The sequence below is a fragment of the Pseudoalteromonas sp. APC 3355 genome (assembly GCF_030407615.1).
GTDB classification, from domain to species: Bacteria; Pseudomonadota; Gammaproteobacteria; order Enterobacterales; family Alteromonadaceae; genus Pseudoalteromonas; species Pseudoalteromonas distincta.
The window spans coordinates 1-54,282 of sequence record NZ_JASDDB010000021.1; the positions used below are offsets into that span (position 1 = coordinate 1).

General features: G+C 38.1%; 30 protein-coding genes. 8 read left to right on the plus strand and 22 right to left on the minus strand.

The window, feature by feature from the left end:
• Positions 1-343: 343 nt before the first annotated feature.
• The 10 genes from QMA08_RS19310 to QMA08_RS19355 form a co-directional block, all read right to left on the minus strand.
• Entirely contained in the window at positions 344-3,451 is a 3,108-nt protein-coding gene (locus tag QMA08_RS19310; protein ID WP_290175255.1) for a TonB-dependent receptor, read from the minus strand.
• A 357-nt stretch (positions 3,452-3,808) separates the two neighbouring features.
• Complete coding sequence (locus QMA08_RS19315; protein WP_290175256.1) at positions 3,809-4,381, minus strand: gluconate 2-dehydrogenase subunit 3 family protein; 573 nt, start codon at positions 4,379-4,381, stop codon at positions 3,809-3,811.
• Between the two features lie 10 nt (positions 4,382-4,391).
• Positions 4,392-6,098, minus strand: a complete 1,707-nt coding sequence (locus QMA08_RS19320) for a GMC family oxidoreductase (RefSeq protein WP_290175257.1) — start codon at positions 6,096-6,098, stop codon at positions 4,392-4,394.
• A 15-nt stretch (positions 6,099-6,113) separates the two neighbouring features.
• Positions 6,114-6,812 carry a DUF1080 domain-containing protein gene (locus QMA08_RS19325; protein ID WP_290175258.1) on the minus strand — a complete coding sequence of 233 codons (699 nt, stop codon included), beginning with the start codon at positions 6,810-6,812 and terminating at the stop codon, positions 6,114-6,116.
• 135 nt (positions 6,813-6,947) lie between these two features.
• The gene (locus QMA08_RS19330; protein ID WP_290175259.1) at positions 6,948-10,115 is read right to left on the minus strand and encodes a BNR-4 repeat-containing protein; all 3,168 of its coding nucleotides are present in this window, start codon (positions 10,113-10,115) and stop codon (positions 6,948-6,950) included.
• A gap of 386 nt (positions 10,116-10,501) precedes the next feature.
• Positions 10,502-12,613 carry a multiheme c-type cytochrome gene (locus QMA08_RS19335; protein ID WP_290175260.1) on the minus strand — a complete coding sequence of 704 codons (2,112 nt, stop codon included), beginning with the start codon at positions 12,611-12,613 and terminating at the stop codon, positions 10,502-10,504.
• An 18-nt stretch (positions 12,614-12,631) separates the two neighbouring features.
• On the minus strand, positions 12,632-14,392 hold the full coding sequence (locus QMA08_RS19340) for a sulfatase (protein WP_290175261.1): 1,761 nt from the start codon (positions 14,390-14,392) through the stop codon (positions 12,632-12,634).
• 94 nt (positions 14,393-14,486) lie between these two features.
• A complete protein-coding gene (locus QMA08_RS19345) occupies positions 14,487-15,665 on the minus strand; it encodes a hypothetical protein (RefSeq protein ID WP_290175262.1) in 1,179 nt (392 codons plus the stop codon).
• Between the two features lie 18 nt (positions 15,666-15,683).
• The gene (locus tag QMA08_RS19350) at positions 15,684-16,616 is read right to left on the minus strand and encodes a hypothetical protein (RefSeq protein WP_290175263.1); all 933 of its coding nucleotides are present in this window, start codon (positions 16,614-16,616) and stop codon (positions 15,684-15,686) included.
• A 430-nt stretch (positions 16,617-17,046) separates the two neighbouring features.
• Entirely contained in the window at positions 17,047-17,685 is a 639-nt protein-coding gene (locus QMA08_RS19355) for an RpiB/LacA/LacB family sugar-phosphate isomerase (RefSeq protein ID WP_290175264.1), read from the minus strand.
• A 617-nt stretch (positions 17,686-18,302) separates the two neighbouring features.
• Here QMA08_RS19355 and QMA08_RS19360 point away from each other — a divergent pair.
• Positions 18,303-18,578, plus strand: a complete 276-nt coding sequence (locus QMA08_RS19360; RefSeq protein ID WP_290175265.1) for a helix-turn-helix transcriptional regulator — start codon at positions 18,303-18,305, stop codon at positions 18,576-18,578.
• Positions 18,571-19,812: a type II toxin-antitoxin system HipA family toxin gene (locus tag QMA08_RS19365; protein ID WP_290175266.1), complete on the plus strand. Its 1,242-nt coding sequence runs from the start codon at positions 18,571-18,573 to the stop codon at positions 19,810-19,812. Before QMA08_RS19360 ends, QMA08_RS19365 begins: the two co-directional genes overlap by 8 nt.
• 178 nt (positions 19,813-19,990) lie before the next feature.
• Here the strand turns inward: QMA08_RS19365 and QMA08_RS19370 are convergent, their stop codons facing one another.
• From QMA08_RS19370 to QMA08_RS19415, 10 genes are all read right to left on the minus strand, one after another.
• On the minus strand, positions 19,991-20,407 hold the full coding sequence (locus tag QMA08_RS19370; protein WP_290175267.1) for a VOC family protein: 417 nt from the start codon (positions 20,405-20,407) through the stop codon (positions 19,991-19,993).
• Between the two features lie 249 nt (positions 20,408-20,656).
• Positions 20,657-22,147 (minus strand): sulfatase, encoded by a 1,491-nt coding sequence (locus tag QMA08_RS19375; RefSeq protein ID WP_290175268.1) that lies wholly within the window; start codon positions 22,145-22,147, stop codon positions 20,657-20,659.
• Positions 22,148-22,247: 100 nt separating this feature from the next.
• Positions 22,248-23,711, minus strand: a complete 1,464-nt coding sequence (locus QMA08_RS19380; RefSeq protein ID WP_290175269.1) for a sulfatase — start codon at positions 23,709-23,711, stop codon at positions 22,248-22,250.
• 104 nt (positions 23,712-23,815) lie between these two features.
• Complete coding sequence (locus QMA08_RS19385; RefSeq protein WP_290175270.1) at positions 23,816-25,510, minus strand: hypothetical protein; 1,695 nt, start codon at positions 25,508-25,510, stop codon at positions 23,816-23,818.
• A 132-nt stretch (positions 25,511-25,642) separates the two neighbouring features.
• A complete protein-coding gene (locus tag QMA08_RS19390) occupies positions 25,643-28,207 on the minus strand; it encodes a heparinase II/III family protein (RefSeq protein ID WP_290175271.1) in 2,565 nt (854 codons plus the stop codon).
• 53 nt (positions 28,208-28,260) lie between these two features.
• Positions 28,261-29,478: a glycoside hydrolase family 88 protein gene (locus QMA08_RS19395; RefSeq protein WP_290175272.1), complete on the minus strand. Its 1,218-nt coding sequence runs from the start codon at positions 29,476-29,478 to the stop codon at positions 28,261-28,263.
• Positions 29,479-29,753: 275 nt separating this feature from the next.
• Entirely contained in the window at positions 29,754-32,585 is a 2,832-nt protein-coding gene (locus tag QMA08_RS19400) for an alpha-L-rhamnosidase (RefSeq protein WP_290175273.1), read from the minus strand.
• Between the two features lie 175 nt (positions 32,586-32,760).
• Positions 32,761-35,583 carry an alpha-L-rhamnosidase gene (locus QMA08_RS19405; protein ID WP_290175274.1) on the minus strand — a complete coding sequence of 941 codons (2,823 nt, stop codon included), beginning with the start codon at positions 35,581-35,583 and terminating at the stop codon, positions 32,761-32,763.
• 137 nt (positions 35,584-35,720) lie between these two features.
• Complete coding sequence (locus QMA08_RS19410; protein ID WP_290175275.1) at positions 35,721-36,953, minus strand: glycoside hydrolase family 88 protein; 1,233 nt, start codon at positions 36,951-36,953, stop codon at positions 35,721-35,723.
• 327 nt (positions 36,954-37,280) lie between these two features.
• A complete protein-coding gene (locus tag QMA08_RS19415; protein WP_290175276.1) occupies positions 37,281-38,687 on the minus strand; it encodes a sulfatase-like hydrolase/transferase in 1,407 nt (468 codons plus the stop codon).
• A 580-nt stretch (positions 38,688-39,267) separates the two neighbouring features.
• On the opposite strand from QMA08_RS19415, the gene QMA08_RS19420 reads away from it, so the two are divergent.
• The 4 genes from QMA08_RS19420 (at position 39,268) to QMA08_RS19435 (ending at position 45,867) form a co-directional block, all read left to right on the plus strand.
• Positions 39,268-41,058, plus strand: a complete 1,791-nt coding sequence (locus tag QMA08_RS19420; RefSeq protein WP_290175277.1) for a glycoside hydrolase 43 family protein — start codon at positions 39,268-39,270, stop codon at positions 41,056-41,058.
• Positions 41,059-41,300: 242 nt separating this feature from the next.
• Positions 41,301-41,927: an RNA polymerase sigma factor gene (locus QMA08_RS19425; RefSeq protein WP_290175278.1), complete on the plus strand. Its 627-nt coding sequence runs from the start codon at positions 41,301-41,303 to the stop codon at positions 41,925-41,927.
• A gap of 64 nt (positions 41,928-41,991) precedes the next feature.
• Positions 41,992-42,972: a FecR family protein gene (locus QMA08_RS19430; protein ID WP_290175279.1), complete on the plus strand. Its 981-nt coding sequence runs from the start codon at positions 41,992-41,994 to the stop codon at positions 42,970-42,972.
• Positions 42,973-45,867 (plus strand): TonB-dependent receptor, encoded by a 2,895-nt coding sequence (locus QMA08_RS19435; RefSeq protein ID WP_290175280.1) that lies wholly within the window; start codon positions 42,973-42,975, stop codon positions 45,865-45,867.
• On the opposite strand, the gene QMA08_RS19440 is transcribed toward QMA08_RS19435, so the two are convergent.
• Positions 45,864-47,654 carry a metallophosphoesterase gene (locus QMA08_RS19440; RefSeq protein WP_290175281.1) on the minus strand — a complete coding sequence of 597 codons (1,791 nt, stop codon included), beginning with the start codon at positions 47,652-47,654 and terminating at the stop codon, positions 45,864-45,866. The two genes, QMA08_RS19435 and QMA08_RS19440, sit on opposite strands and share 4 nt — an antisense overlap.
• 175 nt (positions 47,655-47,829) lie before the next feature.
• Here QMA08_RS19440 and QMA08_RS19445 point away from each other — a divergent pair, with 175 nt between their 5' ends.
• Together QMA08_RS19445 and QMA08_RS19450 are read left to right on the plus strand one after the other, a co-directional pair.
• On the plus strand, positions 47,830-48,891 hold the full coding sequence (locus QMA08_RS19445; protein ID WP_290175282.1) for a Ca2+-dependent phosphoinositide-specific phospholipase C: 1,062 nt from the start codon (positions 47,830-47,832) through the stop codon (positions 48,889-48,891).
• A gap of 21 nt (positions 48,892-48,912) precedes the next feature.
• A complete protein-coding gene (locus QMA08_RS19450) occupies positions 48,913-51,636 on the plus strand; it encodes a TonB-dependent receptor (RefSeq protein ID WP_290175283.1) in 2,724 nt (907 codons plus the stop codon).
• A gap of 223 nt (positions 51,637-51,859) precedes the next feature.
• Here QMA08_RS19450 and QMA08_RS19455 read toward each other — a convergent pair whose 3' ends face one another.
• Positions 51,860-53,002 carry a replication protein A gene (locus tag QMA08_RS19455; protein WP_290175284.1) on the minus strand — a complete coding sequence of 381 codons (1,143 nt, stop codon included), beginning with the start codon at positions 53,000-53,002 and terminating at the stop codon, positions 51,860-51,862.
• Positions 53,003-54,282 lie beyond the last annotated feature (1,280 nt).

A 54,282-nucleotide genomic window follows, 5' to 3' on the forward strand; every position in this document is an offset into this window, starting at 1 on the left:
TATCTCCTAATTGAAATTAAGAAATAGCTTAATCGGTTTGATGAGCTATTGGCAGGTGCACTTTGCTAGACGCTTACACTAGTCTTTATTAAGCTTGGTTTTATACACACAGTTACAAAGTACTGTAGTCTAAAAGATAGTACCCCTTAGGCTAAGCAAATTAAAATAGCCATCGAATATATATGCACTTTACAGTTTGAGCATACCTAAACACTCTGCCTCTAATCTAGGTTATTAAGCAAACAATCTCTTAGTATTGCTAGATTAGTTCATTTATGACCTTATAGAATGAAAAAAGCCTAACAATAAATTGTTAGGCTTTAAAAAGTAACTTAATTTTTACTTAGAAGCTGTAGCTAAAGCTCACTTCATAAATACGGCCAGTGTAATCAACACGCGAAACCGCCTTTTCGTTATTACCCCAGTACTCATAACGTTGCTCATCGGTAAGGTTATAACCTCTTAAATAAGCTCTGAAATTTTTATTAAATTTATATGAAGTGACTAAATCTAAACGACCTGTTGCTTTTTGTGTACGAGGCTGTACACCCAAGAAAGAGTTTTGACCTTTCAATGTTGAATCATCTTTCCAGTTGTATGCAACCCTTACGCTAAACCCGTCATTTTCATAGTAACCAATAGCATTAAACGACTCAGGAGCAACAGAGTATAATGTACTTTCTTCTGTACCATCTTGGTCAATGTACGTGTAGTTAAATACGCCACCAAAACCATTCCAAGGGTACGGTAAAAAGTCTAGTTTTTGCTGAATAGCTAACTCAATACCCGTTAATTCGATGGTTTCATTATCGTTAAACTTCTCATTGATTCTGACAGAGCGGAAGTTTTCTGTGCCATCATCGCCAGTAAATGGTTCAACCTGTGTACAAACAAAGCCACCTGTAGCTGGGTTATCTTCACGAACCACATCGCTACCTAATGCTTCAATAATAAGTGCATCACCCTCTGGACAGCTCTCTCTGTCTTCAAAAAAGCCTGTGAGTTCTTTGTAAAATACGCCCACAGAGATAGCACTACCATCACGGTTGTACCATTCTAACGACATATCGTAGTTGTCTGCGTCGTACGGTTTCACAAAGCTAGCTGGCTTGTCAATTGTAACACTTGTATTGCTGCCTCTGACCTCTGTCGTTGGCGTCATTACACGAAGGTTAGGACGAACAAAACCTTTGCTATATGCTGTGCGTAATACAAGATCTTCTCGTAAATCAAAAGCAAAGTTAACTGATGGTAACCAGTGATCGTAATCGTCACTTATTTTAGTGTCGACTAAAACATCGCCGGCACTACGGTCACGTCTAATACCATTAAAGTCGTTATCAGTACGAACATAGCGCATACCAACATTACCGGTCCACATTACATCGCCAAGCTCACCACTTAAATCGGTCATAACGTAAGCTGCCGCTATTGTCTGCTCAACGTCAAAATTAGTTGCGTATCGCTGTGGATGAGGGCCATCAAAACGTTCATAAAGGCCTGTATCACCCGCTTTAATACCGCCTTCAAGGTCGGCTATTCCATCAGTCAAATCAGCAATGTGAGATAGATTATCAAACGTTCTCCAACCGCTATTGGCACCAAATGTGCCAGGGAAGTTACCGTTAAAAAAGTCGCTTTGTCCATCAGAAAGAAGTGAGTCACTAATCGCAGAGCTTCCTACAGCACTTGCATTAACACCTGCTGCACCTATTTGTTGGTCAAAGTTTTCTAGTACCTCGCGGCTATATCTTGCACCAAACTTAATAGAACCAAAATTTAGAACATCCGCAAAGCCAAAGTCCACATAACGCTTAGCATCAAATTCACCGCTTGTCATTTTGCGGATAGGGTTATCTATTCTACCGGTAATGTAGTGGCTTAGTCGTCTGTTATCATTTAAAGCATCCGCTGTTGTTAAAGATAATGCATTTAAAGCTGTTGGGCTTTGCCAATCTACGTCGTAATTGTAATCATCCCAGCCTGTTGCATCGATAAATGCACGATCTAAATTACCTTCACCAGAATCTAATTGGATGTCGATTCCTGTAGGGACAGTAGCTACATTTACACCATTAACTTTTGTTGTCGCCTTGTGATGGCCAGTATGCCTAAAGTCCAAGCCGATATTTTGAAAATTATTCTCTGACTCAGAATGGGTTAGCATGGCATTAAAGGTCCAATCATCTACAACGTAGTCACCATATAAAAATAGGCCTTTTGCCTCTTCAAAGAAAGTCGTTTCACGGTTTGTAAACAGATACTCGCCATCCGTAATCGCTGTTTTGCTTACAGCATAAACTGGAGTGCCATCTTCAAGAGTGTCGTAGATAAATGGAGCCGTGTTCATGTCTGGCTCTATCATATAAAACCGATCGCTATTTTGCGGCTTATTTTGATTATAGCCTGCGCTAAATTCTGCATCTTGTTTTGTACCACTATCAAGATCACGCTTAGTATAAAGTAAATGCGCACCAACGGTCATATCACTAGTAGGTCGCCATTCTATATTACCCGTAAAAGAAATACGGTCGCCTTCACTATATTCTGATACATTTCTTAGTGAAGAAGGACTGCGAAGTGCGGCGTTCTCAGGAATACCGTATTTTGCACGGTATACGTCAACAGTTTGTGAGTTTACTCGTAAGTTTTTATCAAGCCCAGCGTCGGCAGCACCTATAAGTGGTGCATAATTTGTGAAGTTTGCAGTGTCACGGCGGAATGTCTGTCCTGAACCTGCAGCTTTAAAAGCGATTGCAAGCTCATTTTCAATAAGGTGTTTGCTCATAGAGAACTTAATAGACTCATCCCACTTTTGGGTTAACTCTTCATAACGCCCACCTACACTTACATTATATTTACCATCAGGCTTTGCTAGCGCTCGCTGCAATTGCTTATCGACAGTACCAGCTATTCCGCCAGCTTGCATATCAGCGGTAGGGGCTTTAATAACTGTCACGCCATCGAAAACACTCGCCTCGAATGCAGCGAATGGATTACTTGACCCCACATCATTAAAACTTCTACTTGGTGTCGCAAAGCTCTGTCCAGCTGAAGTAGTTTTGACAAAACCGCCACCCAAACCACGTAAACTAATTTCAGACTGCCTTCCTTCACCAGATCGTTCAATTTGCACACCAGGTACAGCTTGCAGTGCTTCACCTAAATCAAGCGCAGGTAATGCATCAATATCTGAGGCAGAAATAGCATCAACAATAGATGGGGCATCTCGCTTGGTATTTAACGCATTCTCTAGAGAACCACGAATGCCTTGTACTTGTATAACTTCAAAATCGGCTTCAGTTTTTTTAGCTTGAGCCTCTTGATTATTGTCTATAGCTTGTTTAACTTCTTGGGCCAAAATTGAAGGTGCAAATAAAGTTAAAGCTATACCTAACGAACTACCTATTATTTTAGTCGAGGCGAGTTTTTTATTTTCTTTATTAAACATTGTAATCCCCATATACGTTGTGTGTGTCTGCTATTTTTACAAATAAGCCTGTTGCGTGTTTATCAAATTAACAACCTAAACTGCTAATTAACAATACGGTAACACAATAAATAACACTTTCAAATCAAAAATAATCAAAATCAATCTTTTTAGGGCTTAATCAAATAAAAACAATGAGTTAAAGCATTGTATTTTATTAATAGTTTGAGCTTATATTCATATAAGCTATATTTACGGCGATTATAAAACCAATTGATTTAGATAAAAGGGGATAAATGATCATTGATGATTGATTTTGACTTGTTTTAATTACCGGAAATAAAAGTATAAAGCCACTTTTACAGTGGCCTTAATAAGTTAAGAAACTCTTTTTTTGACGTTATACAATTCCATTTTATTCTTGGTAATATCTCCTTTATAGGTGCCAGGAACTAACATAAAGTTAGGATTGGCCTCTTCTGAAGTGTAGAAAATATGGAATATCATCTCTTTAAGTTTACGGTAGCTTTTTGATAACTCAGTTGAGCGTTCAGCAAAACAACGCTGATCAAGCTTATTGAGCAAAAGCTCTCTATCTGCTTTCGATGCACTTTGGTAATTAACTTTAAAACTTGATTGAGCAATTAAATCTATCTGTTTAATAATAAAATTATACTGTTGCTTAGTTTTACTACCAGCCCAACTGTTCATGAGCGCATCGAGAACATCTATAACCTTTGCATCAGTAGCTCCTGGTGTATCTGTTCTGGGTATCATTATTTCAGCCGCATCGCTCAAAATAGTCATTTCTTTTGCAGTAAAGAAACGCCCATTTTGAGAAAAAACAGATAATGAATTTACAGTATTGAAAATAGATGCCCATACAGGGGTAGCTACAAAATATACTGATGCTCCGATAAACAAACGACGACTTATATTAACTTTAGACATAATCCCCCCTTTACACTCGGTCTTTAAAAAATAGTTTAGCTGCATAATCAACAGCTCGAGCAGTAATAGCCATATAAGTCAATGAAGGGTTTTGAGTGGCGCAAGACGACATGCAGGCACCATCAGTTACAAACAAGTTCTTAACATCGTGGCTCTGTGCCCATTTATTTAAAACGGATGTTTTAGGGTCTTCGCCCATACAGGCACCTCCCATTTCATGCACTCGATCGCCAACAGCAATTGGCTTTGTTTCAGGAAATTCATTCACTTTAATATCCACGCAGCCACCTGCAGTCAGTATTTCTTTAATATCTACAGCCGCTTGCTTAATCATCTTGCGCTCGTTTTCTCTTATTCGCGCATCAATATGCAATATAGGAATACCCCATTGATCTTTTTCCGTAGGATGCAACCGCGCATGATTTTCAAACCTTGGCAGCATCTCACCGTACATTATTGCTCTAAAGCGCCAAGGACCTGGTTGGTTACTATTCATTTTAACCTCAGCGCCAATACCTACCTTTTTTGCAGTTGTACCGGTATTGCTGCGGTGCTGGGCTGTACCTTGAAAACCAAATCCTCGAATAAAATCGGTACCTTTTTCTTGTTCGTGTCGATAGTTTGGAATATAGGTAGCAATAGGTCTGCGTCCGACTGAATATTTGTCATCAAAACCAGGTACTTTAGCATCTGCTATAACACCAGAAAAATGATCCATAATATAATGCCCAACAGCACCACTCGAATTTGCAATACCATTTGGGAACGTTTTAGACTTAGAATTTAGAAGGATTTGCACAGAGCCTAATGCTGAAGCGCATAAGAAAATAACCTTTGAGCGATATTGACGTTTTTCTTTAGTATGGGCATCAATCACCGTAACACCCGTCGCTTTACCTGACTTATCATCGTAATCAACTGTTTCTACTATTGCATCTGTTAAAACTGTTAAGTTTCCAGTTTTTTTGGCTGCAGGTAAAGTGGCTGAAAGTGAGCTGAAATATCCACCAAATGTACAGCCTCTATTACAGTATGAGCGAGCCTGACACTGTCCGCGCCCTAGTTCGGTTTGCTCTTTAGTAGGCTCTGTAATATTAGCCGAACGCCCTATAATTAAATGTCTGTCTGAATAAGCTTTCTTTAAGTTCTCAGCTATAAACTTTTCAGCACAACTCATCTCCCACGGCTTTTGAAATACGCCATCGGGTAGCGTATCTAAACCATCTTTATTTGCAGATACACCAATAAATGACTCTACGTAATCATACCAGGGTGCCAAATCATCGTAGCCTATAGGCCAGGGGATACCATTTCCATCTTTTGCATTAGCTTGAAAATCTTTCACTCCCCATCGAAGGGATTGCCTTCCCCACGTTAACGATCTGCCACCTAATTGATAACCTCTTATCCATTTAAATGGGCTTTCTTTTGGATAAGAAATAGGGTGCTCTTTGTCATCAATAAAAAACTGTTTAGTGGCATTTTTGAAATAACCTTTGCGCTCAATCATAGAGTACCGTCCCTCCTCACTGAGAATTTCAGGGACTTTGTTTCTGTTCTCAATTTGCCAAGGCATTTGCATATCAGTATATTCTGGGCCTTGATGCTGAATATTACGTCCACGCTCTATTACAAGGGTTTTGAACCCTTTTTCGCAGAATTCTTTTGCCGCCCAACCACCTGTAATACCTGAGCCAACTACAATCACATCATACATAGAGGGTACTCCATTTTATTGTTTTAGTTCTTCAATGAATATATTTTTAAATCTAACTACATTATCTCTGAGGCCTAAGCTTTTATATGATTTGCTGCCGTGATGCTGAAAACCTATTACACCTTCATCGTCTTTAATGTCTTCTACATGGGTGGTAAGTACATCATTGAGAAAGATTTTTATTGACGAGCCGTCACAAACAATTCGCAACGAATTCCATTCGCCCGGTTTATAAACTTCAGCTTGCTGCTCTGACCAAACGGGTAAGTGACTTTTTATAAAGTCATCATCTTTATGAGACCTTTGAGGATGTTCTGGGTACAGCCACTTTCGTCGACCTTGATCAAATAGCCCTCCGCTCCATCGGCGTGGGCTCGGGTCTATTTCAGCTTGATAGCCAACAACGCGTTTACCGTCTTTATCTTGCTCAATTTGGCCTCTAAAAATAATACCCGAATTACTATACTCATCAACATTCGGCATTTTTATATCGGCAGTCAAAATAAAGTTGCTGTAACGCTGCTTTGTAGTTAAAAACCAATTGTTAGATGAAATTAAATGCAACTCACCATCTATGAAGCGTGCTTGCCCAAACGAGTAAACATTATCAAAACGGCTAAGCTGAGGGTCTAGCAAATCAACTCTTTGCGTTGTTGTACATGCTGTAACCGAAAAAACAAAAAATATAGCTAAATATGATTTAATACCAGTCAACGTATTCTCCTTACTAACACTTTGTCGCGATATACTTAAAAGCAGATATAAATAACCTGCATTAAAAGTACTTTTTGGAAAATCGCTTTTCACTAAAGTCCTATCGTTTAGTGAAAAGCGATGCTTAACCTGATGTTAGTTTTCAAACAATACATTAAATTCAGTAATATCAGGCCAGTTACCAATTGCTTTTAATTTAACAAACCGCCCTTCTCTATAAAAAGTAGTTGTACTTGGCTGATTGTTAACGCCTCTGCCCTTATGCTTTGCTACTTTTTTATATCGACCATCAATCGTTTCAGATACATAAATTTGATACTTAATTGCTTTATCGTTCGCAGTCCAAAGCTGGGTCCCTGTAATAGATTTTAACTCTCCTAAATCAATAACTATTGATTGAGTTCCATTTTTGTCCGCACGCCAACTTGAACTATCAGAAAGGTCACCGTCTAATACATTAGATGCAGGGTGTTGTTCCATCTCAGAGGATACAAAAACGAGGGCAGGGTTTACTAGCAAGCGCTTTTCTGCGCTTGAAGACTTTCCTTTACTATCCGTTGTTACCGCTTTAAGTATGTACTCACCCGCAGCTAAACCAATTAGCTCCGAGGAATACTCTTCATTACCCCAGGTAAAAGGAGGCTGCCAAATATCACGGACTAACGTACCGTTTAGATAAAGCTCTACCCGCTCTATATCAATACTACTTAAAGCCGACTCACTATGAACCGATACACTTAGAGACTCATATCCTACTGGCACTTCTATCTCGGGTTCTAAAAAATACACATTTGGAGCCGGTGTTTCTTCTACGATAAGTGTAATACTCGCTTGCCCTTCTAAACCTTGGGTATCTCGTGCAATTGCAGTGATAGTATGGCTTCCCACCCCTAAAGGTGACGGATTTGGCTCGTGCCTTTCTAACCAACCCATTGCACCTAGTTCATAAGGTGCATATGAATGGCCAAAATTCCAGACAGGTTTTGTGTCGGTACGCACAAACTCACCATTAACATATAAAGTTACAGATTGAATATCGCGATCGTCAGGTGATACAGCATCTATTGTCACACCTAACTTTTCGTATCCTTCAAAAACAGTAATGGTTTCATTAGGGAAAGAAACCACTGGCGGTTTAGGCTCACCTTCAACGTTAAGAGTCATTGTCGCAGTGCTATAAGCACCTTCACTATCCAAGGCAACTGCTTTGAAGGTGTATATACCTGCACCGAGTGGTGACGGGTTTTCCGTATGGGATTCTAACCACCCCATAGCACCTGTTTCGTGCGGTTTAAACTTGTGACCAAAGTTAAAAGGGGCTTTGTCATCTGTACGTATTAAATTATCGTTAATATATAAAGTGACAGATTCAATTGTTCTATCAGCAACAGGACTTGATGTTTGTAATGTAAATGTAAGCTGCTCAAAGCCCTCTTTTACAGTTAGCTCGTTATCAGGAAAACTAATGGCAGGAGAGTTAGATTGAACTACTAATTGCATTGTTGATGAGCCAGTATCACCCTCGCTATCAGTCGCAACTGCTTTAAAGGTATGATTTCCAGCCGTTAGCCCTAATAACTCTAGTGGCTTGTTTTTGTGTCCCCATACAAAAGGGTCTGCGCTATCTGAGCGAATAAGCGTATCGTTAACGTATAAATCAACTTTGTTGATTGTGCGTTCAGCTATTGGGCTTACTGCAGTCACCTTAAATGATAATTCACTATAACCTTCCTCTACAGTAATGCTTGTCTTCGGAAACGTTACGCTAGGAGAACTAGCTTCACCTCCTATGTCTAAATCTATTACCTGTAAATACAGTGGTAATGCACTCCCCGACCCACGTTCCATTAAGTAGTAGTAAACTTTACCGTCTTTAATATAAATGGTGCCATGATCAAATACCGGCCCATCAATGGCCTCGTAAACTCGCGTAAAGTTATTGGTCCCACCTTGAGCCTTTTCAACGTAAGGTCGTCCATTATTTAAACCAATAATATAGACGTTATCACCGGCTGTATAAATTTCACTTGCGCCAACAAATTCTGTCGAGGTAATAAACTCTGTTGCGCCAGCTGGCTTGTATGAGTGTAAATATACCTCTTGATAATCAGCGCGATTTCTATCAGTTGAGCGAACTTTACTAATAAAATGCACGTCTCCTTTTTTGGTTACTGTCCAATCAAAGCTACCTACAATATAAACTGAATTAGCTTCTTGATGATCTATATAATCACCCGGTTCTAATACTTTGATTTCATCAGAATTTACCAGAGGCCAAGTCATTGGCTCACCTTGATGGTTTTTCCATTCACCTATACCATCGGGGTGGTCTGAATAGGCGTAAAAAACACCATTTTGATACTTATATCTATCATTATTGTCGTTACTACGCTGCTGATAACCCACTCGAAGTTTGCCATTAACATACTTCATGTTGCCATAGAGGCCCCAGTTATAAGCATTTCCATAACTTTTCTGGTTATTGTGATTAAATTTTGTAAAGCTTGACCATTTTTTAGCTTGTGCATCGTAACGGTTGAACACATAAGCACCGTTGTTATTTCCACCTAAGCGCATGTATAGAAGTAATGTACCATCTGTGTTTGTAAAAAATTTAGGGTAAGTTAAACGCGCAAAATTTGCTTTATCGGCTAGGTTGCCTGTCATGGTTAAGTGTTTGTAGTCATTAGCCCCTTGGTTGACACTGCTGGTGTCTTTAACAAACTTATCGAGAGTAAACTGCTCATCAGGTAAGTCAGCAACTCCTGTTTCGCTAAAAGAATAGCGAAAAAAATCATCCTTAAACTTACCGCCATGATTATTATCGTCGTAGGCGTGCATATCGTAAACCATATGAATAGTGCCATCGATAGGGCTCACTGCTAAGCCAATTGTGTTATGTGACTCCCCAACTAAAGGGTCCCCCCTAAAACCTGTATGACGATGTGGAAATTCAATGGTAGCCAAAGTTCCAGTTAATGTGTTGTAACGGCTCAACATAACGTTACGCTCTTCCTTGCCACCTTTATACCAAGTCATAAATACAAAATGTTTATATGCTTTAACAGCATCACCATGTGCCGAGATGTTTCGACCAAAAAAGAAGTCGTATTCGGCACCAGTGCTTGGGCTAGCCACATTGCTAAAATCTAGGTCTTGTCCATCAAAGTGCAAACCAGTGTCTGAAATTTTAACTTGTTGCTCTAATTCAACTCTTGCGTGCCCTGAGGCAGCATAAAATGCAGAAGTTAACAAAAGCAGAGATGAAAGCGTGTGTTTCGCTTTTATTGTGTGTTTTTTCATATTGCTCTCTGTTTATCGATGTTGTCTAAATGAATTGTGTGGATTCAATTGTGTAAACTGTTTTGAAATATTTAGATTTAACTTATAGAGACGCCTTTACTATTTTACTTTCGTTAATAAAACTATAACAAAAAAGCAAAAGCGATCAATATAAATCAACATCAATCAAAAAAGGACATCAGTCTAATATAAAAATCTATTAAAAGAAGGGAAGCTAACGAGGACTGATAATGTACGTAAACAGCACTGCTTTATGTGTATAAGAGTAATTTAGGTATTATTTAAAAAGGTAGGTAGGCAATACCTACCCATACCACTGTAACTATTCGATGTTACCCGCATTTAGTAAAATTTTACGTAAATAGATTTTGCATTTCTAAAGATATCTAAGGGCCTATTTCTCTTAGCTTACCTTCAAAACTATTTGCAAGCTCCATAAGTTGGCGGGCGTTACTATATTTTTTTAGATTTTGTTTTAACTCATTAAGCGCTTTGGCAGTTAAACCAGCATTATCTAAGGCTAAGTAATATAAATATGCGTATTGCACATTGTTAGGTTCAAGCTCCATCGATTTTTTAAAATACTCTATTGCTTCAACTTTTTTATTACTTCTTATTTTTGCCATTCCATTTGCATAATTTAATGCAGCAGAATTAGGTATTGCAGCCAACCCTTGATCAAGCAAAGCCTGCATTTTTTCTTGATTCCCTTGACGAAAATAAATATCAGACAAATTTACATAGTTAGGATCAAAATATGGGTCTACATCAATACCTTTTTTTAAATACCTAATTGCCGATGTAACATCTCGCTTATTTAATGCGAGCATACTTTGATTAATATGACCTTCTCCACGCCAAGAGTTAACTTTATTGGACTGTGCCAGCTCAACAATAGCCTCACTGAGCTCGCTCGATGGATTATTTTGATAACTCAGATTTTGTGCGGCGGCAACCCTAACCGCCTTAAATTTATCTGTTAACAACTTGCTGTAACTTTTAAAACGCTCACTTTCAGGCAGCATATAGCCTATTTTAGCAATCGCTAATCGTATAAGTGGCAGTGGCGAGTTTACCCACCTAGATATAATTGCATCATCTATTACTGAACCAGTGCTTGCCAAATAAGTAATTGCACTTGCTCTATCAATTTCACTCAATGAAGTATCATTAATCAATCCAAGGTGAATATTTAACGGCACACTATTGGCCGATCGAAGTGCTAACATTGCATGCTCTTTGTTAGACAACGGAGCGGCCTTGCCATGCCAGCTTTCTAGCGCAGTGTTAGCCCATTCATTTGTTTTATCATCGTGACACTGAGTACACGCATTGGGCGTATCATAAATGATAGAAATATCAGGGCGCGGGATTTTAAAACTATGATCTCTTCTATCATCTACCCCCATATACCTATTAGTAGGCATATGACAATTTACACATTGGCTACCTTGCGACGCTTGCTTATGCCGATGGTGCTTGGGCACATCATATTCACTACTTTTATGGCATTGAAGGCAAAGGCCATTCGTTTGTGATTTAATTTTCATCGTGTGTTTGTCATGACAATCCAGGCAATTTACACCGGCTTCATACATTTTACTTTGCTTAAAAGAGCCAAATACATATACCTCTTCTTTAATTTGGCCATCAGCATGATACAAATTTGGCTCTAAGAAAGAGGGGCTGAATTGATCTAAAAAATGCTTATCACTACTAAAACCATCAGTTAACGGGCTTCGCAATGAATGACAGGCATAACAGGTTTCCATAAAGCTGTTATCACGCTCTTCACCGTGCCAAGTAGCAATGTTGTTATTCCCTGTTATTTTCCAACCAGACATATTGGTCGGTTTCACCTTATTTATTTTTGGTAACGGGTTAGTTTTGTGATCTTTTGATAGGTCAGCATGGCAAGAAGCACATCCCACATTTATATTTGAAAAGTGCGTATCAAACACATCTTTTTCTACATCATAATTACGCTCTAAATTATCAGAATGGCAATCTGCACACATCCCGTTCCAATTTTGTAAGGGCTGTAACCAATGTAAGCGATCATTAGGCTTTACATCTTCACTTTCATAATTTGCGTACCAGCGCTGCCCACCTTCTTTAGCATCGCGGCTATCCCAAGCAAAAGGGAAAACTTGGTATTTCCCCTGCTCTACTTCAATAAGATATTGCTGAAGTGGGGTAAAACCAAATACATAGCTTACTTTATAAGTCTGCTTTGTATTATTCTCAGTTAAATCGATTAAAAACTCATTACCTTTAGTGTAAAACAATGCTTTTTGAGAAAAGTGTTCAACTGTTACGTTGTTAAAATCACCTAGTACTTTGTCTGTTGTTGCTTTGGCCATTGCATTGGCATGATGAGACTGCTGCCAATCAGACACCTCCTTGCTATGACATGAAGAACACTCCTCATTAGCAATAGAAAAAAAGCTGCCCATCAAAAGCGTTACAACTACTATAATCTTGAGTATTTTTATCATTTTTTTCTACTTAAAACACTAATGATGTGAGTTAATAATTGGGTCATAATCGTATATAGCACTCTCGCTTTCGCTAAAACCTATTCTATGAGCAACGGCTTTCACAGATTTTGCTCGCTCCAATTTAAAAGGTCCTTTGTATAATTGCCAAAGCTCAGGTGTATTGGTGTTGCTTAATTGATAAGAAATCACCGCACCAGGCGTTGGACTACTTAAATGCATTATGCCATTACTAAATTTAAATTGTGGCTTTGCGGTTTCTGGCTGTAACTCACTTCCTGCCCAGAGTTTTTGAATAAGTTGAGCTTCAGGAAGGCTTGGATCATCGTTTATTTCATTTAACCAACGGTCCATTTCATCACTAAGCTCAGAAACCACTTCTTTATAGCTAGGGTCGGTAATAATATTATTTAGCTCATGGGGGTCATTGTTTAAATCAAATAATTCTTCAGGGTCTTTTTTATCTCTAAACCATAAAGCTTGTGCCGGTGTAAGTTGATCTGCATCTCGTAAACGCAATAGCTCTTGCATGGTAGGTATTTTTTCACGATAAGCCACTGGCAAATAATAGCTTTGCTCTGGTCGGTAGTTTCGAATGTATTTGAAACGTTCATTTCTTACGGCACGAATAACATCTGTAAAGCCATCAAATCTATCCGCCGCAGCATGAATATACTCTCGTTTGGCAGTTTGTTGTTTGCCTAAAAAGTTTCTACCTTGCATGTGTGTAGGTTTATCTATACTAGCTAAGTTCAAAAGTGTTGGCGCAAAATCAACAAAACTGACAAGTTGATCATCTTTTTCTCCTGCGTTTTTAGCATTGGGATAACGAATTATAAAAGGCACCTTGAGGCCACTGTCGTACACTAATCGTTTTTGTCGTGGTAAGGGGCCACCATGATCTGAATAGAACATAATAATTGTATTATCGTATAAACCATCATCTTTCAATTGCTGTAATACCGCAGCAATCTGTTTATCAGTTTCAGCTAAATTATTATACATTTTCCAAAAGTCACGCCTTACGAGAGGCGTATCTGGTAAATAAGGCGGAATAGGGAAATCAATATCTTTAGCTACGTGAACAGGTGTCTCAGCTTCTGATGACTTAACAGCATGATGCTGCGGCAGTTTTGCTATCTTCTTTCTATCGTCAGAAAAGTAATGCCTGGACTCTATTTTTCTAAAACCATATGGTTCGAACAATCCTGACTCGTGTGTTGTAGTAAAATTAACAACCGCATAGAAGGGCTGCCCGGGTTTTCGATTACGCCAATGCGCATAAGGCCCGCTTTCGTCCCATGCAGCTTTGGGCGCTTTAAATTGGTAATCTGTTTTTAAATTATTTGTTGTGTAATATCCTGCTTCGCGAAGATACTGACTGAGCATTTTTGCATTTACAGGCGGAATTGCTTCATATTTTGGTAAGCCGGTTTCCTCTGTATTTGACGTTGTACGCATATTATTTGCGCCAAATGATGAAGGGTACATCCCCATAGCAATAGCAGCACGGCTTGGTGCACATACACCAGAAGTTGAATACACATTTGTATATGTAACACCTTCATTTGCTAGTTGCGTGATCGTTGGCGTCTTTATTGTTTTATCACCGTACGGTTCAATGATTGGGCTCATGTCTTCCAGCACTAACCATAAAATGTTGGGCTTTTCAGACACATCATTTTTTACAGTACGACCTTCTACTGCATGCAACCCACTGACGAAAAATAATAAAACCCACACAAAAAGCTGCCTGTAACTTAATTTTTTACAATTCACTTGCTACCTCTTTACATTATTTTTTATACGGTTAGCTATTAATGATTACGAGCAAACTATTTACCCCTGACTCACTGCTGCCCGAGACAATTCATCAATCATTTTTGCTAAGTACTAGTGCACGCCACCTGCCTCTGGCAAATGCGGTGCCTCCGTTTTCAGGAACCTTTCCATTTGTAACTGCTTTAGATGAAACTCGTATAATGTCGCCTTTAGTTAATTCAACGTCCTGCATATTGAAGTATATTTCTTGGTAATCAGTGGTTGTTTCTGGATTGGTAAATCGACCAATTTCTTTATTGTTTATTGAAACAATATATGTCGACTCTCCGTCAATTTCAGTAAGTGTAACCAGCTTCAGGGTATAATTGCCCACCTCTTTGGCCTGTACGTTATATTCTGCGTGCGCAAATTTATTTCTGTAGGCAGTTTTCACTGCATTTATAGCAAGAGCATTCTCTGCTTTATGCTGGTAATAGGGAATTTCACCCGTATTTTCGATCGTGAAGTCATCTATGGCGTGTAAAATCCGCGAGTAATCCGATATCTTAAACAGTTGTGTTTTTTCTTGTAGTGGCTTGGGATTATTGAATGTTTCTGATTTATCTTTGTCCGCAGGTATATAGCTCTTGTCTTTAGTTAAGAGCAGTTTGTCGAGCTCAAAACCATCTTCACGCATTGATACCATAATGGTGTGAACACCTTTATGGGGTATATCAATATAAATGGTATTGGGAGTACCGCAATGGTTGGTGTTTACCCGCTGTGCAGAAGACCATGTCCAAGCATGTTTACCCTCACATAATTGCAAGCGCTGCGATGATGCTGGCCATTGCCCATTTATGCCTAAATGCACACCATTATCTTCACTTCCAGTACTGTATGCTCTTGCCCAAGCGTAATATCTTCCTGGTGTTTCAAAATAAACCGGATAACTAAGCACTGCCATTGTGCCGGCATTGTTTGTGAAGTTATCGTTTCTAACTAGCGGTTCATGATGATTGCTACGGGTATCAGGGAGTACTTCAATATAAGCCCCGTTACTTGCATCATGATAATGAGCTTGGTCTGCATCAGCAAAATTATGAGTAGCTGTATTTTTTGAAAACACCAGCCATCGCCTCTTATCATCTAGGTGTTGGGCTGAAAAATTTTCTGCTTCAATCACCACGAAGCCTGAATCTTCATGATAAAACGGCCCCGCATTAATATTTGTGGCTGACGCTGCAAAACTAGCGATTACTATTGGTAAATTAAAAAGCTTAGATTTCATGTTTGAGAGTCCCATGCTTTAGCTTTTACTAATCGTATCTAACAGTAATACTTCTTTTATTTCTTTTGGCGTTGAATGTTTATTGCCGCCATTGTCAGCACCTGTTATCCACCAATAAATCATTCCTGCATCCGAGCAATCAAATTTATTAGACTGAAATGGCACAACACCGTCCTTCTCAGCATAGGCCATCATTTCCCAAATAAAGGCTATACCACTGTCTGGATGATTTTTGGCCCAATCCCAATCAGCTATAGGCCCTTGGAGTCCAACGTTTTGATCTCCTATTTGGTGTTCTTTCACACCAAAGTCTAAAATTTGCTGCCAAGTGAAAAAGTCACCACTGTTATCATTTGCAGGGTGATGCGAAACAACATGAACATGTTGCACCTTACTTTTTTGTGCAGCTTCCAACGCATATCCTATAAGATCAGGTTCGCCCGCTTCAATTATCCAAAGCGGATTCTCAATAGACGATGCGTTGATTGCATCAACTAAGTCTTGTGTTGCCCCTACTTGATCAACCCTGCAGTTATAAAAATCACGTAAATGATTAAATGGTCCAAATAAATCAATACCTCTGCGACTTAGTTCGTCTAGTTTATTTTGTCGACGCATTTCATTTTCGGCATCAATTTGATATCGAGCTTTGTTTCTAAAAGGGTCTAAATCACAAGAGTGAGATAAATGAACGAGTCGGCTAGATAAGCCCGTATCTTGTAAAAGCGCCAACATGACAGGTGTTGCACCAATATCATCTGGATCAGGAGAGTTACCATCTATTACTATGGCCAAGCGGCCTTTAGGAGGGTTCAGTGCTTCAAATTTGCCTTTTATCGTTTGCTTTGAAGAATCTACTTTTTCTTTCCCCTCCAAAAGTGTTGCGTTATGACTACATGCTACGCTTAAAAAAGTGCTTAAAATAATGCAAGGGATTAATAGTTTTCTCATTGTTTATTTCTCTATTTTGATAAAAGTCGGTAATTTGTAACAGCTATTTTTATTGACCTAAATTGAGTAAATATGATTGTAATTGAATGACAGCAAGTTGACAAACTGTTAATGCTTATATTTTGAGCACAACCTTAACTAGACAGCTCCCTTAAGCCCAAATTGCCCAATGAAAATAACTGCGTAATGCAGACTAAGAAGCTTGAGGCAAGTGATTTTGATTTAACAACAAAAAGGTGGGGAGAATATGCAGGTGTTATAAAGTGATTCGATAAAGAAAGTAATTGCCAATGAAGCAAAGACATACCACCAGCTGAAATCAGTAAAGACTTGATAAGTGATCAAAAGCGCTGTAAATAAAAATAGCCCTTAAGTTAGTACCAACTCAAGGGCCATTATTTACCGTCAGCAATTAAATGCCAACCGGTTATTAAGCTAATAAAGACTTAACGTAATCAATTAGGTCTTGGTCTTGGCCATTCTCAAATAAACACGCTTGGAACCGCTCACCAGATACTGCGGTTTTAACCAGTTCTTGATCAAGGTTCTTCAATGAATCAACATAGCTGCGATTCACTAAAGCTGACTTCACTTGCGTTAGAATTGAGGCATTTTGAACCTGCGGCTCTCTGCGCTCAACAGGGTAACCAGCACCGCGCTCACCAGTCAGTGCTTTTTCAAAGATATAACGCGCATTTAATTCAGCGCCCCAACCAAACCCTTTAGCAAACGGCAGTGCTAACGCGTTACCGTTATTAACTTGATTAAACAAAAAGGCATCAGAAGGGTCAATACAATAGCCACAAAACACACCGTCGTGAGCGTTCAACGACATCATTGCACCTTGGCCTGTACCACAGCCCGCGAATACAAAGTCAACAGCTTTAGCGTTAAGTAAAATGCCCGCCATAATACCTAAATGAACATATGTTAGGTGATGATCGCTTTCGCTATTCATACCCACGTTAAACACACTGTGCTCTAACGGTAAGGCAACACTTTCAAGTTCGTTTAAAATAATTGGATTTTTAGCCGCTTGGCTATTTTCAAACATTAATGCTATTTTCATGACTGGTTTTACACCTTTGTGAGTGAATATGATTTTAAGTGTATCATTAGTTTCTAAAGAAATTAACATATAAAGGACGAAGAAAAGCTCATTAAAGCATTTATCTTTTTTAAACCCTTATTTCTTGAAGCTATAGAAGCAATTGTAATGAGGATCTGTAAAACACTTAATGCTTGTGTTCGCTAAAGAAAAATTAGCTTTTATGTCATTCAAAATATGCTGCTTAAATAATTTTTTATCTAAATAATGTGTTTTCAACAAACCAAAAGATACCAACTTTGTTATTCAGGTTGTATGCAAATATTGTGGTCAACTAATTCCGGATATTGAATAACAAGTGAGGAACACCCGCGAACTTTTTAAGCCGACATTTCAACTTAGCCCAATGTTAAATTACTAGCTTGTATACCAGAAAGGCATCAGCCTTTAGATCTGTCACCATGATAGCAAATAAAAATTAAAACGTCTCCAAAATGCTATCATTGTAGCATAAATTATAGCACTATCATTTATGCTATAAAACAACACCAGCTACAAACCAATCTGCTACAGTGATAGCAATAAAATCAATATTTGTGCTATAATCGATAAGATAATAGCAATTTTTAGAGGACTGTATGTTATCCCTTTATACCGCTTATGACTTGCAGATGGATCTCAAAGAGTTTATCAAATCAGCTCGAAAAAAGGATAAACTCAGTGTTCAAAAGCTGGCTGATCTCTCTGGTGTACCTTACGCGACAATCCGCAAGTTTGAATCATCTGGCAACATCTCATTGCGTCAGTTCCTCATGCTTTATGAAACAGTCGGTGACTTGAAAAAAGTGAAAAACCTGACAAAGTCGTCTGAGCCTGTATTTAAATCAGTAGAGGATGTGCTCAAACATGCTTGAATCAGCCCTAACCGTAAAACGAACGCTTAGCACAGGTGAAAAAGTACTTGTTGGCAAGCTCGTTGAAAATAGAAAGCAAAGCTTTTTTCAATTTGATGAGGATTATTTAGGTGCTCACCCAACCTCTCTAGCTCCATTTAATTTAAAGGCAGATACAAGCCTTCAAGCTGCGCCTAGAGAGCCACATTACGGCATTCATGGGGTTTTTGGGGATAGTCTCCCAGATGGTTGGGGTCTTTATCTCATGGATCGTGTATTTAGACAGAACAACCATAATCCAAAGGAAGTGACCGCGTTAGAGCGTTTGGCTTATCTAGGTGACAGATGCATGGGTGCGTTGAGCTATGAGCCAGAATTAGATTTACTTGATGAGTCCAAGGAGTCAATTGATATCATTACCCTTGGCCGCGCTGCGATTGAAGAGTTTGAAGGCACCGAGTCAGCTCTGCTTGAGCACTTAATGAATACTGGTGGTTCGGGTGGTGCTAGGCCCAAAATGAACATAACACGTTTATCAAATGGGGAATATTCAACATTAGATGACGCGCCAGGTACAAAGCTTATCGTTAAGCTGACGTCTGAAAAGTTTGACTTGAAGCATTCTGAATCATTAGTCGAATATTGCTACATGCAGATGGCCCGTAATGTCGGCATTGAGGTTCCTGATTTTAATTTGATTGATACGGGTAATGGACGATTTTGGCTAGAGCAGGAACGATTCGATTGCACCGAGCAAGGCGGTCGAGTCCATATGATTTCTGCGTGTGGGTTGTTAGATGCACCGTTTCGAGAGCCTTCTTTGGATTATATTGATTTAGTTAAAGCTACGCGCATCATGTGCAGTGTCACTGAGTCTCAGAAGCTCATTAAGCGCTGCTTGTTTAATTACCTGACTGTTAACCAAGATGATCACTCCAAGAACTTCAGCTTTCTCGCCAGTGACGCCGATAACTGGACGTTATCGCCTTTCTACGACATTGTTTACAGTCCTAATCCTTACAAAGAGCATATGACAGCATTTGGTGGTAATGGCCAAACACCCAAGAGCGCACTTGATCAGTTAGCGGCTCAGTCGGGGTTATCTTCAAAGAAAGCAATTTTGCTTATGGCTGAAGAAATATTTGAAACATTACGTTCGTTTAGCCATGAAGCCAAACATCTAGGCTTGTCACCTAATCTAATCAAGGAGATTGATCAGGATATGGTAAAAAAATATAAAGCGCTGCAAGTTTAATTTTGTCTGACCTATGCAACTGAGTCAGTCGCATTTAATCATTCCACAGTGTGGAATGATTAATTTTATCCCTACACTTCAATAACTTTAAAATTATAATCATCGATATAGGTGATTATATGTATTCCAAACAACTATCACGACAAAACTGTCCGAAAATACCACTCAGATATTAGGCTCAAGACTTAAATAGCTCGTCATCACTCTCAAATGACTTAAACTCTAAAGGGTTTCCACTATAATCGAGCACAAACATTGTTTTTTGCTGACCGCTTTTGCCCTCATATCTAATTTGAGGTTTTATAATGAACTTCACCTTTGCTTTCTCCAGCCTTTCTGCCAGCTCATCAAATTGAGCTGAAGTAAGTATGCAACCAAAATGTGGAATTGGCACCGATACTCCGTCAACTTTTCCACAATAGTCGAGCTCTTTATCTACAACACCCACATGTGCAGATAATTGATTTCCATACAAATCAAAATCAACCCAGCTATCAGTCGACCTTCCCTTTGGACACCCTAATACTTTTATGTAGAAGTCTTTTGTACTAGCAATATCTTTAACTTTAAAAGCATAATGAAAGCAGTTACTCACTTTAATTCACCTTATATTCTAATTTTTAAGTTTTTCAGGTTTCCAGCAACCCTATTCGAGGGTTAAGAATTGTTTATCTAAATGTTGAGAAACACAAACAGCTGGTTGTTACTGCGCAACTTTACCGCTTGGTGCCCATATACCCTAGCTTATACCGTATCAAAAGGAGCCTTGCTAGTAACCAATAATCTGGGCCAAGCAACAAAGAGGATATAAAAGCACTATATCAACTTGCCCCTTCGGTTGTTTTTATTTTTTATTTTCCCAATGCTCGATTACATAGTAATCCTCTGGCTTTAATATATTTTGATACTCTTTACTCACACTGGTTCTCAGTGGCGGTCTATTTTGATCTAACTTAAATAATGGTGCACTTATGATAGGCAGGTTTCCAAGTCGCTCATCCAAGATATCACCCTGCTCTGCCATCCAGCTGAATAATTGTGTTTTTAGCCGTTGTTTTACGTTTTGTAATTGAGGGTCATTAATTAAGTTTATTTGCTCAAATGGATCGTTGTCTAAATCATATAACTCTTCAAAAGATTCATCTTTATGCTTCATAGCACCTTGGCGAATAAACACATTAATATTAGGGTTATCGGTTAAGTTTTTATCCAAAACTTCAAGTGCGTTAAAATTACGAATGTACTTATAGCGTTTATCACGGATCATACGAGATGGAAAAATATGCGCGTTGATAATATTTTGATTAGTTCGTATGCCGTATACATACTGATGAATTGGAGCATCATTACCTTCAAGAATAGGTAAGAAACTTTTCCCATCCATACTCGAGTCTTGCTTGCCACCAGCAATATCCATAAAGGTAGGCAATACATCTGTATAGTGGATCAATTGCCCTGAAGTAGACCCAGGTTTAATAACCCGCGGCCAACGTGCTACAAATGGTATATTTAAACCGATGTCTTTAACTGTAAATTTACCAGATACCCCATGATCTGCGCTGTATATAAATAAGGTGTTGTCTGTTAAGTATTTATCAACCATTTTTAAGACGTGTTCGATTTGTGTATTATCCTCAGCAATACTGCGATAATAACCTGCTCTTTTCTTAATGTAGGCTTTATCTGATTTAAGGTGACTATCAAATGGGTGAAAATTAATATCTTTTACTTCTGGGTTCTTTACATCAAAGTACTTGCCATGCGGATACTTAGAGGTAATAAACATAACAAATGGTTTTGTAGCAGATTTAAAGTAGCGTTCAATATTTTCAAGTGGAATATAGTCTCGCGGAACACCTTCTTTTGGTACTGGTTCCCACTCCTGATCCCAATCATACACACTGGCTGGCTTTACGTGGCTTTTACCCGCTAATACAACTTGGTAACCTAACTCTCTCATTTGCTTAGTAACAGAGGAAATATCTGGCTTAGTTGGAGTATGGTTTGCAAATGCACCATTCTTTAAAGGGTATTTACCAGTAAAAAGTTGCGTTCTACTTGGCGCGCATATGGCTTGTGCTGTAAATGCTCGATTAAACAGCATCCCCTCTTGTGCCAACTTATCAATGGCTGGTGTATGAACTTTCTCGTTACCATATACACCGTAATCTGTAATGTCTTGGTCATCAGCCAAGTAAAAAATGATATTTGGCTTACTGTTGTTCTCGATATTAGTGCTTTGAGCAACTGTAGTGTTCGCATGTACTTTAGTTGTATTTATTAGCATTAATACTAATAAACTAACCAAACTTATTACTGTTGATGATTGTTTCATGTTCAACTCTAGTTATTTTATGGTATAGAAATAAAATTTGGTTTAACTCTTATATTACCGTTGCCTAGGAGATTCACTAGACAACGGTAGCATCAAGCCATTAGTTAGTTTTGCAATTACGTAGCGTTATACAAGCTGTTAACTGCTCTCTTAACGCGGCAGCTTGTTTTTGATAACGCGGGTCATTAACGACGTTATTTATTTCGTGAGGATCTTCTGAGTGATCGTATAGCATTTCCTCAACCTTGTTATCTTCTGTGATATAAGACGAGAAAATATAATTATCTGTGATGATAGAGTCCCCTGTTTTAAAGCGGCTATATACTTGTTTTTTATGTAAACGATCTGGCTGTTTTAGGACATCAACAAAGCTTTCCCCATCAATTTTTATTGATGGATTGATATTAGCTATTTCTGTGATAGTAGGGAAAATATCAATGAGCTCAACTAATGCATTAGTTTTTTGATTTTTCACTGCATGTGGCGAAGAAACAATCATAGGTATACGTAATGACGTGTCCAGCAAAGTGTGCTTAGTCCAAAAATTATGCTCGCCAAGCTGAAAACCATGATCACTGAGCAACATGATTGTTGTGTTATCGCGTAAACCAAGATCATCTATTTTATCAACAATGTCACCCACTAATGCATCAATGTAACTGACTGAAGCATAATAGCCTTGAATTGAAGAAAGGTGGAATGCATCACTATTATACTCATAATCTTTAAAGTGATAGGTGTGAATCTCACCTGAGCCACGTAAAGAACTAGGCGCTAAATGAGGACGCTCACGAAAGAAAAAGGGAGTGAATTTTTCTTTTGGGTGCAAATCGTAATACTTTTTCGGTGCATAAAAAGGTAAATGTGGTCTGATAAAACCCACACTCATAAAAAACGGTTGTTGTTCTGCTGATAACCGCGTTAGAGCTTGTAATGCTTTTTGCTTAACTTTGCCATCTGGGTATGCTTCATCAAGCACATCAGCGGTTTCATACCAAGGACCATTTTTTAGCCATTCAACGTGAGCATTTTCTTTGATATAGTTTTTCGAATCTGGGTTTAACATTGTTGCATGAGGCATACCAGATACCTGTATTTTTTCACTCCAGCTCACTGTTGCTAAATCTTTAGCATTATGAAAAATCTTACCCAAACCAATTGTATGGTAGCCAGACTCTCTTAAAACTTGCGGCAGTGATTTTGCATTAGGCGCATCTTTCTCTGCCATCGCTTTATAGTCGATGAAACGGTTTTTTGTTGGTCTTAAGCCAGTCAACATACTTGCTCGAGATGCTCCACACACTGGTACATTGCTATATGCATAGTCAAACGTAACCCCCTCTTTCGCCAAAGCATCAATATTGGGGGTATACGCTTTTTCATCTCCATATGCGCCAAGCACCGGTCTAAGGTCGTCAATCACTATCATCACAATATTTTGTTTTTCTGTAATTTTGGTTGTTTTGACTTCCTCAGTTGCTGCGCCTTTAGAACTAATACACAACGAGCTCATAAGCAGTATAAAGCTGTAAACTAGCTTGCTATTTTTAAAAATAATTTTCATAGTAATTATCCTTTAATAGTTTAATCTGCAACACTGTCGTCTTATATAAGCAAAGGGGATGAATACAACTCATACGTCCTCTGCAAATAAAGAGTATGTATTAATTAGCGTGGACGAAACTGACCATCACGCCATAGATACAGACGCTGTGCACTGCCTTTTTTAACGTTGAGTAAAACAGCCACTCCTTGACCATTGCTGGCTTTTACAGTTTCCATTTCGATTCTTGATTTAGCTAGATTTAAGTAAGTTTGGTTAATACGCCAATTTTGGCCATCGTTACTTTTTGCAGTTGCAAAAATAGATTGGCCTTTGGCGTCTTTGTAACTAACAGCAGCTGTATATTGATTTTGCTCTTGGCTTAATACTTCAAGCTTTAAAATATTGCTTATGGGGTTGTTTTTACTATCTACCAAAGATCTATTAACTGTACCCGGCATTGGTTGGCTATGTTTCCACTGGCCATTTTCAAACGATGTGACCCGCCACTCCCTGTATTGCTTGGTGCGTGCTTGGTAGGCAACCGCTGGGGTATTATTTTCTAACATAATAGGTGTTGTACTAAATGGCGTTTCTTCTCTTTGCGTTGAATCAAAGGCTAAGGTTTGTTGGTTAGCTTTTGCTAAGGTGATTGGTAACGCTAGCTGTTCGTCTTGTGCGTTATAAAATGTATCTGTTGTTGTATCGAGCTTCATATAATATGAGTTAATGCGCCCATAATCAGATTTATCGTGAATTTCAAGGAAGTTGCATTCATGCCACAGTGAGCTAATGGCAATTTCTGTATCAGACACTTTCTTTGGGGTGATGTAAAACGTATCAACATTTATGGGATTTTGCTTTTGCGGCGTTGGCACTGTAATGATGACCGGTTTTTCAAATGTTTGAGCGCCACTTGGCATTTTATAATAAACCCAAGGTGATTTATGCGTGCCCACTCGGGTGAATAAATAAATGTCACCATTGGCCATTTTTTCACTGGCGGTGTACGAGGCAAACGGGGTTATATCGTTTACATATTTAAACTGACTAATGTCATTTGGCTTTTCTGACATTACATGCAGCATCCTACCGCCAGCATGCGGCGTATCAATTGACAACGGATTTAATCCATCCTCTCTTTCACCACCATGTCCCCCATAAATAATATGAAAGTGCCCCTTGCTATCCTGTTCAATAATTGGCCGACCATGACTGTCAATTTTTCTATCGCCTTTTGAAAGCGTACTTTCTGCGGCTTTATAAGGCCCGTCCCATTTATGAGTTTTAAGATCGTAACTGGCTATATAAGGGTCGGTTAAATGCCCTTGATACGTTATAAATACTTTATCACCAATTACATCGTGCCAGCCGGTGTGGGGGTTTCCTTGAAGATTGTCTGTAAAATAACCCTCAGGTAGTTTTGGTAACGATGCCGGTAGAGCCTTTTTAGGGCCTAGGTTTTCATGTGGTAGGTTATAAATTTGGTGAAACGATTTACCTTGCGTGTATTTATCATAAATAGCTTGATACTCAGGGTAAGCACCATATAGGTATTGATCAATTCTCCAACGCCAATATTCACTGCTTTGTGGATCATTTGGTTCGACTTGATTTTGTAAAGTTGAAAATACGTTATCTGTTGCTGAGTATTTTTTTATTAGTGCAGCGCGTTCATCCGAAAACCCGGTGTTTTGATTAGCTGGGATATTTGTAGAACAGGCGGTACTTAACAGACCGGCGTAAATACCTAAATTTAAAAAAATTACTTTTTTAAGGCGAGTTAGTGTTAAGGCTTTATGAGTTAATGAAAATTGCATAGTGTGTCTCGGTGGGTTATGTGTGAATTGCAGTGTATTAATTACGTAAAATATAGCGCTGATGAGTGTGGCTCATTTGGGTTATTGATAATAACCACACTCAGCATACTTGAACGGTGAAATGTCACGTTTTTACATTTTTATGTAACCTGACTTTTTATAATAGGTAGTAAGCGAGTCCTGTTTAAACTTTAACTGATTACCATTGCCTATATACATATCTACCAATTTGTTTTGCTCATCGGTTGTAATAACGGCAAATTGACCTTCAAAGTAAATACCTAACTCTTTGTCTTCGTATTTATCATTGCTATTTTCTTGCACAATAATGTATTGCGTTAGTGACTTGCCATCGACCGTGGCGTTGACTTTTACGCCTTTAAATACGCCTTTTACGTAAAGTCTTTCTACAGCAGTAACCGCATAGTCTTCACCTTCTGTTACTGATTCATACGCTACTGTAAATGGATTACTCCATGTTTCGCCTTGGTGGCGCATTACAAACGTAGGTAATGGCTTTTTGTTGTATGGTGCAGACGCACCGTAAGCTTTTGGCGCTTTTACGGTGGTTAACTCAACATCAAGTCCCGCTGGGATAAGTGCTCGCATTGCGATTGATTTATCGCCCAGTTTAGATGCTGTAAATGTTGCCTCATACTGCTGTGATGAATTTGACGCTGTTTTTACTTGTTCAAAATAATGCCAGCCTGGGTGTTGGTAGTCTTTATGTTTAACCCACGGTGTTTTAGCTGCAGCTTGATAGCGCTGCGCATCTGCTTTTAATTTTACTTTTTTTGAGCCTGAGGTTATATCTACTTTGTCGCCAATGTTGTGGTACACGTAATCGTGAAACTCTTGCTCATGGCTACTTTTAGCTCTGAATATGTCTAGGTAGTAACCCTTAGTATCAGAGAGTTTGATCAATGCTAATGTACGCAGATGATTAGCAGGTGCTACTTTATTAAATTCATCATAAAAAGAGGATGTGTTAAAGGAGTATTTATCAGACACGCCCTTTTCACCAGCAGCAGGTTCCATTGCGATAGACTGCACGCGATTAATACCTAAGTTGATCCAATCACCGCTAGAAGCCGATGCGCCATTACTAATTACAGAGTTATGTGCTGCAAACAATCGGTAATAGTTTTCATGAATTGGTGTTCTGTAAGTACCTTTACCGCCATCAATGCCAAGCACATGACCTTGACCATATAGCTCCATGTCCATACCTGAAGCATGGCCATGAATATAGGACCCCCCTGCCACAAATGCCATTAAACTGTTTTTAACTGGGTTTTGTTTACTCACATTACGTTGAATATTCATTCCTGCATATTCTAAACGCTTAGTTCTGGGGCGCGGTGGTGCTACATCGACTTTTTGACTGCTTTGTATCTCTTTTGCAGACCACAACAGTTGTAGAGGCGTGTAATATGGACTTGCGCCGTAAGAGCGATTATGAAGGTGCCCTCGGTCATATACGCCTGCATTTATGCTCGAGGCTAAATAATTGCTAAAGTCATTTATTTGCTTTTCGTTATTATTTAACTTTGCTAATAATAATGACATTTCTAAAGCCGAATACTCAGGCTTATAGGTACGATGGCCATCACCGATATAAGGATATTCGTTATTTGGGTACTGTAGATCGTAATATGAGGTAAATGCCGCAGGAATATTTGTATACTTTTGACCAAGCTTAAGTGTTGGATCGTAACGGTCGAGCAACGTCATTAGGTAAACCGAAAAAGCGGCTACATGCTTAGAGTACTGGAAAGACTCTGGCCAAATATCACCTTCGTTTTCAAACTTTTTTGCAACCGTTTTTAGCGATGCCTGATGCTTAGTATCTAGGTGTGTGTAATAAGGAAGATTTTTAGCAATTTCTTCTGGGTCGTCTAATGCTAAAATATTGTGTACAAGGCTTGATGACTCTAATACAGGCCAGTTTGAATCAAGTAAGCCTTTATTTAGCGCTAACCAGATGTAAGTTTTAAAAATCTGTTGCGCTTGGTCAAAATCAAAGGCGACTAAGCTGCTTGATTGTAAGTCGTACACCTTGCCGCCAGATTTTAAATAGGGATAAACTAGGTCATAAATAATGGGTAATTGAGCACCAATTACTCGTGCTTCATACAAGTGATCGCCCGGAAACATCCAACTTGAATTCATGGCGCCTTCTTTATGCACCTTCATTTGCATTAGTGCATTTGAATAGGTGTTAAGTATGTCGGCACCGCAGGCTGCGTATTTATCTTCTTGAGTTAAATAGTACATTACACCGCAATCAACGCCGTCCTGCAGTGCTTTAACAACGCTTACAAGTTGCTCTTTGCTACCGCCATCTTTAACACGAAAATGCGGTAGTGTAGGTGCTTGTGACTTATCTTTATTCCAAATTAGTGGGAGCTCTACAAGCGGTTTTAACCGTTGTTCTTTATTAATTGCAGCGAGTGGTTCAACACGCTGTTTAAGCTCTTCAAATAATGATTTTGCCCAAGGCTCTGTTTGTATTTTATTTAAAATTTCTGGACGTTCAGATTTTTTAACCCAAATCGAAGGGCGCTCCACCTCTGTTGCTGAAGCTTTAAATCCGATGAGTGTTATTATAAAACCAAAACAAGTAGCGACTGCGCTGGAGCGCAAGAAATTGTGTAGTGGTATATCCCGTTTTATTTTACTGGTGATTACAAACATTGTCGGGTGTTCCTAAATTATTGTGTGTTGATTGTTACAAGCGGTATTCATAGTTAAATTTGTTTTTTACAGCGATTAAGCGCTTCTAAATAATAATAATCGCCATAATTAAGCGCCGAATTCAGCTCTTTACCTGCTGGATAGTTGCCCGTTGCTTGTTTAAGTAAAAAGTGACCATTCTCGCCCTTTTCAGCAAGGTATTCTGGTGAGCTTAAGGTTCTTAACATCGTCATAGCGGCCTTGCGGTAACGTGCTGCTTCTTCTTTTTCAACATAATCCGCGAGCTCTAATAGAGCGCTTGCAAGTAAAGATGCAGCTGATGAATCTTTATAATCTTCAATCTCTGGATCATCCGGCGCGTTATAGTCGAAATAAGGTATAAGATCTTCTGGCATATTTTTATGAGTTAGGATGTAGTTAACAATATTGCGTGCATGATTTAAAAACTTTTCATCTTTTGTGTAGCGATAAACCATTGTATAGCCATAAGCCCCCCATGCTTGACCTCGTGCCCAAGATGAGTCATCAGTAATGCCTTGAAAGGTTTGTTTTGTTAGTGGTAGCCCAGTATCTCGACTGTAATTAACTAGGTGGTATGAGCTAAAATCATCCCTAAAGTGATGCTTCATCGTAACAGTGGCGTGACTTACAGCTGCGTCATAATAGGTTTTGTCTCCAGTGGCAAGGGATGCATTGAATAACAACTCAAGATTCATCATGTTATCGATAATGACTGGAAACTCCCACACACCCCAACTCCATGAGAATGTAGCACCTATTTTTGGATTGTAACGCTCCATTAATGTTTGAGCCGTGCTAACTAAAATAGGGGGATAGCTTTCATTACCTGTTAGTCTTACACCATTACCAAAGCTGTTATTTATAATAAAACCCACATCATGAGTTTTACGATTAAAACGCATATCTTCTAATGCATTTGTCCATTCTACGGCGGTGTGTAGCCAGCTTTGATCTTGATTGTGCTCATACATATACCAAAAGCTGCCCGCGACAAAGCCACTCGTCCATCCCATTGGTGTAATAAAATTGACCTTACCGTCACTAAAAGAAGTCGGTATTTTATTAGGATTTTTATAAGCTTTTCTGAAGTCGTCCAATTGCAACTCGGCTTTATCCAGTGTGGCACTACAAAAGCTAGTATTTTCATTTAACAGAGTTTCTTGCTTATTATTTGTTTCAACTGCATCACATGCCGGTAACGTAATTAAAACAGCAACAGCCAAAGCACTTTTAGTTATTATTTTTCTCATTAAACCCTCTTTTAAAAATCAGCTAAGACATAATGATGAAAAGACACGTCTTATAACAACGCCTGTACACCAGTTAATTATCGACTTAACACAACCCTCATTTTGACTGATATTGACTCATTATGATTAATAATGTCAAATAATAAATAGCTTAGCTACATTTTACTTACATGAATAAGAAAGAGGTTGGTTTGATTATTAAGAGTGGCTAAGTGGATTGGAGCTAGAACTTAAGAATACTTAACGCCACTAAAAGTGGCGCTAAGTTATACCTGTTAATTAAAGTTGCCTTTAATTTCATAGTTACCAGGTGGTAATAAGTCAGTACTTTGCACCTCAACGGAATCATTACGGATAATACTGATACTTTTTATGTTAGGCAGTATTAATGACGCCTCGGTGTTTTTTGGCACAGTTAGTGACATACTAAGTTGCTGATTTTTTATCGACCAGCCAACTGCAATTTCACCTTGGGGAGTTGGGTGACTACCGCTAACCTCTGACAGTTTGGTAGTAAATTGGGGTTGTACTTTAAAATGTTTGAAACCCGGTTGTGTTTGCTCAATCCCTAACATACCTCGATAAAACCAACTGGCAATAGCGCCGTAAGCATAGTGGTTTAGCGAGTTCATCTTCTCGCCGTTAAATCCCGTCTGTAATGAGTAAGAATCCCAGCGCTCCCACGTAGTAGTGGCACCGTGATTAATAGAGTAAAACCATGATGGGTAGCTTTCTTTAAATAAAATTTCATACATAAGGTCACTATGACCGAATTTTTGTAATACAGGAGCCAATAAAGGTGTGCCCAAAAACCCAGTTCGTAAATGACGATCACTTTTTTCAATCAGAGTAACTAACTGATTAACCGCTTTATTTTGTTCTTTATCTTCAAATAGGTTAAAAGCTAAGGGCATCAAATAACTGGTTTGCGTCATTTTAGGTGAGATTGTTTTTAATGGTCCTGTTTTTTCACTGCCATTTTTGTATATAGGCGGTTTTGTAATACTGGTGCGCAGTAATAAGTTGTTGTCAAAAAAGTAATCACGGAATTTACTTTTTATATTATTGAACAAAGCGTCATATTGATCTGCCTCGTTGTCATACCCTAAAATACGAGCGGTTTTAGCTACAATATTTGCTGAGTGAGCATAATAGGCCGTTGCAATTAAATCCTTGTGCGTATCGCCACCATTCTTACCGTCAGCAGTGAAAGGTTGTAGCCAATCCCCATGACTACTCATAGTAGAAATATGCTGATAGCTATTAAATGTATGATAGCTCAGCCAACGTTTCATCATAATGTAGTTTTCTGCGAGAACCTTTTTGTCGCCAGTAAATTGATAAAGCTCCCAAGGCACAATCGTTGCGGCATCTCCCCATGCAGAACCGGTTAAGCTGGTTAAAAAATTACGAAAAGGTACAAAGTTTGGCACCATACCATCAATACTTTGCTCTTCACGAACGCTTTCAAGCCATGCTGCCCAAAACCCATAAACGTCTGCTTTATACATAGAAGTTTGAACAAATACTTGAGCATCCCCCGTCCAACCTAAACGCTCATCACGTTGTGGGCAATCGGTTGGTATATCTAAAAAGTTACCTCGTAGGCCCCAAGATACGTTATCTGAAAGCTGATTTAGGGTGGTATTAGCGCTGGTGAAATTATCGTACACTTCAAAATCAGAATGTAATACTTTGCCTTTAATCCAATCAAGAGATGGGGGTTTAGTTTGGTCGTAACCAGATAGCTCGACAAATTGGTAACCATGAAAGGTAAAGGTTGGCTGATAACGTATCATCCCTGTTTTACTAGGCGTGTAGAGATCTGTTGCTTTCGCTGAGCGTAAATTAGTAACAGAGAATTCACCCTTATCAATTGCTTCTGCAAAACGTAATTTGACTTGCTGGTTTTTAATAACAGGAATGTTGACTTCTGGCACTCCCACCATATTTTGTCCCATGCCAAAAACAGTCACTCCATTTTCTTGGCTAACAATTTTTATTGCTGGAATGGTTAAAGTTTCACGTACAGCGGTGTGTCTCTTTGGCTTTAATAACACTTGCTCTTCAAGTGGTTCAGTAACGACTGGTTTCCATTTTTCTGAATTTAGGTTTTTATTAAAATTAGCGCTGTGCCAGTTCGCTAGTTCAAAATTGGCATCATAAATTTCACCATCATAATTACTAGCTTCACGAATTGGACCTTGATTAGTTGATTGCCAATCTTTATTAGAAGTGATGACTTTTTGAGTGCCATCAGTGAATGTAATTTCTAATTGCGCCAACAAACGCATTGGCAACATATGTTGTTGCTTTGTAGGGTGAAAGATTCTTCCGCTGTACCAGCCTTCAGCAACAATCGCAGCTAATGCATTTTCTCCTTTATTTAAATGTGATGTAACGTCGTAGGTCAGTGTTTCTATACGTTTATGATATGGTGTCCATCCTGGCGTCATCACATCATTACTCACAGCTTTTCCATTGATAAAGGGTTTAAATATGCCTTTTGAAGTGATGTATAGCCGTGCTTGCGAAATATCTTTATTTAAATTGAAACCTGTTCGTAAATATTGTGGGCGGATATACTTATTATTAGGAACAGGGAAACGACCACCTTTCACTGAGCGATTAAAAACACTATCAATATCAAATTCGTTGGTATCAGGGTGGCCAATCCATTGTGCTTTCCAATCATCGTTTTCTATTAGACCTAATTCCAGGTGGTTGACCTCACTCCACTTAGAAACTTCATCATTCTCATCCCATATTTTTACACGCCAAAAGACTTTTTGACGTGACTGTAATTTTGCCCCTTTTAAATCAATCCAAGCGTTAGCGGAAGACACCACTTTTTTACTGTCCCAAATAATTTCCTCTGTATAAAACGTTGGTGTACTTGCAACTTGTACTCGGTAGGCTGATTGCAACTGAGCACTACCTTCTTTGGATAACTTCCAACTAAACCGAGGGCGTTGTTCGTAATATCCCAATGGATTTACAAAGCCCTCGCCTACTTTTAATTGGACTGGAGCCGCAAGCTGCCCAGATACATTTGCAAAACTTTGCTCATTGTCTGCTGAGCAAGCATTTAATATAAATACCGCCATAAAAATGCAAAAGTTGCTAATAAAGTGACTCTTGACACATTTTATCTTGTTCATAATCACGTCCCTCTGGAGCTAATATAATTAAATAGGCTTTGCCAAATAGTCTTATATCTATAACCGGGTCTTATTAATAACCAACATAAATTAACTGTTTAATCTCAACCTAAAGCATTAGCTACAAGCTTTTAATTTCAAAGGAGTAGGTACCTGCTCTGTAGAGCTTTTTGGGTTCATTTAGAATAGTTACATAAGCGCTACTGTTATTAGGTATCTCTATATTCCATTTAACAACACCACTTTTTTGTACCCAGCTACTTTTAATTGTTCCATAACCAGTTTGGTAACTAACATCTACCCACTCTAAACCTTTAGGAAAAACAGGCCTTAACTCAAAGGTTTGATATCCAGGTTCGTTATCTAAAGGACGAATACCGCCTAGTCCTTCATAAAACCACCCATCATACCCACTATGAAAAGGGTGATTTAATGAGCGTCCAGGGGCATTTCTGCGTTCAGGGTCAAGATCTGGATCTAACACGCCCTTTCTCTCCCAAAGAGTTGTGGCATTAAGTTTTTCAAATTGAAAGGAATAACCCGGATACCCATCGGCGGTAAAAATATTAAATGCCGTATCGCCGTATCCATAATCGCTGAGCGCTAAATACAAGTAAGTTTGGCCAAGAGCACCTACAGAGCCATGCCCTTTCCAGTTCTCTAAAACATCTTTATTTAATGCATCGGCAATTGATTGGTGTAAATGCGCCGGAGCAATATTAAAGCGAAGCGCCATAGCATCAGCTGTTTGGCTACCATAATGGTTTGTTTTTAGGTTATAAAACTCTTTATTGAACTGCGCAGCGATCGATTTAAATAAAGCTGAATAGTATTGTGCTTTTTGAGGTTTATTAAGTAACTCTGCAATTTTGCTCATTAGATCTGAGCCATGAGCAAGCAATGCAGAGCTAGTAATAGTTGGTGAAGTATGTTGAGGATTACAGCGTTTCCTACCCATTCCTGGTTTCAATACGGGGTCGCACCAGTCACCATAACCAATGCGTAATAAGCCATTATCCATTTTACTTTCGGCAAGCTCCATGTACTCAATTAAGCTATTAAACTGCCCCTGCAAAACGTCTATATCACCATGATGGCGATAGTGCTCCCATGCAATGATTATTTCGGCTACTGCCCAGTCAAAATTCCCCCCATGCGTGCGTTTACCCGGCACTACTGCCGGTGCTTGAAACGCCGCTGTTTTAAAATCACCTAGGTACTTTTTCCAAAAATTATCCATATTGTAATTATAATTACCGGTGATCAATGCGGCATGCGCGTCACCTGTCCACCCTGCACGTTCGCGAATGGGACAGTCCATTGGTACGGCCATTAAGTTGCTCTCGTAAGTCCATAACGCCATATCGTGGATACGATTAATTAGCTCATTAGAGCTTTTAAACGTCCCTGCTATTTCTACATCGCTTCTTACTAAGTGAGCAGTAATTGCATCAATAGTGGGAGCTTTATCCAAACCAGTTATTTCTAAATAACGAAAGCCATGCCAAGTAAATTCAGGAGTCCATGTGGATGAATCTTCACCCGACGCAATATATCCATCAACTTGTTTTAATAAAGGTGCACTGCCACCTGTTTTTTGGCTAATATTGCCATCAATGTCAGCCCATTCAGCATACCTAAAGAACACAGCTTGCCCTTTACGTAACCCTAATTTATCAAGGTTGAATGTCGGTACGCCGGTAAAGTTTTGTCCAAAATCGAGTACCCATACGTTTGCTTTAGGTTGGAATATTTTTTGTACCGTCATTTTCTTTACAGGGCGTATTGGCGGCAAAAGCTGTGGCTCAAGCGTTTCAGTAGGCCATTGCGTTAATACCTGTACAGGCTCCCACCCATTAAGGTTACTTTTATTTTTGTTCCAGTTTTTTACAACATTTTGAGCGTTATATAGCTCGCCAGAAAAAACGCCTTCTTTTATTACTGGAGATGGATGGCTTAACCACTGTTCATTTGAGGCTACTATTTGCTTAGAGCCGTCATCATAAGATAACTCTAATTGAGCAATAAATTTAGGCTGCCCATAAGATAATGTTTTTGATGGCTTATCAGTTGAGCCATCAGGATTTTTCCAACGGCTAAATGCGATATTTTCATCGTACCACCCACTACCTAAGTGGACTCCTATTGTATTATTGCCAGATAAAAGAAAATCAGACACATCATCTGTGTTATATAAAATGCGTTTATCAAAATCAGTTTGCCCTGGATCCATTATGCGATCTGACACTCTTTGACCATTTATATAAACTTCATAGTAACCCGCTGCAGTACTATGAAGCTTGGCTTTAACTATTTTTTTACTGGGCTTAATAAAAAAGTTATGACGGAATAAACCTGCAGTTGGCTGCTGATTTACTTGATCCACAACAAGCATTTGTGTGGCTGCTTTCTTCTTAGGTAATTTTTTTAACCCTTCCTTATGCGTACCTGTTGCATAAAGCACCCACTTTGTTACATTTTCTGTTAATGGTGTAATAACTTGTTTTTTCACTTGTATCCATTGGGCTTGCCAGTCACTTTTTTCAAGGAGCCCCATTTCCCAAACGCCCGGCTCGCTCCACTGACCCGCTTGATTATTATTTGGCTGCCACACTCTCACTCGCCAAAAAACAGCATCATTAGTGCCTAATGCCCTACCTTGGTATTCAATATTTAAAGAGTGCTTAGCTTGAATCTTACCGCTATCCCATAATAATGAACGAGAGATAAAATCTTCACTTGAACTGGCTTGAATTTGATAATAAGACTGGCTTTTAACATTTGAATGCCATGATAACTTTGGACGTGGGTTATGAACATTTAAAGGGTGCTTCTTGCCTTCAACTAATAAGTTACTAGGTGAAACTGCTACACTTTTTTGCTCATGTTGGACATTACATGCTACCAATAGTGCTACAAATAAAATAGATATGACTTTTACCATTACTATAATCTCCCAATAGAGCTTTATTCACAGCAGCTACGAACTGTGGATAAAAAAATTCCTATTAATAAATATTATTAATAGGAATTAAAAACTTAGCTTTCACATAAGATGAAGGTAATTAGATTTAAAAAGATCTAATCTTCCCATTTCACCATTTCAGATGCGGCTAAAAGTACCGCACCAACCCCATATAATTGTGAGTCAGTCTTTTTAACCGGATCAGGAGACTTACCAACATGTTGTACCCAATTTACACGGCCACTTGGCTCTACAGCCTCTTCAATAGCATGCCACCCTTTTTTCACTATTTCTTTTGACTTTTCATCAGTCAAAATACCGTTATTAACACCCCACGCCAATCCAAAGGTGATAAACCCTGTTGCACTAACCTCTGGCGTTTTAACAATATCTGGGTCCATAAGCGATGCTGGCCAGTAGCCATTTTCACGCTGTAACTTCATTAAACCTGCAGCATTCTTTTTATATAACTCAATATAGCGTTCTCTTGACGGATGACCTTCAGGTAAATCATCAATAATTAATGGGATAGCAGCAAAGACCCAGCCATTACCACGGCCCCAAAATACTGGGTTACCGTTTTCGTTTTTCATATCAAAGTAACGGCTATCTCGGAAAAACAAACCATATTTATCTGAGAACAAATAATCTGCACTTGCCCAAAATTCCTTATCGGCATATTCAAAATATTTTGAATCGCCAGTCACATTGCTTAGTTTTAACCATGTTCTTGGTGCCATGTATAATGCATCAGCCCAACACCAGCGATCTTGACAGTTACCTTCAAAATGCGCGCCGTTTTGAGTTGTACTCGTCTCATCTAACATCTCTAAACCCACCTTTGGTGGGTTAGCTAAAATCTTGTCAAACAACTCTTGAGTTGGCTTGTAAGCTTCTTTGTTGCCTGTTTGCTCTGTTAGCCACAAGTAAGTTTGACCAATAGTGTGGTCATCTGCATGATAAGGGCGATCTAGTAGCAGCTCATAGTTTTGCTCTTTCGCCATCTCTTGAATAAAACGTAAATAGTCTTTGTTATCTGTTGTTTCAGCCCAACGAGTTAAACCAATATAAAACGACGCTTGAATCCAAAACTTAGGGTTTTCTGATTTTGCACGATGAGATTCTGGAATGTACGATAAATCGTCAAGATGTGATATCTGCCAATCAGCAGCACTATTAGCTATGTTGGTGACAGAATTAACCTCTAGGCCTTTATCAAATCCTTTAACTGACTGGGCATCAGCCTCTACTTTATTTACCATTTTGTCCGTCGTACTTGGTTCTGAACACCCTGAAAGTAAAATGCTCACAGCAAAAGGTATTAGTGCTAGCTTAAATTTTTTGTTCATCAAAAAAATCCTAATTATTGTGTGTTATTTCTAGAGGCCGTGTGGCTTTAAATTCGCTTGTATGTATACGGCTTAAGTGAGTGTGAGGCATAAAGCTATAATTTAACTACCAGCTACTCATACAAACCTTTTAAATAATATTTAATAAAAACTTTACCAATTTGAAATACAATAAATCAGCATGATAACAAATGCAACATTATGATTAAAAAAGATTGAAATTGACTGACTGCAATTAGCGGAGATTTGAAAGTGGTAGGAATAACTATTTACGCTGTTAATTTTAATAGATAAGTGATGGTATACCCACCACTTACCCTGATTTACTTAATCTTTATATTTTTCGAACAAGTCAAAAAACTCTTTTGTAAGTGACTTTTCATGTAACGCAAGGTTATTATTTTCACCTGGATCCTTAGTGATATTGTAAAGCTCCACAGCTGATTCAACGCCATATCTAACCGCTTTAAAGTCGCCTTTACGAGCCGCTTGAAATGTATCACCTATAACGCCAGAGTTTGGATCACCTACTTGCTTAGCAAACTCCCAATATAAAACTCTTTGTGGTTGTGGCTCTGGTGAGTCATTTAACAAACCTTTTATTGAAATACCATTTGTTTTCACACGAGGAATAAGGTTTAAATCCACCCCTGTAATATCTGCCAATGTTGGCAACACATCGGCAAACAACCAAGGTGTTTCGTCAACACGTGATTTTTTGATTTTATCAGGCCATTGAATCAGCATAGGGACATGTATGCCGCCATCATAAAGATCACGTTTTTGCCCTTTATAAGGTGTCGCTGCTTTAAGGTATTGAGGGTCAGCTCCACCCTCGTCATGAGGACCGTTGTCAGATGTAAACACAATAATTGTATTATCTAAAATACCTTTTTTATCTAATGCTTTTGTAATTTGGCCAACATAATCGTCAAGCGCGCTAACCATACCTGCCAATGTGGCATTAGGCTTTTGTACTGGCTCAGGATAATAAGCAGCATATTTATCACTTGGCGTACCTGTTGACATACCAGAGTAAGGGGTTTCGTCAAAAGAATACTGCTTACTGTATTTTTCAGGTACCGCTAGTTCCGCATGCGGAGAAGAAAACGTTAGCATTACAAAAAATGGGTTTTCGCGATCTTGTTCAATGTACTCGATTGCTTCGTTGGCAAATAGTTCTTGTGCGTAAGCTCCCTTTTTACCGCCTTCGTTTTCAGTAATACGTATTTTTTTTCCATCGCGCCACAATATTTGAGGGTACTGTCTGTGGCCCTCTAAAATAGAGTACATACCGTACCAAGTGTCAAAACCCATTGCTAACGGGTCTGTCACACCCATTTGAGAACCAATCGAATACTTTCCAAACAATGCAGTGTCATAACCTGCGTACTTTAGAACATGAGCAACGGTTATATCACTTTCAACTAATTGTACCGTATTAGAGTTATTAGTCATGTAGCGACCATCACGGCCTGTAAAAAGTGAGACTCGAGAAGGTGAACATACTGTATTACCAGCATAAGCTTGATTAAATCTTATACCTTTATTCGCTATATCATCTAAGTTTGGTGTCTTTATTGGTGTATTACCATAAGCACCTACTTGGTTAAAACCAAGGTCATCAGTTAATATAAATATGACATTCGGCTTTTCTGATGCAATAGCTGGTTTAGTTAAACTTAAGAGAAGAAAACCAAGAGCTCCGGCTAATTTGTGTGTGTTTTTTATCATTTATCCTCTTCCTACGTTGCAAAGAATGAATGTAAATAAAGAAGACTTTTCTATTCTTCCTTTTACATTTAAATGTGTGAGTTTTACCGCTGCATTAATTTAGCTGCAGTAATGTAAAAATCATTTAATCACCAATAGCCAACCAGTTACTCAAAGGTATTAGGTAAGTGAGAATATATACCTGTTAAAATCTATAAAGGCTGGACCAAGATTAATATTGAGCGATTTTGACGATTCTCACATAAAAGATACATTACTGACAAGTAATATTAACCAATCCTTGCATTGTGCTTATATAAGATGTGAAAGATAGTTTAACTCACTTCTATTTTACTAGTAAAAACAGTACATTATAACATCATCGTTCATTCATTAATAAAAACAACACATTAAAAACCATTTTTGTATTAAATTACCACGAGATAAGTTTGTAAAAATATTACTCTGGTATCGTGTACCCTTCATTTTATTCTAAAAGCACACAGGCCAAGTTTTGGCTACAAAGTGAACAGGTTGACTTAATGTAAAATCAAACATAATCTTATGCAGTCAACATCAATCAAATGCAATAAGAATATTTATGAAACTAACTTTACACACATTTAAACTAACTACATTAAGCCTCTCTTTGACAATAATTTTAGCGGGCTGCAACGCTAAGTTAACGACTGATCAAGTAGCAGTATCTAAGAAGATAACATCGCCTGCCCAGACAGGAAGCTTTGGCGATCAGGGTGATGGTACATATATAAACCCTATTTTAAACGCCGATTATCCCGACTCTGATATAGAACAAGTGGGTGATACTTATTACATGATTACTTCTAAACAACATATGTCTCCAGGTATGCCCATTTTAAAATCTAAAGATATGGTGAACTGGAGTAACGTTGGTCACGCATTCCCTAAATTATCTTGGGCTCCAGAATATAACTGGGACCGTATGAATGGTTATTCATTCGGTACTTGGGCGGGTGATATCGCTTACCACGAAGGTAAATGGTATGTATATCAAATAGATTATCAGCATGGGTTAATGGTCACAACTGCAGACAACATCGAGGGCCCGTGGAGTGAGCCGATTATGATGTTACCTAAAGCTGATGTCCTTGATGACCCTGCTGTTTATTGGGATCACGAAACTAAAAAAGCGTATGTAATTATTAATACTGGCGCAAAGCAAAAGTCCTCCAACAATAAAATTGAGGGGAATGAAAATCGTATTTACGAAATGAGCTGGGACGGTACAAAAATACTAGATGAGGGAAAACTTGTTTATACAGGCATGGGCGCAGAAGCAGCCAAAATCTACAAAATAGATGGTACTTGGTACATCTTCATGGCCCAATGGACAATGGGTGATAAATCTACAAAGCCTGGCGTAAAAAATCCTAAAAATGATAGAAAGCAGCTTGTTCTTCGCTCCAAAGAAAGCATTTATGGGCCTTATGAAGTGAAAACTGTTTTAGAGAAAGGGTCTGAATTTAATAATCGAAGTGCTAGTCAAGGTGGCCTTATGAAAGCACCCGATGGTTCTTGGTGGTACATGCATCAACTCATTCAAAATGACGATATACCTTTCCAAGGTAGACCTCAGGTACTTGAACCTGTTACATGGGTCGACGGCTGGCCGATTATAGGAGTTGATGAAGATAATGATGGAATTGGCGAGCCTGTTAAACACTATAAGAAACCTATCAATGGTCACCCAATCACTGCGCCGAAAAGTGATGATGACTTTTCTTCAGCTAAGTTAGGACCGCAATGGGAGTGGAACCATAACCCTAGAGATAGTCACTGGTCGTTAACTGAACGCCCAGGTTGGTTACGCCTGAAAGCAAGTAAGGTGCTACCAAATAAGGAAGGGCATGGGCCGAAAATTAATGAGTGGACCAACAACGATGGTTCAGATGGCGATTTTTGGAGAGCAAGCAATACATTGAGTCAGAGAATGATGGGGATAACCACCGGCACAGCAGTTGCAAAATTTGATGTGTCGGGTATGCAACCCAATCAACTAGCGGGCTTTGTTCGTTATGGGGGGGTGTTTAATCTTCTCGGCGTTGAAATGGATAAAAAGGGTAAAAAGCATTTATTTTATATGAATGGAATGAGCGAAAAGACCCTTGGTCCAGAGTTAAGTGGTGACAAACTATTTGTAAGAACTTCAAATGCTCGAAACCAAGCGACCTACGAATATAGCTTTGATGGGAAAAGCTTTAAAGCATTTGGCCCTACATTCACCATCGCTTTTGGTAAATGGACAGGCGATCGTTTAGGGTTTTTCTCGTGGAATGAAAAAGAGGATGCTGGCTACATCGATATTGACTGGTTCACATACGATTATGATGGGCCTAAAGCGGCACGTTAATTAACGTTATAGAACTCATTAGTATTGCCTATTATAAACTTACTTCTCTGAACTAAGTTTATGATAGGCAATATGTTAACTGGGGGTCCCTACCCTACCTTTAACATTATAGCTGGCTATGCAGTTGAAATGTATATTACTAAGTCAACGAAAGCACCTAGAATATAAAGTAACCTCCCTCCAAATTTAAAGAATAAATTCCACAATGTGGAACACATTTTATTTAAGGTTTTAGTTGTTTATTGACTAATAAACTTAAATTGACCCAACAACGCCATAACACTGTTGTAATAATTAAGTCATACAATTCATTTAAGATCAAACCAAACGGATTGATTGATAGAGTAATGAAAACTTATAAAAGCCCTTTAGACTTACAGCTTTCCTCTGAAGGAAGTGAAGTTAAAAATATTATTCGCCATATACGGAAATATATAACCCGTCGAATTTCTAATGCAGATAATGTTGATGATCTAGTGCAAGAAGCTTTAATAAGGACAATAAATAGGAATAAATCCACTAAGATTGATAACTTTCCAGCCTATATAAATCAGGTAGCAAAATCTGTCATTTATCATGATTGGAAAAAAAATAAGAATCAACTCAATAATGACGACGAAATGGAGCTAATAGCACCAGAAAGTAACGACCCCGAGTCTAAAATAATCACAGAACAAAAACTAGAACTCGTTAAACAAGCACTTGATGAGCTTCCCCCATTACGGAGAAAAGTTTTTGAACTTAGACGTTTAGAAGGTTTGAGCCGGGAAGAAATTGGCTTAAAACTAGATATGAGCCAAGAGTCTGTAAAAAAACATATCACCCGAGCAATGACTCAAATAACATTGCATATAGAAAAAAATCAGTAGAGATGTCCCCTTTTCTGTTTTATTACACTCTATACTATTAATACACGCTGGTAAGAATTTTTGAATGAATGAACAAACACTACAGCAAGCCGCTGACTGGGTAGATCGGATAAACGATTTAAACGAAGATGAGTCCGCAGAACTTTCACTATGGCTAAAACAGCCGGAAAATAAAGCTACATTTGATAGAATTGCTAAAATATTTGGCGACCCTTCGATTGATAAAGCTCTACATAATTTGCATATTTACGATAATGTTATGTCTATTACTCCATTAAAGAAAAATGCAAACAAGCAAAAGAGTCTTCATAAAATAGCCATTGCAGCTAGCTTTAGTGCTATTGCCTTTATGGCGTACTGGTTTTCTTTACCACAACAAGAAGCCTCGATTACACCAATAATCGTTTCTAGTGATAGCTTTGAGCCAGTTAAAACTATTAACGCGCCTATAGGCAAGCGTGTTTCAAAGTTATTAACGGACGGTACCTATCTGCACTTAAATGCAGGGAGTGAGCTAACGGCAAAATTACAGTCCAATGTAAGAAAAGTAGTACTAAATAAAGGGCAAGTTTTTTTTGATGTAGCAAAAGACAAAAAGCGCCCATTTATTATCAACTCTGGAGAAACTAACATTACCGTGTTAGGGACCTCATTTGATGTACAGCATAATGAAAATAAAGTAGTAGTGACTGTTTATGAAGGGAAGGTAAAAGTTAATGCAAACGACACAGTAACATTAATTCCTCCTCAGAAAGCAGTTGTGGTTGATGGTCGTATCACTGTGTTTACTGATAAATCATTAGAGCAACTCCCCCTTTGGAGAACTGGCTGGATTGAAGCAGAAAAAGAAACTTTAGGCAGCATAATTGAACAACTGCAACGATATAGTAACGATAAAATTAAATTAGAAAGTGAGCTAAGTAATACAGTTATTAGTGGTCGATTCAATCTAGATACACCAAAACAGAGCTTGATGTTAATAGCTGATGCTTATAATTTAAAACTTGAAGAAAGAAAAAATATACTGCTTCTTTCGAGAATTTAAGTGTTCAAATCATTTAAATTCATTGATATGAGTAAGCTACAAGACTCAAGATATAAGCCTACATACTCTACACATGCTTTGGCTTGTCTACTACTTTGTTTAAGTATATTAATTTCTGCCCCTGTTCAAGCAACAAAAATAAATAGTAAATTTGTTCAGATACCAGCGAGTTCACTTAGCGACAGTTTACGCCAAATTGCAATTGCATATCAGGTTTCCTATAGCAGCGATCCTACACTACTCAATAATAAAGAAAGCCCAACCATTAGTGGTTCTTACACCTTATCTCAAGCGCTTAAATTACTTTTAGATAATACTACTTTGTCTTTTAAAATAAAAAATAATGGATTTGTAATTTATAAAAGCCCAAGCCAAAAAACTATTAAACTAATAGAAGAGATTACAGTTAAAGGTATTCGTTATTCTCAAGCCCGCTCGCGTAATTTAAAGCACAGCACAAAGGCAATTAGTGAAGCCATTTCAGCACAAGACATAACAGATATTCCAAATACAAATTTAGCAGAGGCTCTACAATATATACCCGGGGTAGCTATAACTCGCGAGGCCGGTGAAGGCCGACAAGTATCTATTCGTGGCAGTTACCCAGATTTTAGCCTGGTTACACTTAATGATATGCCAGTATTGGCAAATAATGATTCACCTATGGATAGTAGAGTGCAAAAACAGCGCGATCGCTCTTTTGATTTTAACATTTTACCAGCTGAACTATTTAAGCAAATACAAGTATTCAAAAGTTATTCATCTGACCAGATCGCCGGCGGAATATCAGGTACAATGGCCTTAAAAACAATAAGTCCACTAGATAAGAAAGGGTTTAACTTTGTTATTACCCCCGAAATTGGCTATAACGATTATGTAGGCTCAGGGTCTAAACGTTACTCTACCCTTTTGTCAAATACGTGGGGGAACTGGGGGGCGCTTGCAAGTGTAGCCTATACGAGCAGAGGATCATTAGAACAAGGTGCTAATACATTTAGATGGCGTAACATAGCCATTAATCATGCTGACTTATCCTCATTAAGTAAATTACAGTCAGAAAATTTAGCACAAGGGAATTACATTATTCCCCGGGGAAATAGGTATTCTGTTTGGCAAGGAACTCAGCAACGCTTTGGGACAAACTTGTCTTTAGAATATAAAAACTCTACCTCCCATATAGATGTAGATGTACTCTCAGGTTTTTTAAAAGGAAATCGATCAGAGTCTCATTTATATCCCCGGGGGGACCAATCTACACCTGTTATAAAAGAGCAAACAGCAATAACAAGTATCAAAACAAATAAAGACAATGAGTTAGTTTATGCTCACTATGTTGATGCGAGAGTAGCAACAGAAAGTAGAGTTCAAAAAATAGATACATCCTACCACCAAGGCCAGTTCTCAATTGTAAAAAAGCTCAATAAACGGTGGGATTTACATACCATATTAGGTATCCAGCAATCAAAGTACGAAATACCGTATAGTAATAAAATTTATACTCAAGGGGTCAGTGATGTAACTATTGATTATACACAAGACCCATTTTACGCCGACATTAACTATAGCCAAAACTTACAAGACATTGGTATGTGGGATTTATTTCACGGAGATTTAGAGTACTATCAATCAGATAATAAATATCTATTTGCAAAGATAGACCTACAGCATCGTTTTAATGACACTTTCTCTTTGAAATTTGGTGGTGACTGGATCTCATTTACAAATAAAATGAGTAACCTTCAACAAAATGATATTTTTTTCAATGAAATAAGTAACTCTCCACAAAAATTAATTGAGTTACCCGAAACACTCATCACACCCCAAAATAAACATAAAAACCAGCGCTGGTTGAGCATAAACACTAATGATGCACTTGCACTTTATAAAATAGCGCCATTTAACATAACACAAAATGACGCGTCTTATATAAGGAAGTATGAGCATATAAAAGAAAACAGCCAAGGTGTGTATACATTATTAGCGCTTGAGAGGGATAAATGGGAGGTTGATTTTGGATTACGTTACCAGTTTGATTCTATAACAACTTCAACTCAGGACTTATCAAGCATAAGCTATGATTTATGGCTACCTAGCCTAAATAGTACACTATTCATTAATGAGCATTGGCGCTTTCGTTTTGGGGCTTCTAAAAATTATTCTAAACCGTTATTAAGTTCTCTAAATTTTGCCGACTCTAACAATACTCTAGATAATATTGAATATATTTTTAACCCAAATCTTAAGCCGTACATATCTTATAATACCGATCTATCTCTCGAGGGTGATTTTAGTGGTCATAGTTCATTCGATTTATCTTTGTATTATAAAAATTTAAACGATTACATTGTTACTACTCAAGCTCCATTAGCTTACCCCGGCAAAGCTGCCAATGACAAAGTAGCTGTTTGGCAAAGCAATGCTGAAACAGCTTATCAATGGGGCATTGAATTAAATTTAAATTACTTAATACCCAATTCTGACTGGGGTATTAACCTACAAAGTACCTATAACGAAGGTAGAGTAACTTATTATAACTCCAATGATGGCTTAGCATTATTTAAAAAAAACTTGCCGTTTTTATCTAAAATTACAGCATCGACTATGATTTTTTACGATCGTCCCAACCTAAACTTTAAGCTAGGTGCTATTTTTAGGGGTCAATATTTGGTACGCGCTGGAGGATTAATAAATGATGAAAATGAAACCGGCTTTATGCCAACAATGTATTGGGACGCTAGCGTAAACTACAACTTTACCAAAAACTGGAAGCTAAAATTAAGTGCTTTTAACCTTTGTAATGAACAAGAACGCCAGTATAGTGACTCATCGCTGAGAGCTTATAACTCTACAACAAGTGGCCGCACTTTTTACCTGGGCCTGAGTTATCAATATTAAAAAACCTTACCTGTTTTTAAATCAACGCTAAAACTTTCTCCCTGGGTATTTTCACTAAACTTTGACATTACTTTTGTAAGTGAAGCTAAATATTGCTGTATCTGCGTTTGAGTTTTGCAATTTGATTGTTCTAAAAAGGTGCTTAACTGTTGATAAAAGATACGTTTATTATCGGATATATCAGCTGTTACATCACCATTTCTTAATAAATAGAAGTCTTTCAGCCAAGATTTTGTTGATATCGATTTCAATTGAACTAACATTTCAGGGCTAGCACTATCAATGCATTGCATTGCCGTAAACCAGTTCTCTAGATAAAGGTTTTTATCCAGCCACGATACTAATTCGTTAGGCCAATCGCGCTTTAAAAATCGTTGCTCAATCAACCCAATAAGGTGGCGCTGAGTAAACTCTCCATAACTTTTAGAATTTAAGATAGTGCGATCAAAATTATCTTGTTTACTATCGTTTCTGTATAGCCACTCTCTATCATAAAAACTAAACAGTCTATTAAAATCTGCCACATCGTTAAGTGTATAGGTATTTATATAGGCGGTTTGCTTTTGTAGATTTAATTCAGCGACTTTATAAGCTGCCTTATAGGCGGCAAGGCTTGGAACTTGAACATTAACTAATTGAGAGTTCTTATTATTTGTAATTAATGCAGTGTCGTTTAAGTGCATATGGCCTGCAAAATGTAGTGTTAGGCCTGTCTCTGCAAGTGTACTTGCAGTTTTAGCAGTGGGCACTCGTGGTAATGAAAAGTCTCCGTTATTAAATACCTTATGTAATTCCTTATTAGCATTATCGTAAAAATCCCCCATCGGAAAATGGCTAAATGCGACAAGTGTTTTATCCTGCTCTTTAGCCCTTTTAACAACCGATTTTATCCACTGAATTAGTAAAGGCTTAGCTTCTATCAAAGCATTGTAGCCTGCTCCAGATGAACCTTTAAACGTAATAGGTGTATTTTGCCATTGAGGTGCATATACATTGGCATCAATAGCTAAAAGCCACACCCCTTGTTTGGGCTCAACCAAGTAACTGGCATCAGGCATCATAATACAGCGAGTCGTATTATTGGGGTCACACCATGAAAACTCTCTATTCTTATACGGTGTTTCATATAGTAAGTCAGATTCGTGTTTACTAAAGCCAAAGTCATTAAGTGTACTTAGAATTTCTGAGTAACCCCAATGCTTAACTCCATCATCGCAAAGGGAGTTATTATGTGCACATTTTGTATGCCTGTGGCTATAAAGGCCAAATTCATTACCGTCAGAAGTTAAAAAGTCCGCTTTTCCCGCAGGAGAAGAAAATGGTTTAACGGGGTCATGATTTCCAGGAATTGCAAAAAATCTCATACCGTATTTTTTTTGGTACCTGCTTAATATTTTAGCTAAAGCGCGAACGTTAATTGGCTGGCCATCATCAGTAAAGTCTCCTGGTAATGCGATTAGCTTAATGTTTTTTTGAGCTAGTTCATCTAATACATGAATAAAAGCAAAGTAGTTCTCATTAAATAAGCGAGTCGAATGAAGTTGAGCATACATGCTACGGATTAAAAGAGGTTGTTGGTTTTTAGTATCCTTAGGCAACGCAGTATCCACAGCTTTGGCTGTGGTTGCAAAGATATCATGCAGATGAATATCAGCTAGAAAAGCCACTTTTACAGTACCAGGCTGATCCTCACTTTTCATATCAAAATATTCGATACCTGCAGCCTTCAATGAATTAAAAGCGCTAAATATTACAAATAACCACGTTAAACTTTGCCCCACCGCCATTGCTTCCCTCAGTTAATGTTTTCTTTATTGATATAGAGTCCAGTTATGAAAAATAGGGGACAAACTTTTTAAAAACACGACTTTAATTATGAAGCTTTTATTAAATCAAAATTTTTGTGTCCCCTAATTTAAAAATGAGCGCTCTTAGATAGCAAACTCACAATTGAGATGTACTATGCGTTTAATTCTTTTTATTGCTGCTATAACGTGGTTAACAGATGCTTTAGCAACCCCTTTGAATCACTTCCAAGTTATTGGCTCACATAATAGTTATAAAAAAGCACTTAATCTTGGAGTTAAAAAAGAGCTAAGTAAGCTTAATCCCAAGCTTACTGCACAAATTGATTATGGCCATATCAATATTGTTGATCAGCTCAATAGTGGTATCAGGCATTTAGAAATCGACGTATTAAAAGATCCAAATGGTGGTTTATACCTTAAGCCGTGGGCAGAGCATGTATCAATTGAAGCTCTGTATAGTCAACAAGAAATAGAGCAGCTATCAACTCCTGGTTTTAAAGTCATGCACATACCTGGTGTTGACGTACAAAGCCACTGCATATTATTGAGTGATTGTTTAAACAATCTCAAAAAGTGGTCACAGGAAAATCCGTACCATTTTCCTATCGTTATCATGATTAATGTAAAGGAATCGGGTACCTCAATAGAACCTCAACCCCTTACATTAAAATTTACAGTCAGTGATTACCATTCTCTTGATGCTGCAATAAAGCAAACCTTATCAGATTCATTATTTACACCCGATAATTTACGTAAAAGCGCCCTATCGTTAAATGAAACAGTAATCCAATTGGGTTGGCCAAATGTAGATCTGCTTAGGCAAAAATTTATCTTTTTATTTGATGGGAATAAATCACAAACCTCCTTGTATAAAAAAAACCGTCCTTCGCTGAGAGGAGCCAGTATGTTTGCACATTATGAAGCAGACCAACCAGAAGCTGCTTTCATGATAGTGAATAACCCCATAAAGCATTTCAAAAAGATTCAAAAATTAATAGCTTCAGGCTACATGGTACGTACCCGTGCAGATGCAGTGTTAGACGCCAGAAAATCAGAAAAAATAAAACAATTTAACGCAGCAAAGAATAGCGGCGCACAAATTATTTCAACAGATTTTATACCCGGCTCGCCTCAACAGGCGCGCTTTAACTATGTAGTGCAATTTGACCACGGTCATGTAGTGCGTAAAACCCCTTTTAATCTAAATCACTTTTAATTTAAAAACCAAGGAAACAATATGTTACTTAAATCATCCCCTACCCTGTTAGCAACTGCAATTATTAGCTCGTTAAGCGTTTGCAATTATGTCTATGCTGATCAAAAAGCTGATGCCGAAATAGAAGAAATTGTAGTGCAGGGTTACCGTAATAGCTTATTAAAAGCGAAAGACCTAAAGCGCAATGCTATTGGTGCTCAAGACTCTATAGTTGCAGAGGACATAGCGGATTTTCCTGATTTAAATTTAGCTGACTCACTTCAACGCGTTCCCGGCATTGCTATTACACGAGAAGGTGGTGAAGGCCGACAAATATCATTACGAGGTTTAGGGCCAAACTTTACTCAAGTGCAACTCAATGGAATGGAAGCTTTAGGCACTTCTTCTTCAGCTATGGATAGCCGAGGCGCGGTGAGTCGTTCTCGCGCCTTTGATTTTAATATATTTGCATCTGAGTTATTTCAACGTGTAGATGTGAAAAAATCTTTTTCAGCAGAAATGGATGAAGGCGGTATAGGCGGTACTGTTGGTCTTCATACAGCTAAACCATTTGATTTTGATGGGTTCAATACGGCCATAACAGGGCAGTTAGGTGATAACTCACAAACCGACGATGTTAGCCCACGCGTTGCAGCGCTAATTTCAAATACGTGGAATGATGAATTTGGCGCATTATTCTCAGTTGCATATAGCAAACGTAACGTAAATGAGCAGGGCTATAATACATATCGCTGGCGTAAAAAAAACGCATCTGGCTCTGATATTTCAGAATTAAGCCCAGACCTACAAGATAAAATCAACAATTCAGAAATCAGTTTCTCACGAGGAAGCCGCTATTCATTGTTTGAAAACGAACAGGAGCGTTTAGGTACAACTCTAGCTTTGCAGTATCGTCCCTCTAATAACCTTGAATTTAGTTTTGATGCTTTGTACGGCGAGCTAAACAATGGACGTGATGAGTTTCATTTACAAAGCCGTGGATCAAGCTCAACTGCGCTAGGCTGTACAGGACCGGCCTATATAAGTGAGCCTACTTGTTCAAAGCTCACCTCGTTGGAGATAAACGAAAATAATGACGCTATTTACTCAGTATACGAAGACGCAGCAATTCACTCGGAAAGTAGAAAACAGTATGCTGATACTGAAATTAGCCAATATGTACTTAATAGCGATTGGCAAATTACTGAAGATTTAAATATGACTGCGTTAGTAGGACGTTCTGAATCTAAGTTTAATACCGGTAGCGCAAAAATATATTTAGAAACATTCGGTGATGAAACTATTGATTACCTTGGCGATGCTTATTATGGAGAAAATACGTATGGGTTTGATCCTACCGACAGCAGTTTATTCCGTTACCACGAAATTGATTTATCAGAAGAGGAAATAACCAATACTTTTGATTCAATCAAACTAGATTTTAATTACACACTTAACAATGCTTCAAATATAAAGTTTGGTGTATCTAATAAAAAGTTTGAAAGTGAAAACGGTGAAACTAAATCTGATAATATTAATCGCAGTGATTGGGAAAATGGCTTACTTGACGACACTGTAAATTCAAGCCTTACATTTACCAATACCGCGCACAATAAGCAACAATGGGCAAGTGTTGATGTACTAGGCACTCTAGCGAGTATGAATATTGACCCTAATTTAGATAACTCTGACTTTACCGATAATGTCCAAGAAAAAACCTTTGCTGCATACTTACAATACGAAGCTGAGTGGGAGTTAGGCACTGGTTACTTAATGGGGAATGTAGGTGTACGCCATTATGATACACAGACCAATGCAACAGGTTTAATAAATGGTGAAGTAGTTGATGTAGAAAACACTTATTCAGGTTTGTTACCTGCAATCAACCTAGTGTGGGATAGTAATGATAGCTTGGTTTTACGTGCGAGCTACGGCGAAAATCTAACGCGTCCATCGCTTGGTGCTTTAGTTCCTACGGGCGTTGTACAAAATGATGCAACATCAACTAATGGCTTAAGCATTAGCTCTGGGAATCCTAACCTTAAACCTTATGAATCAGTTAACTTTGATTTTTCAGTAGAGTATTACTTTGAAAATATCGGCTATGCTGCCGTAAGTTACTTTCATAAGTCTATCGATAACTTCATTATTACCGAAACCTATGATATCCCATACAGTGAAACAGGCTACCCACTTAGTTTTCTAGGTGATGTAGACGAAGCTGGCAACCCGCAAAATGCAAATACAATTTTCACCGTTATTCAACCACAAAATTTGGATGACAGTGACATCAGTGGCTGGGAACTGGCTTTTCAACGTGACCTAGACTTTTTACCCGCCCCACTGAATAACTTAGGTGTTATTGCTAATTATACATTCGCTGAGGGTGAAGCGCTGTATCGCAATGTGGGTAACTCAGGTGTTGATCAATATAAATCGTTCCCTGGTCTTTCAGAACATTCTGGTAACTTTACAATATATTACGACTCAGACTCATGGGGGGCACGCGTTGCAGCAGCATACAGAAGTGACTACATTGCAGCGGTACAGGCAGGTAATGGTGATGAAGATGAAAATGGCTTTCATGCAAGCACCTACATAGATGCATCTGCTTTTTATCAGGTAAGCGATAAGCTAAAGGTCACAATTGAGGCTAGTAACTTAACCAACGAACGTGAAGAACAGTATTCAGACTCAAATGATCGTTTATACAATACAACTATTAACGGCCGTACTGTGTATTTAGGCGCGAGTTATCGTTTTTAGGATATTTTTAATGAGATAAATATTTTACAGAGCCATACTGTAGTACGGCTCTGTATGACTTACTACCATACGTACTAAACATTTTTAATGTTGATAGATTAGTACTGACTGATTTAGAAATTATTTACAGGTATAAAGCCCTACTAAGTTCTTATCTTATCTAACTGCCACAGTGTACCGAGAAAACCATTGAGTATTGAGGTAAATTATAAAAGCTTATTTATTAAGACTCAGTAAAATTAGCCTGAAGCTCTTGCTCATCTAGTACTTTGGCTTTTTCAGTTATTTTCTTGTTATGTTTGTTTAAAGATAAAATCTCAGCACAAAATGAATCAGAAGGACGCAACTCATACTTATAGTCAACGATATCGCCTTCATCATTCTTTATATTACTTATTTCATAACTGTCTAAAATATCTGAATCAATCAAGTCCTTCATCGTATTAGCCATATCTCGGCGGATAGCTGTAAGCCGTGATTTTTTTATATCTTCACAATCGATAGAACCAAACTTGATCATCGTTTTTTTTAGTAAAAAGTGATGGGTTTTTCCTACACTTGCATAGCGAAACATATGATAAAGCCTCAACGTTAGCCACCTAGATAAAGTTCTTTTAAACGATTGAGCACGATTAAAATAATATCCTCTGTAACCAATAGACTCTATTTGCTGCGACATAAACTCATTTAATACAGCAAGACATTTAACCGTTGATTTTCCTTGCTGACCACTAAAATGAATAGAGCTTAAATAATTCATTTTAGACTCGCTATAATGCTGCTCTCCCGCTTGATTGGTCACTTGGTATTTAAAGTTGAGTTCACTGCCCTTGAGTATTTGAAGGGCCTGTTTTATTTCAGCAAATGATAGGGTTTGATTAACAGACTTCAGCTCGTTAGCTATTTCTTTAATAGAAAAATATACCGCATATCTGTCGCCCATTTTTCCGGAAATTTTTGCTATTTTACCTTGGCTAGCTAAACGAATAAGCGCTCTCTCTACTTTTTCTTCTCTATCTGAGGGCCAAGCAAAATAATCTTCGTCTTTTCCCACAATCAGCGCAGGGGCTATTTCCAGTTTGCCTTCATACGTAACCCCTTCTAACTTATCAGAAATACTTCGTGATACAACGACGCGATTAGGCGCTTCACTAATTTTTACCAGTTTACGCTGATTACGTATAAAACGAGACCACAAGTCATACGCATTAAAAGTGTTTGAAATAGAGTTTTCAAAGCCGGACAACGTACTTTGATTATCAATGAAAAGTGACAATTGCTCGACTTGATTTGCATTTTGAATTGTCTTAATTTCGTTTTTAATAGTATCAGGAAGATTACTCAACGAAATGTACTTTGTGGCCATTAAGCAAAACCCTGCTTATTATTATATTTATCCCCTAGGTTCTCATAACCCATAGATTACGGCAACTATGAAACATAGAGGAAAATTGATCTGAGTGTAATAAAAATCTAAATACAATTTAACAAAATGAGTTTATGAGTTATCAATATAGATTTTCATATTCTTAAGCTGCTTTTTATTACTATAGTTTCAGAGGTCTACTTGTTAATTTCAGTAAGCATCTATAGCACTAACATAGAGGAACACTGATCTGTACTGCATAATAGAAACTTGAAGCTTCATCTGTTGCTGGTTTTTACATAATAAACAATGATGTATTTAATTTAAGGCATCTACTTCATATGTAATTAAAAAACATAGAGGAAACCTGAACCTCTTTTTAATCAAGCACACCGCTATACCGAGTGTTCAGAATTAACTGGCTTAGCCTTCCCTCTTTCGCGATCAGTTTTTAAAGATAGAGGAATATTGATCTGTAACTCTTTTAAAAAATAATATTAGGAAACTTAAGCTAATAAAATAATATCCATAATGCCCTACGACTACTTCTATGTGAGCCTCAAACATAGAGGAAAAGCGATCTGGATTAATTATCATCGAACACCCAACATAGAGGAAAAGTGATCTGAGCTGATTTTGTAACCGCTCAAATTTATCATCTAACTTAACCGTTTAAATATAAATCGATGATTTTAGCTAAATAGACTGTAATTTAAGCATAGAGGAAAGTTGATCTGTGATAATTTGGCTGCTAACAAGTTACATAGAGGAAAAGTGATCTGAGGCTAATTTATTTAGTCAAAATAGCTTCACACCATAATGCTGTATTGAATATCATACGGTTATGAGTAGCTATAAATAGTCGATGAAAGCCTACCTTCGAAATAAAATTATGTGGTCATGGAAAAAACTCAATAAAAAACATTGATAACAGGTAAATTAAAAATACTTGTGGATAAGCGTTATTTTACCTAGTTAAATAATGATCTCAGCATAATGGAGATCAGATCTACACCATGTTTTTAGGTCTAAGGAAGTTTGCTTATGGGGATAACATCGTATTCAAACATGATGGAAATCGGATCTAAAACACACACTCTGGGGGTAAGTGTGTTTATAACTTATGTATAACTATATGATTTTAAAGAACACATAGAGGAAATATGATCTAAAACATAGTGTAAACATGATCCATACATAGAGGTTTGCTGATCTGAAAATATAAACAAACTGCTTTATATTCAAAAACTTACAAGAATAACTTATCCTTTAACCTTATA

Coding starts and splice junctions, on each gene's coding strand:
- QMA08_RS19440 (WP_290175281.1), bottom strand. CDS start 47,654: ATGGCGGTGGGGCAAAGTTTAACGTGGTTATTTGTAATATTTAGCGCT.
- QMA08_RS19385 (WP_290175270.1), bottom strand. CDS start 25,510: ATGCAATTTTCATTAACTCATAAAGCCTTAACACTAACTCGCCTTAAA.
- QMA08_RS19445 (WP_290175282.1), top strand. CDS start 47,830: ATGCGTTTAATTCTTTTTATTGCTGCTATAACGTGGTTAACAGATGCT.
- QMA08_RS19335 (WP_290175260.1), bottom strand. CDS start 12,613: ATGATAAAAATACTCAAGATTATAGTAGTTGTAACGCTTTTGATGGGC.
- QMA08_RS19430 (WP_290175279.1), top strand. CDS start 41,992: ATGAATGAACAAACACTACAGCAAGCCGCTGACTGGGTAGATCGGATA.
- QMA08_RS19310 (WP_290175255.1), bottom strand. CDS start 3,451: ATGTTTAATAAAGAAAATAAAAAACTCGCCTCGACTAAAATAATAGGT.
- QMA08_RS19350 (WP_290175263.1), bottom strand. CDS start 16,616: ATGAGAAAACTATTAATCCCTTGCATTATTTTAAGCACTTTTTTAAGC.
- QMA08_RS19320 (WP_290175257.1), bottom strand. CDS start 6,098: ATGTATGATGTGATTGTAGTTGGCTCAGGTATTACAGGTGGTTGGGCG.
- QMA08_RS19365 (WP_290175266.1), top strand. CDS start 18,571: ATGCTTGAATCAGCCCTAACCGTAAAACGAACGCTTAGCACAGGTGAA.
- QMA08_RS19400 (WP_290175273.1), bottom strand. CDS start 32,585: ATGGCGGTATTTATATTAAATGCTTGCTCAGCAGACAATGAGCAAAGT.
- QMA08_RS19360 (WP_290175265.1), top strand. CDS start 18,303: ATGTTATCCCTTTATACCGCTTATGACTTGCAGATGGATCTCAAAGAG.
- QMA08_RS19395 (WP_290175272.1), bottom strand. CDS start 29,478: ATGAGAAAAATAATAACTAAAAGTGCTTTGGCTGTTGCTGTTTTAATT.
- QMA08_RS19345 (WP_290175262.1), bottom strand. CDS start 15,665: ATGAAATCTAAGCTTTTTAATTTACCAATAGTAATCGCTAGTTTTGCA.
- QMA08_RS19455 (WP_290175284.1), bottom strand. CDS start 53,002: ATGGCCACAAAGTACATTTCGTTGAGTAATCTTCCTGATACTATTAAA.
- QMA08_RS19405 (WP_290175274.1), bottom strand. CDS start 35,583: ATGGTAAAAGTCATATCTATTTTATTTGTAGCACTATTGGTAGCATGT.
- QMA08_RS19380 (WP_290175269.1), bottom strand. CDS start 23,711: ATGAAAATTATTTTTAAAAATAGCAAGCTAGTTTACAGCTTTATACTG.
- QMA08_RS19450 (WP_290175283.1), top strand. CDS start 48,913: ATGTTACTTAAATCATCCCCTACCCTGTTAGCAACTGCAATTATTAGC.
- QMA08_RS19315 (WP_290175256.1), bottom strand. CDS start 4,381: ATGTCTAAAGTTAATATAAGTCGTCGTTTGTTTATCGGAGCATCAGTA.
- QMA08_RS19375 (WP_290175268.1), bottom strand. CDS start 22,147: ATGAAACAATCATCAACAGTAATAAGTTTGGTTAGTTTATTAGTATTA.
- QMA08_RS19355 (WP_290175264.1), bottom strand. CDS start 17,685: ATGAAAATAGCATTAATGTTTGAAAATAGCCAAGCGGCTAAAAATCCA.
- QMA08_RS19415 (WP_290175276.1), bottom strand. CDS start 38,687: ATGATAAAAAACACACACAAATTAGCCGGAGCTCTTGGTTTTCTTCTC.
- QMA08_RS19420 (WP_290175277.1), top strand. CDS start 39,268: ATGAAACTAACTTTACACACATTTAAACTAACTACATTAAGCCTCTCT.
- QMA08_RS19330 (WP_290175259.1), bottom strand. CDS start 10,115: ATGAAAAAACACACAATAAAAGCGAAACACACGCTTTCATCTCTGCTT.
- QMA08_RS19390 (WP_290175271.1), bottom strand. CDS start 28,207: ATGTTTGTAATCACCAGTAAAATAAAACGGGATATACCACTACACAAT.
- QMA08_RS19410 (WP_290175275.1), bottom strand. CDS start 36,953: ATGAACAAAAAATTTAAGCTAGCACTAATACCTTTTGCTGTGAGCATT.